The sequence below is a fragment of the Aeromonas sp. Marseille-Q7275 genome (genome assembly GCF_965119515.1).
This window is the reverse complement of record NZ_CBCPLW010000006.1, coordinates 173015-225156: the sequence shown is the minus strand read 5'-3', so window position 1 is coordinate 225156 and position 52142 is coordinate 173015. Positions and strand designations below refer to the sequence as shown.

Here is a 52142-nt window from a genome sequence, read left to right as displayed (position 1 = left end):
TGGACTCTCGGGTGGGTCTTGATCGGCAAATATTGATGCGGCCGGATACGGCGGGCGAGGCCCGCGAAGGGGGCCAATGCTAACGGATCCCGCCCCGCCTGCCCAGCACAGAGGCAGCCTCACTCCAGCAGGCGCTTGAGGGAATCGCGCCGGACCAGCTTGCCACTGAAAGAGGGCAGCGCCTCGGGCTCCCCCTCCTCCACCATGGTGATCAGCCGGCTGATGGTCTCCTGGATCATCTCGGTCACCGGCATCTTGACGCTGGCCAGCGACGGAATGACGTAGGGAGCCAGGGCGATGTCGTCGAACCCCACCACGGAGACCTGCTCCGGCACCGACACGCCGCACTCGTGCAACTGCTTGATGGCGCCGATCGCCATGTCATCGTTGCTGGCGATCAGAGCACTGAAGCTCACCCCGCGCGCCAGCAGGGTCGAGACGGCGGCCGCGCCGCAGGCGGGGGTCCACTTGCCAGGGGCGATCAGCGCCTCTTGCACGGGAATGCCGTGCCGGGCAAGGGCATCGCGGTAGCCGGCGAGGCGCTCCATGCCGGTGGGGGAATCCGCCGAGCCTGTGATGAAGGCGATGTCGCTGTGCCCCATCTCGACCAGCCTCTCCACCACGGCCGCGGCGGCAGCCTGCTGATCGGAGTAGACGCAGTGCGCCGGGTGGCGCCGCAGCCGCCGGTTGAGCACCATGATGGGCTGGGAGTGCTGCTCGATGAGCTCGTCCATCTCCTCAACGCCGAGAAAACGCGGGTAGATGATGACGCCGTCACAGCGGGAGTCGAGCAGGTACTGGATGGCCTGTCGCTCCTCCTCGGCGCTGTGCTTGCCATCGGCCAGGATCAGCTGCCGGCCCCTATCTTCGGTCAAGCGCGCCGCGTGGGAGAGCAGCTCGCTGAAATAGACGCCGTGATAGAGGGTGTTGGTCACCACCAGCCCCAGGGTCTGGGTGTTTTTGGTGGCCAGCTGCCTCGCCAGCAGGTTGGGGCGATAGCCGCTCTCCTCTATGGCCTGGAACACCCGATCCCGGGTCTCCTGGCTGGTATAGCCATTGCCCGACAGCACCCGGGAGACAGTCGCCTTCGACACCCCTGCCCGCTTCGCCACCTCCAGCATAGTCGTCATCATCTTCCCCTCTTCTCGACGGGCCGCAGTGTACTGCACGGGACCCGCTTGTGCTAACGAGAATGGGCGCAGGCCAACCCTTTCAGTGATCCCATTCACGCTTCTGCACAATGGCGGTGCGACCGTCTTGTCTGTGAGCATGAAACTGCGCATGCTATGTGGAACCGGTTCCACAATGCAGTTTCATTCCCGCTCTTCCCGTCGTCAATGACGGGGATCGACAGGCCTCATTTGGTAAGAAGGATACGACTAGATGTCAAAGAACTACGCGGCCCTGGCCGGCAAGGTCATCACGGCCCTCGGCGGAACCGGCAACATAGTCGCCGTGACCCACTGCATGACGCGCCTGCGCTTCGTGCTGCAAGACCCCACCCTGGTGGACAGTCCCACGCTCAAGGCCACTGCCGGGGTACTTGGGGTGGTCAGCAGTGATAACCAGTGCCAGGTGATCATCGGCAACATGGTCTCCCACGCCTATCGCGAGGTGCTTGCCCAGTTGCCGGAAGGCGCACGGGGAGACCTGCCAGCGGCCAAGCCAGGCTTCAGCCTGCGCCGCATGGGCGCCGCCATCCTCGACGCCCTGATCGGCACCATGTCGCCGCTCATTCCGGCCATCATCGGCGGCTCCATGCTCAAGCTGCTGGCCATGGTGCTGGAGATGACCGGGGTGCTGGAGAAAGGCTCCTCGACCCTCACCATACTCACGGTGGCCGGGGATGGCGCCTTCTTCTTCCTGCCCCTGATGGTGGCCGCCTCCGCCGCCGTCAAGTTCAAGACCAATATGTCGCTCGCCATCGCCATCGCTGGCGTGCTGGTGCACCCCAGCTTCATCGAGCTGATGGCCAGGGCCGCCGAGGGGGAGCAGGTGACCTTCGCCCTGATCCCGGTCACCGCGGTGAAATACACCTACACAGTGATCCCGGCCCTGGTGATGACCTGGTGCCTCTCCTACATAGAGCGCTGGGTCGATCGCATCACCCCGGCGGTGACCAAGAACTTCTTGAAGCCCATGCTGATAGTGCTGATTGCGGCGCCGCTCGCCATCCTGCTCATCGGCCCCATCGGCATCTGGATTGGCACCGCCATCTCTGGCCTGGTCTACACGGTTCACGACTACCTGGGCTGGCTGTCGGTGGCCATCATGGGGGCGCTCTGGCCGCTGCTGGTGATGACCGGCATGCACCGCGTCTTCACCCCGACCATCATCCAGACCATCGCCGAGACCGGCAAGGAGGGCATGGTGATGCCCTCGGAGATAGGCGCCAACCTCTCCCTCGGTGGCTCCTCCCTGGCCGTCGCCTGGCGCACCAAAAACCCCGAACTGCGCCAGACTGCGCTGGCGGCGGCCGCCTCCGCCATCATGGCGGGGATCTCCGAACCCGCCCTCTACGGCGTCGCCCTGCGATTGAAGCGCCCCCTCATCGCCAGCCTCATCAGCGGCTTCATTTGCGGCGCCGTGGCCGGCATGGCGGGCCTCGCCAGCCACTCCATGGCGGCCCCCGGGCTCTTCACCAGCGTGCAGTTCTTCGATCCGGCCAACCCCATGAGCATCGCCTGGGTGTTCGCCGTGATGGCGCTCTCAGTGGTGCTCTCCTTCGTGCTGACCCTAGTGATGGGCTTTGAAGACATACCGGTGCAGGAGCAGGCACCCCGGACGCCAGCCCGGGCCGACGCGGCCATGCCGGGCCAGCCGGCCACCAGCCTGTGAATTCATCTCATCCGACATGACAAGAGGTAACCGATGTCGATAACCAGATTTCCCCAGGGTTTCCTGTGGGGCGGCGCCCTGGCCGCCAACCAGGCGGAAGGCGGCCATCGCGAGGGGGGCAAGGGGCTGACCACGGTGGACATGATCCCCCATGGCGCCAACCGCATGGCGGTCAAGCTTGGCCAGGAGAAGCGCTTCACCCTGCGGGATGACGAGTTCTACCCAAGCCACGAGGCCATCGATTTCTATCACCGCTACAAGGAAGACATCGCCCTGATGGCCGAGATGGGCTTCACCGTGTTTCGCACCTCCATCGCCTGGAGCCGGCTCTACCCGAACGGCGACGAGCCAGAACCCAACCCCGAGGGCATCGCCTTCTACCGGGCCCTGTTCCAGGAGTGCAGAAAGTACAACATCGAGCCCCTGGTGACCCTGTGCCACTTCGACGTGCCCATGCACCTGGTGGTGGAGTACGGCTCCTGGCGCAACCGCCAGATGGTGGACTTTTTCACCCGCTATGCCCGCACCTGCTTCGAGGCGTTCGACGGCCTGGTGAAGTACTGGCTCACCTTCAACGAGATCAACATCCTGTTGCACAGCCCCTTCTCCGGGGCGGGGCTGGTGTTCGAGGAGGGGGAGCACCAGGAGCAGGTCAAATACCAGGCGGCCCACCACGAGCTGGTCGCGAGCGCCCTGGCGACCCAAATTGCCCACGAGGTCAATCCGGCAAACCAGGTGGGTTGCATGCTGGCGGGGGGCAGCTTCTACCCCTACTCCTGCAAGCCGGAAGATGTCTGGGCCGCGCTGCAAAAGGAGCGAGAGAACCTGCTGTTCATCGACGTGCAGGCGAGAGGCGCCTACCCGGCCTATGCGGCCCAGGTGTTTCGCGAGAAGGGGATCCGGCTCGTCAAGGCGCCGGAGGATGATGAGATCCTCACACACAGCGTCGATTTCGTCTCCTTCAGCTACTACGCCTCCCGCTGCGCCTCGGCCGACATGAACGCGGGCAACACCAGCGCCGCCAACGTGGTCAAGTCCCTGCGAAACCCCCACATCGAGGTGAGCCAGTGGGGCTGGGGCATAGACCCCCTCGGCCTTCGCATCACCATGAACAGCCTGTACGATCGCTACCAGAAACCCCTGTTCCTGGTGGAGAACGGCCTGGGGGCCATGGACGAGATCAACGCCGATGGCGAGATAGAGGACGACTATCGCATCGACTACCTGCGCGCGCACATCGGCGCCATGGGGGATGCCATCGAAGACGGTGTGCCGCTATTGGGCTACACCAGCTGGGGCTGCATCGATCTGGTCTCCGCCTCCACCGGCGAGATGAGCAAGCGCTACGGCTTCGTCCACGTGGACAGGGACGATGCCGGCCAGGGCACCCTGGCGCGCAGGCGCAAGAAGTCGTTCTGGTGGTACCGGCAGGTGATCGCCAGTAACGGGGAAGATCTGGCATGACGAGGGCCGCCCCGCAGAGGAAGGGGCGGCTTGCGACAGAGACAAAAACAGAGATGGGGGCCTGGGCCCCCATCTCTGTTTCATGTCGACGACGGTCAGAAAACGTTTAACTGCCTTCGTTGAAGATCTCCAGGTTGCTGGTCCCTTCCTGCCACTCGCGCACCGCCTTGCTGTCGTCGTTGCGCAGGGCGTTCAGGTGGTCCAGATAGCCCTGATCCACGTCAGAGGTCACGTAGTGACCATTGAACACCGAGGTCTCGAAGTGGCGCAGCTCGGGGTTGATCTCCCGCACCGCCTCTTCCAGATCTTCCAGATCCTGAAAAATCAGGCCATCGGCGCCGATCAACTTGCACACCTCTTCCACTTCACGGCCGTGGGCAATCAGCTCGTTGGCGGTGGGCATGTCGATGCCGTAGACGTTGGGGAAGCGGATTTCCGGTGCCGCCGAGGCGAAGTAGACCTTGGCCGCCCCTGCTTCACGGGCCATCTGGATGATCTGCTCCGAGGTGGTGCCACGGACGATGGAGTCATCCACCAGCAACACCTTCTTGCCCTTGAATTCGGAGCTGATGGCGTTGAGCTTGCGACGCACCGACTTCTTGCGCTGGGTCTGGCCCGGCATGATGAAGGTACGGCCGATGTAGCGGTTCTTCACGAAGCCCTGGCGGTAAGGCAGGCCCAGGGTGTGGGCGATCTCCAGCGCCACGTCGCAGGAGGTCTCGGGGATGGGGATGACCACATCCACGTCGAGATCTTCCCACTCCCGTGCAATCTTCTTGCCCAGCTTGCGGCCCATGTTGAGACGGGCGGCGTAGACGGAGACCTTGTCGATGCACGAATCGGGGCGGGCGAAGTAGACGTACTCGAAGATGCAGGAGCTCATCTGGGGGTTCTCCGCACACTGCTCGGAGAAGAGCTGGCCCTGCTCTGTGATGTAGATGGCCTCGCCCGGGGCGACGTCACGCACCGTCTCGAAACCGATGGCGTCGAGGGCCACGCTCTCGGAGGCGAGCATGTACTCCACCTGGCCCTGCTCGTCGGCGCGGCGGCCCAGGATCAGCGGACGGATGCCGTTGGGATCGCGAAAGCCGATGAGGCCGTGGCCGATCACCAGGGACACCACGGCATAGGCGCCGCGGATCTGCTGGTGCACCTTGCGCACCGCAGAGAAGATGTCCGCAGGGGCCAGCGCCATCTTGTCGCATAGATCCAGCTCGTGGGCCAGCACGTTCAGCAGCACTTCGGAGTCCGAGGTGGTGTTGATGTGGCGGCGGGCCACCTTGAACTGCTGCTCCTTGAGATCCTTGGCGTTGGTGAGGTTGCCGTTATGGGCCAGCACCATGCCGTAGGGCGAGTTCACGTAAAAGGGTTGGGCTTCAGCGGCACTGGAGCTGCCTGCGGTGGGATATCTGACATGTCCTATGCCGATATGCCCCTTCAGTCGCTGCATGTGGCGCACTTCAAACACATCCTTCACCAGGCCGTTGGCCTTGCGTTGCCGGAAGTTTCCACTGTCAATGGTCACGATCCCGGCGGCATCCTGTCCCCTGTGCTGCAACACCGTCAAGGCGTCGTAGAGGGCCTGATTGACGGGGGTGGTGCCAACTATACCGACAATACCGCACATGTCTTTGCTACCTCGAAGTCACTGTACCTGTTGAAGAAAACTGGACGAGTTCAGCATGAACCCGAAAAACCACTGGATCACCGGCTTGAACTCGGGAACCAGCTTGGACGCCACCCACCAGTCGCTCTGGGAGAGGCTGGTGAAGGTATCCATAAAAAACAGCAGGGCACTGACGATCAGTACCCCGCGAATGGCGCCAAAACAGACCCCCAGCACCCGATCCGTGCCGGAGAGTCCCGTCTTTTCCACCAGCAAGCCCACCACGTAGTTGACCACGCTCCCCAGGATCAGGGTCGCCACGAAGAGGGCGGCGATGGCCAGGCCGTTGCGCACCATGGCGTCGGAGAAGGAGGTGAAGTAGACGGCGAGATCCGGATAGAAATGGCTGGCAATGAAAAAGGCGACGAACCAGGTGACAAGGGACATGGCTTCCTTCAGGAAGCCGCGCACCAGGCTGATGAGGGCAGAGAAACCGACGATGCCGATGATGGCGTAATCAATCCAGACCATAGAAAAAGATGTCCTGCGAAATTGCGGCGCAGTCTAACAAAAACGATTGCGCAATGCTTGATAAAAATGTGTTAAAGGTTCAATGGAGCGCCGAAGGAGACCGCTCCTCGCCCCTGCCGGGGGCGGCTGGCGCCCAAATGCACAACGCCATGGCATGGCCATGGCGTTGTGGTCAGCAAGGGGGGCTTAGCCGATGTGGGTCAGGCCGCCCATGTAGGACTGCAGCGCCGCCGGGATGGCGATGCGGCCGTCTTCCTGCTGGTAGTTCTCGATCACCGCCACCAGGGTGCGGCCCACCGCGAGGCCGGAGCCGTTCAGGGTGTGCAGCAGCTGCGGCTTGCCGTCCACACGCACGCGGGCCTGCATGCGGCGCGCCTGGAAGTCGGTGCAGTTGGAGACGGAGGAGATCTCGCGGTAGGTGTTCTGGGCCGGCAGCCAGACTTCCAGATCGTAGGTCTTGGCGGCGCAGAAGCCCATGTCACCGGTGCAGAGCGCCATCACGCGATAGGGCAGCTCCAGCAGTTGCAGCACCTTCTCGGCGTGACCCACCATCTCTTCCAGCGCGTCCCAGGACTTCTCCGGGTGCACCAGCTGGACCATCTCGACCTTGTCGAACTGGTGCATGCGGATGAGGCCCCGGGTGTCACGGCCATAAGAGCCGGCTTCGGAGCGGAAGCAGGGGCTGTGGGCCGTCATCTTGATGGGCAGTTCCTGCTCGTCGAAGATCTCGTCGCGGGCCATGTTGGTGAGCGGCACTTCGGAGGTCGGGATCAGGGAGAACTTGCGCACCTTGCCCTCGTCTTCCCCTTCCCCCTCGATACCTGTGTTGAACAGATCCTGGGAGAATTTCGGCAGCTGGCCGGTGCCATACAGGCTGTCCGGGTTCACCAGGTAGGGCACATAGCATTCGGTGTAGCCGTGCTGCAGGGTGTGCAGGTCCAGCATGAACTGCGCCAGGGCGCGGTGCAGGCGGGCAATCTGGCCCTTCATCACCACGAAGCGGGCACCGGAGAGCTTGACGCCGTTCTTGAAGTCCACGCCCTTGACCGCTTCACCTATGTCGATGTGATCCCGTACCGGGAAGTCGAACTCGCGCGGGGTGCCCCAGCGGCGCACTTCCACGTTGTCGTTCTCGTCGCGACCCACCGGGGTGGTGTCGCTCGGCAGGTTGGGGATGGCGTCCGAGATGGCCTTGATGTCGGCCAGCAGTGCCTCGAGCGCGACCTTGCTGGTCTCCAGCTCGTCGTTGATCTTGGTCACTTCGGCCTTGAGCGGAGCCACATCTTCGCCGCGACGGGCAGCCTCACCGATGGACTTGGAGCGGGCGTTGCGCTCGGCCTGCAGCTCCTGGGTACGGGACTGCAGATCCTTGCGTTTCTCTTCCAGAGCATTGACAGCCGCTACGTCCAGCGCGTAGCCACGTGCAGCCAGACGAGCGGCGGCCTCTTCGATATCGCTGCGCAGATATTTGGGATCCAGCATGGTTTACCTACTTTTTTTAATGGGATCTGGGCCTGGGTCATCCGCCCTGGCGAGAAAACAGATCCGGAAGTTAACATCGGTTGGCGCACCCCTATGTCTTCGGAATCGGGCCTTCGAAATCAAGAAGATGGTGCAAGGCCAAGACAAGCGGGGTCAGAGGGGCAGTGTAGCAGACCGCCCCCCCGCCCGAACAGGGCGTATTGCTGTCGTTTTTGCCAAGTTTGACGGCATCGGCAGGCTTATCTTCGCCGATCCGAGGGATCCCCATGCCGCCCGGCAACCCGCCCTTACTTCTCTCTCTGGCGCGGGCTCTGCCGGTCCAGCTCGCGCAGATAGTCGAGCTTCTGGGCGATCTGCTTCTCGAGGCCCCGATCGGTGGGCTGGTAGTAGTGCTTGCCCGCCAGCTCGGGGGGGAAGTACTCCTCGCCGGCGGCATAGGCCCCAGGTTCGTCGTGGGCGTAGCGGTACTCGGCGCCATAGCCGAGCTCGCTCATCAGCCTGGTGGGCGCGTTGCGCAGGTGCGGCGGCACCTCGAAGTCCGGCAGGTTTTTGGCGTCATTGAGCGCCGCCTTCCAGGCGGTGTAGACCGCATTGCTCTTGGGGGCGCAGGCGAGGTAGACGATGGCCTGGGCGATGGCCCGCTCCCCTTCCGCCGGACCGATGCGGTGGAAGCAGTCCCAGGCCGAGAGCGCCACCTGCATGGCGCGGGGATCGGCGTTGCCCACGTCTTCCGAGGCAATGGCCAGCAAGCGGCGGGCGATGTAGAGCGGATCGCAACCGGCGCTCACCATGCGGGCATACCAGTAGAGGGCCGCATCCGGTGCCGAGCCGCGAATGGACTTGTGCACCGCCGAGATGAGGTCGTAGAAGTGATCCCCCCCCTTGTCGAAGCGCGCCACGTGCTCCCCCACCACGGCGGCGAGCAGGGCGCTGTCGATCACCCTCTCCCCTGCCCCATTGGCCTCGGCCATGTCGGCCAGGAGCTCCAGGTAGTTGAGGGACTTGCGCCCGTCTCCATCCACGGCTTTGGCCAGCGCCGCCTTCACCCCGGGGGCAAAGGTGAGGCTCGGGTCATTGAGGCCGCGGGGGTCTGTCATCGCCTGATCGAGCATGGCGAGGATGTCCTCCTCCTCCAGCCGCTTGAGCAGATAGACCCGGGCCCGGGAGAGCAGTGCATTGTTGAGTTCGAACGAGGGGTTTTCGGTGGTGGCGCCGATGAAGGTGATGGTGCCGTCTTCGATGTGGGGCAGGAACACATCCTGCTGGCTCTTGTTGAAGCGGTGCACCTCGTCCACGAAGAGGATGGTGCGCACCCCGCGCCAGCTGTTCTCCTTCGCCTTGTCGATGGCGGCGCGGATCTCCTTGATGCCGGAGGTGACCGCGGAGAGCCGCTCCACCTCGGCCTGGCAGTAGTGGGCCATCAGCTCGGCGAGGGTGGTCTTGCCGGTGCCGGGCGGTCCCCACAGGATCATGGAGTGGCAGTGCCCCGCCAGGATCGCCTTGCGCAGGGGCTTGTCCGCCCCCAGGATGTGCTGCTGACCGATATACTGGTCGAGGGTTTGCGGCCGCATCCTGGCCGCCAGCGGACGAAAGTCCGACGAGAAATCCAGCGACAAGTTGCTCATCTGTATTGACCGTTCAGTATCACGCATACCGCCATGGAAAAACGGTCCGACGCGAAATCCAATAAGAGGTTACTCATCTCTATTGACCCCCAGCGTCACGCCCGTCGCCGTTGACAGACGGGCTGACGATAAATCCAGCGACCGCCTGCTCATCAGCGCTGATCGTCCAGTGCGACCCCCTTGGGTATCTTGAACACGAACTCGTTGCCCTTGAGCACCGGCTTGCGGTTGAAGCTGCTCAAGACGAATTCGCTCCACTGCCCCTGGGCCTCTTTCACGTCGAACCGGCTGATGTTGTTCTGACGGTCGAAGGTGATGCGGAAGGAGGCGATCAGCTCGTCCTTGTTGCGGCTGGTGACTGTGTAAACATCCCCTTCCTGGGTCACGTCGTAGTTCTTCCAGAGCCCGACATCGTTGCCGGCAATCAGCACGAAGGGGGTGTTGAGCACCGCATCCTTCATCTTGAGGGCGGTGACCTGCTCGACGAAGGGATCATAGACCCACACATCCTTGCCGTCCGCCACGATCAGGCTCTCGTCCGGGGTCGTGGTGTGCCAGTTGAAGCGGTTCGGGCGCTGCACCAGCAGGGAACCGCTCGCCTTCTGCAGCTCCTTGCCCTTGCTGTCATAGACGGTCTGGGCAAACTTGGCCGAGAACAGGCTGACACCCGTCAGCTTCTGCTTGAGATCGCTGGCCGCATCGGCCCACACCTGGCTGCTGGCGAGCAACAGTACAGAACCCATCAATAATGCTTTTTTCATCGCGATTCCCGTTGAAGAGGGTCAGATAAAAGGCCATGTCCGCAGACATGGCCAGGATGATATGAAGGCTTAATCACGCACCGGGGGCGGTGCCAGCACGTCGCGCTGGCCGTTGCCCCCCGGAGAGCTGACGATGCCCTGGTTTTCCATCTGCTCGATGAGACGGGCCGCCCGGTTGTAACCAATCTTGAACTTGCGCTGCACGCTGGAGGTCGAGCCACGGCGGGATTCCACCACGAAGGCGACCGCCTCGTCGAACAGGGGATCCAGCTCCTCGTCACCCCCGCCGCCGTACTCGCCGCCACCGCCTTCGCCGTCCGACTCACCGGAGAGGATCTCGTCGATGTAGTTCGGCTCGCCGCGCAGTTTCCAGTCCGCCACCACCTTGTGCACCTCGTGGTCATCGACGAAGGCGCCGTGGACCCGGGTCGGGTTGGAGGTGCCGGCGGGCATGTAGAGCATGTCCCCCATGCCGAGCAGGGATTCGGCGCCGCCCTGATCCAGGATGGTGCGGGAATCTATCTTGCTCGACACCTGGAAGGAGATCCGGGTCGGGATGTTGGCCTTGATGAGGCCGGTGATCACATCCACCGAGGGGCGCTGGGTCGCGAGGATGAGGTGAATACCGGCCGCCCGCGCCTTCTGGGCGATACGGGCGATGAGCTCTTCCACCTTCTTGCCGACGATCATCATCATGTCGGCGAACTCGTCCACCACCACCACTATGTGGGGCAGCTTCTCCAGCTCCGGCGGCATCTGATCCATGGAGTCACCCGGACGCCACAGGGGATCCCGCAGGGGCTCGCCCTCGGCGGCCGCGGCCAGCACCTTGTCGTTGTAACCCTTGAGGTTGCGCACCCCGACCGCGGACATCAGCTTGTAGCGACGCTCCATCTCGCCCACGCACCAGCGCAGGGCGTTGGCGGCATCCTTCATGTCGGTGACCACCTCGGTCAGCAGATGGGGGATCCCTTCGTAGACCGAAAGCTCCAGCATCTTGGGGTCGATCATGATGAAGCGCAGATCGTCCGGTGTCGACTTGTAGAGCATGGAGATGATCATGGTATTGACCCCCACCGACTTGCCCGAGCCCGTGGTACCGGCCACCAGCAGGTGAGGCATCTTGGCCAGGTTCACCACCACGGGTTCCCCTGCTATGTCCTGCCCCAGCCCCATGGTCAGCGGATTGTGGCTGCCAGAGAAAGCCTCGCAGTCCAGGGTCTCACGCAGGTAGACGGTCTGGCGCACCCGGTTGGGCAGCTCGATGCCGACGAAGGTCTTGCCCGGGATAACCTCCACCACCCTCACGCTGCTGGCGGACAGCGAACGGGCAAGATCGCGCGACAGGTTGGTGATCTTGCTCGCCTTCATGCCCGGCGCCAGATCCAGCTCGAAGCGAGTGATGACCGGGCCCGGATAGACGCCGACCACCTTGGCCTGGACGTTGTAGTCGGCGAGTTTCGCCTCCACCAGCCGGCCCATGCGGTCCAGCTCGTCCTTGCTCATCATCTGGGTCTTGGCGGGCGGGCGGTCGAGCAGCTCTATGCTCGGCAGCGGCGCCATGGCGGGCTGGGGGCGGCGCTTGGGTTTGACCGGTGCGGCCACCACTGGCGCGTCAGCCTCCTCCCCTTCCGCCCAGGGCAGATCGAGTTCGTCATCCCCGTCATCGGCCAGGGCCGGCTGACGGCGGGCAGTGGCAACGGCGGCGCGCTTGGGTCTGGCCACGGGCGCCGGCTCGTCCTCTTCATCATCGAATTGCGGATCGAACTGGAAGGTGTCGTCATCGAGCTCCGGCAGCCATTCGTCAGATTTTGACTTCTGGCTCCCCTTGGCCTTGGGGTTGCGCGTCCAGCTGCTATGGGGCTCGTCCTCTTCCTCGTCGAGATCCAGAGCGCCCACGCCCCCTTCCAGCAGGGGATCCGGCCCCTCAAAACGGGGCTGGCGCCAGCCGCCGGTGAGCCAGCGACCCAGGGTCGTCGGGAAATGGTAGATGGCGCTGACGCTGCCGGTGCAGGTGGCACCGATCCGCTCGACTATGGTGAGCCAGGACCAGCCGGTGAACAGGGTGATGCCGGTGGCCACGAAGCAGAGCAGCATCAGGTTGGCCCCGACGCCGCCAAACAGGGGCACCACGGCGGAGGCGATCACGTCTCCCACCAGGCCGCCTGCGGAGAAGTTCTGCAAGTCATTGAAGTTCATGCTGGCGATGGCGGACATGCCGAGCACCGTCAGGACGAAGCCGATGATGCGTACCGACAGGGTGAGATAGTCCACCTCCAGCAGCCGGCTCGGGCGCCAGAACAGACTCCAGCCAAGCAGCACCACCAAAGGTGGCACCAGATAGGAGAAGGCCCCGAAGGTGAACATGGTGATGTCGGCGAGCCAGGCACCGGCGCTGCCCGCCAGGTTCTTCACCTCTCCCTGCCAGGAGGTCTGGGACCAACCGGGATCGGCGGGATGGTAGGTCAACAGGGCAAGCAAGAGATAGGCAGCCATCAGGGTGATGGCGATCAAGACGGCCTCGAAGATCCGTTGCGTACCTGACAAAGGAGTAAACAGCTTTTTATCGGCCAAACTCCGGCTCCTTTCTGAAAACATGTAATGCGGGGATAGGGGGCCTAGTATCCCTGAAAAGCCCACCGATTGTCAGCCAGTGCCTGAGGGCGGGGCCATGAATACAGTAATAAGAAGAAACGAGCGGACCGGCCGCTCGTTTCTGACTATCGTGACTCGTCGTGGTGCTTGCAAGTCACAGCACAATCCCGCTTATCGGGTGCTGATCACCAGACGGCTGCTCTGCTTGACCTCTTCCATGACCACATAGGTACGGGTGTCATTGACGCCGGGCAGACGCAGCAGGGTTTCCCCCAGCAGACGGCGATAGGCCGACATGTCGCTGACGCGGGTCTTGAGCAGATAGTCGAAATCACCGGACACCAGATGGCACTCCTGGATCTCTTCGAGCACCTGAACAGCCTTGTTGAACTGTTCGAATACGTCGGGGGCGCCACGATTGAGGGTAATTTCCACGAACACCAGCAGAGACGCATCCAGATAATGAGGGTTCAGAATAGCGGCATATCCTTCGATATAACCTTGACGCTCGAGGCGACGAACCCGTTCCAGACACGGTGTGGGACTCAGGCCAACTCGTTTGGACAACTCAACGTTCGAAATCCTGCCATCCTTTTGCAGTTCATTCAGAATGTTGCGGTCAATCCTGTCCAAATCCTTTAGCCGACTCTTAGCTTCCATCATTTAATTCCATCCTTTGGCTATTTTTTGGTAAGAATCACCAGTCATTTTATAATAATGGTCACAAATCCTGTCAATACCTGAATATACTAGGCGCAAATGTTGCTTAACATCTGAGCAACATAAACCACCAATCGATAGACGAGGGATAGCATGATTATCGGTGTACCTAAGGAAATAAAAAACCATGAATATCGCGTAGGCATGGTTCCGGCCAGTGTACGTGAACTGACAGCACGAAACCATACCGTTTTCGTCCAAAGCGGCGCAGGAAATGGCATTGGCTTCAGTGACGCAGATTATCTGGCTGCCGGAGCCGAAATTCTGGCCTCCGCGGCAGACGTTTTCGCCAAGGCCGAGATGATCGTCAAGGTCAAGGAGCCCCAGGCGGTGGAACGCGCCATGCTGCGTCCGGGCCAGACCCTCTTTACCTACCTGCACCTGGCGCCAGATCTGGCCCAGACCCGGGAGCTGGTCGACAGCGGCGCCGTCTGCATCGCCTACGAGACCGTCACCGACGGCCGTGGCGGCCTGCCCCTGCTGGCCCCCATGTCGGAAGTGGCCGGACGCATGTCTATTCAGGCCGGCGCCCAGGCGCTGGAGAAGTCCCGCGGCGGCAGCGGCGTGCTGCTCGGCGGCGTGCCCGGTGTGGAGCCGGCCAAGGTGGTGATCATCGGTGGTGGCGTGGTGGGTTCCAACGCAGCCCGCATGGCCATCGGCCTGCGTGCGGACGTGACCATACTCGACAACAACATCGACACCCTGCGCCGTCTTGACAGCGAGTTCCAGGGGGCGGCCAAGGTGGTCTACTCCAATCGCGAGACCCTGGAGCGCCACCTGCTGGCGGCGGATCTGGTCATCGGCGGCGTGCTGGTGCCGGGCGCCACTGCGCCAAAACTTGTCAGCCGTGACCACATTGCACGCATGAAGCCGGGCTCCGCCATCGTGGACGTGGCCATCGATCAGGGCGGCTGCGTCGAGACCTCTCACGCCACCACCCACGAGGATCCCACCTTCATCGTCGACGAGGTGGTGCACTACTGCGTGGCCAACATGCCGGGCGCCGTGGCACGGACCTCCACAGTGGCCCTGAACAACGCCACCCTGCCCTTCATCATCAAGCTGGCGGAACAGGGCTATCGCGGTGCACTGCTCGGCGATCCCCACCTGTTGCACGGCCTGAACGTGATGGCGGGCAAGATCACCTGCAAGGAGGTCGCCGTGGCGCACAACCTGGCCTACACGGATCCCCTGACCCTGCTGAACTGATCCCGCCCCCGCAAGGGAGCGTCGATGAGTGAAAATCCGCCCGCGATGGGCGGTTTTTTTATGGCGCAATCCGGCCACCCTCCCCCCTCTTTGGCGATTGCCACAATCGACGCCCTGGCCTTTGACCCCGGATCACGAATTACCTACAATCGCGCAAACTCATCACGTCTCGGAAAACACATCATGAGCCAAGTCACTCATAGCAAACTGCTGATCCTGGGATCAGGCCCGGCGGGTTACACCGCCGCCGTCTACGCCGCCCGCGCCAACCTCAATCCCCTGCTCATCACCGGCATGCAGCAAGGTGGTCAGCTGACCACCACCACAGAGGTGGAAAACTGGCCAGGGGACGCGGAAGGGCTGACCGGCCCGGCCCTGATGGAGCGCATGAAAGAGCATGCGGAAAAATTCGATACCCGCATCCTGTTTGATCACATCAATGAAGTGGAGCTGACCCAGCGCCCCTTCCGTCTCAAGGGTGACAACGGTGAATACAGCTGCGACGCGCTGATCATCGCCACCGGCGCCTCCGCCAAGTACCTGGGGCTGCCTTCCGAGGAGTCCTTCAAGGGTCGTGGCGTCTCCGCCTGTGCCACCTGTGACGGCTTCTTCTATCGCAACCAGGAAGTGGCCGTGGTCGGCGGCGGCAACACCGCCGTGGAAGAGGCGCTCTATCTGGCCAACATCGCCAAGAAGGTGCACCTCATCCACCGCCGCGACGAGTTCCGCGCCGAGAAGATCCTGATCAAGCGCCTCAATGACAAGGTCGAGAGCGGCAACATAGTGCTGCACACTCACCAGACCCTGGACGAGGTGCTGGGTGACAACATGGGCGTGACCGGCGTGCGCCTGCGCAGCACCCGCGACGACTCTACCTCCGAGCTGCCGCTGATGGGGGTCTTCATCGCCATCGGCCACCAGCCCAACACCCAGATCTTCGAAGGCCAGCTGGCGATGGAAAACGGCTACCTCAAGGTGCGGGGCGGCCTGGAAGGGTTCGCGACCCAGACCAGCATCCCGGGCGTGTTTGCCGCCGGCGACGTGGCCGACCACGTTTACCGTCAGGCGATCACCTCAGCCGGTACCGGCTGCATGGCGGCGCTGGATGCCGAGCGATATCTGGACGCACAATAAGCACAAGGATATAAAGGGCATGCCAAGTGGCATGCCCTTTTCTTTTAAGGAGCCGGATGAAACGGAAAATTTTGATTGTGGAAGACAGCCTGACGGTGCGCCGCATGTTGACCCAGGCCATTGCGCAGCAAACCGGGCTGGAGATAGATGCGTTCGATACCCTGGAGGGAGCCCGTGACTGCCAGGGCGAAGAGTACGTGGTCGCCCTGGTGGATCTCACCCTGCCGGATGCCCCGAGCGGAGAAGCCGTCAGCGTGCTGCTGGCGCGAGGTCTGCCCGTGGTGATCCTCACCGCCGACATCAGCGAGGAGAAACGGGAAGCCTGGCTGGAGGCCGGAGTGCTGGATTACGTGATGAAGGATTCACGCCACTCCCTGCAATACGCCGTCAGCCTGGTGCACCGCCTCTACCTCAACCAGGCCATCGAGGTGCTGGTGGTGGATGACTCCCGCACCTCCCGTCATCGCACCGCCGCCCAGCTGCGCAAGCAGCTGCTGCTGGTGCACGAGGCAACCTGCGCCCGGGATGCCCTGGCCCTGCTGGAGCAGTACCCCGCCATTCGCCTGATGCTGGTGGATTACTACATGCCGGAGATAGACGGCATCAGCCTGGTGCGGATGCTGCGGGAGCGCTACAGCAAGCAGCAGCTCGCCATCATCGGCATCTCGGTGTCGGACAAGCACGGCCTCTCTGCCCGCTACCTCAAGCAGGGGGCGAACGATTTTCTCAACCAGCCGTTCGAGCCCGAGGAGCTGCAGTGCCGGGTCAGCCACAATCTGGAGGCCCTTGAGCAGTTCAACAGCATCCAGGAGTCGGCCAATCGCGACTACCTGACCGGGCTCTACAACCGGCGCTACTGGTTCAACGAGGGACAGAAGTGGTTCGAGGAGCATCAGCGTCAGCAGGCGCAGCTCGCCCTGTGCGTGCTCGATGTGGATCATTTCAAGCAGGTCAACGATCACTGGGGCCATGCCATCGGCGATGAGCTGCTCTGCCACCTGACCCGGCTGCTCACCCAGTTCTTCCCGGATGCCATGATAGCCAGATTCGGTGGCGAGGAGTTTGCCCTGATGGTGCCCCACTGCCCGGTGCCCGTGCTGCTCAAGCGACTGGAAGGGTTGCGACAACAGCTGCGTCAGCAGCCGCTGTCACGGGAAGTGCCGCTGTTTGTACGCGCCAGCTTTGGCGTCATCAATGTCGGGCGGCTCTCCATGGACGAGGCGCTCTGCGAGGCAGATCGCCAGCTGTATCAGGCAAAGAACACGGGTCGTGACAAGATAGTCTCCCAGGACGCCTGAGCACGTCTCGAGTGAGACGCTCCGTGTAGTACCGCCCGGCGCCCCTTGCGGCCGCCGGGTTATTCTCCCTCCTCACACCATCCCTGCCGCCCACGGGTTTCCTCAATAGGTCTTGTCGACCCGCACCCCATCGCTGAAATAGAGGATGCGCACCTTGTCTCCGCTCGCAAACACCATGGCCGGATCGTAATCCTGGATCACGTTGATGAGCCCGTCCTGCTCATTGCGGATCAAGAGTTCCACCAGCTTGTTCTCCACCACGCTGCCGCCGGACTGATAGTGCTGCACCGCGGCCGCCCCCGCCAATGCCCCCACGGCGGTGGCGATCTCCCGCCCATGACCGCCGCCAAACTGGTTGCCAAGCAGCCCCCCCAGCACGGCGCCACCCAGGGTTTTCCAGCCGGTATGCTCGGACTCCACCACCTGGCGCTGGGTGATGTTGCGCACCGTATCCACCTGGCCAAACACCACCTGATCCACGGGGCGCGCCGTGTTGCGCTCATAGGGTGCAGCCCAGGCGGGCGCCGTGACAAAGCCGAGCAAGCTGGATACTATCAGGATAATGGCCTTCATCTGTGAACCTCTGTCTTATGTCTCGCTATCTCACCGAACTGGATGATGAGCTGTGCTGGTTTCCCTCCCCCAGCCATGCGCTGGAAGAGCCCAACGGCCTGCTGGCGATCGGGGGAGATCTCTCCCCTGCTCGATTGCTGGCAGCTTATCACAGCGGGATCTTTCCGTGGAATGAGCCACACCAGCCGCTGCTGTGGTGGTCGCCGGATCCCAGGGGGGTGATAGTGCCCGATGAGCTGCACATAGGGCGCAGCCTGCAGAAGTGTCTGCGCCGCACCCCCTTCGACATTACCATCGATAACGCCTTCGATGAGGTGATAGCGGCCTGCGCCGCCCCCCGTCGTAGCGCCAGCGGCACCTGGATAAGCGCCCCCATGATCGACGCCTATCGGCAGTTGCACCGCCTGGGCCATGCCCACTCCGTCGAGATCTGGCAGGATGGTAAGTTGCAGGCGGGGCTCTATGGCCTCTCTCTTGGCCGCCTCTTCTGCGGTGAATCCATGTTCAGCCGCATCGATAACGGCGCCAAACTGGCCATGGTGGCGCTCTGTCGTCACTTTTCACGCCATGGGGGGGCCCTCATCGACTGCCAGATGCAGAACGACTTCCTGGCCACCTTGGGGGTCCAGGAGTGGCCAAGAAGCCGGTTTCTGACCACATTGGCGAGCCTGATCAGGCAACCACTGCAGGACGGTTGCTGGCAGCAGAGGAGAATCAGTCTATGACAGAAGAAGTGATCCTCAAGGTAGGCCTGACCCCCAGACACCCGTGCAGCTACCTTGGCCATGAGCAGGAGCAGTTGCTGGTACTGATGGATCATGAGCTGCTCAATGCGGCCGGTTACGAACGACTGCTGACGGCGGGATTCAGGCGCAGTGGCAACGACATCTATCGCCCCCATTGCCCGGCCTGCAGCGCCTGCCAGTCACTGCGCATCCACAGCGAGCGTTTCGTGCCGAACCGTAGCCAGAAGCGCGTTCGTCAGCTGAACCGGGATCTCGAGCTGGTACTGAGTTACGACGACAAACCCGAGTATTACCAGCTCTATGAGCGCTACATCCGCGAGCGCCACCACGATGGTAGCATGTACCCACCGAGCCGGACCCAATACAAGGGATTCCTGCACTGCGACTGGATGCCACCGCTCTACATGGAGATACGCAAGGAGGGACGCCTCATCGGGGTGGCCACCACGGACCTGCTCCCCCACTCCATGAGCGCCATGTATACCTTCTTCGATCCCGATTATGCCGACCGATCTCTGGGCACCTTTGCCATTCTGAGCCAGTTGGAACTGGCCAGGCGCACCGGTCGCAGCTGGCTGTATCTGGGCTATCTGGTGGAGGCCTGTCGCAAGATGAATTACAAGCGCCAGTACCTGCCCCACGAGCTGCTGGTACAGGGAGAATGGAAAAATATCGACACCAAGCCCGAGTAAACTTTACACATAGCCTTAAATCCGGCATGATCCAGCGGTTTTTTGTTGTGGCTTATCAAGAGGATTCAATGGCTAAAGAAGACAGTATTGAGATGCAGGGTACCATTCTCGAAACCTTGCCCAATACCATGTTCCGTGTGGAACTGGAAAATGGTCACGTGGTTATCGCTCATATTTCCGGCAAGATGCGCAAAAACTACATCCGTATCCTGACTGGGGACAAAGTAACGGTGGCTCTGACTCCGTACGATCTCTCCAAGGGACGTATTGTTTTCCGCTCTCGCTAAGCCAGGAATTCAGCAAAAAACCCCAGCCTCGCGGTTGGGGTTTTTTGTCGTTTCTGGCCTCAATCACATTTAGTGAGAGACAGCTTCAACATTGACCTGGAAGTCAAAGCTGAGGCTGTTATTCACCAGCTCCACTCTCACCACTCCGCCATCGACCAGTGAGCCGAACAGGATCTCGTTGGCCAACGGCTTCTTGAGGTGTTCCTGAATGACCCGTCCCATGGGTCTTGCACCCATTGCCCGATCATAACCCTTCTCGGCCAACCAGTGGCGCGCCTCTTCAGATACCTCCAGTGACACCCCTTTGGCATCCAGCTGTACCTGCAGCTCGACGATGAACTTGTCGACCACCTGATGGATCACCGTCATGTCCAGATGGTTGAACCAGATGGTGTGATCGAGCCGGTTGCGGAACTCTGGACTGAAGGTCTTGTTGATCACCGCCATGGCGTCGTGACTCATGTCCTGCTGCTGGAAGCCAATGGACTTGCGCTGGGTCTCCTGCACGCCCGCATTGGTGGTCATCACCAGGATCACGTTGCGAAAATCGGCCTTTCGTCCGTTGTTGTCCGTCAGGGTGCCGTTGTCCATCACTTGCAGCAGCAGGTTGAAGACATCCGGATGTGCCTTCTCGATCTCGTCAAGCAGCACCACCGAATGGGGATGCTTGAGCACCGAGTCGGTCAGCAAACCACCCTGCTCGAAGCCCACATAGCCGGGAGGCGCCCCGATCAGGCGGGAGACGGTATGGCGCTCCATGTATTCGGACATGTCAAAACGCAGCACCTCGACCCCGAGCGCCTTGCCGAGCTGCTGGGTGACTTCGGTCTTGCCCACCCCGGTCGGGCCAGCAAACAAGAAGCAGCCCACAGGGCGACGCTCGTTACCAAGGCCGGAACGCGACAGCCGGATGGCATCGGTCAATACGGTGATGGCCTTGTCCTGGCCGAACACCACCATCTTTAGATTGCGCTCCAGGTTCTTCAGCACCTCCTTGTCGGAAGAGGAGACTGATTTCTCCGGGATCCGGGCAATCTTCGCGACTATGGCCTCGATCTCCGGCACGTTGATCACTTTTTTACGCTTGCTGACTGGCAACAGACGTTGCCCCGCCCCCGCCTCGTCGATCACGTCGATGGCCTTGTCCGGCAGGTGTCGATCGTTGATGTACTTGGCGGAGAGCTCCACTGCGGCGCGGATGGCCTTGACGGTGTAACGCACGCCATGGTGCGCCTCATAACGGCTCTTGAGCCCCATCAGGATGCGAGTGGTGTCATCTATGCTCGGCTCGACGATATCGATCTTCTGGAAGCGGCGCGCCAGTGCCCGATCTTTCTCGAAGATCTGGGAATATTCCTGATAGGTGGTTGATCCCACACAGCGCAGCAGACCATTGGAGAGCAGCGGCTTGATGAGGTTGGCCGCATCCAGCTGACCGCCGGAGGCTGCACCCGCCCCAATGATGGTATGGATCTCGTCGATGAAGAGGATGGCCCCTTCCTGGCGCTCGATCTGCTTGAGCAGTACCTTGAGACGCTTCTCGAAGTCGCCGCGGTACTTGGTGCCTGCCAGCAGGGAGCCCATGTCCAGAGAATAGATGGTGCTGTTTGCTATCACCTCGGGCACATCACCCTTGACGATACGATAGGCGAGCCCCTCGGCGATGGCAGTCTTGCCCACGCCAGCCTCCCCCACCAGCAAGGGATTGTTCTTGCGGCGACGACAGAGCACCTGGATGGTGCGACTCAGCTCCTGATCGCGACCGATCAGCGGGTCGATGCGCCCCTCCAGCACCAGCTGGTTGAGGTTGGTGGCAAAGCTCTCGATCTGGGCGGAGGAGACCTCATCATCGGACTCGGCATTGTTGCCGCCACTCTCGGGCTTGCTGTCTTTGCGCACCCCGTGGGAGAGGAAGTTCACCACGTCCAGCCGGCTGATTTCGGCTTTTTTCAGGAAGTAAGCGGCCTGGGACTCCTGCTCGCTGAAGATGGCGACCAGCACATTGGCACCGCTCACCTCGGTATTGCCCGACGACTGGACATGGAACACGGCACGTTGCAGCACGCGCTGGAAGCCAAGGGTCGGTTGGGTTTCTCTGTCTTCGTCATCGCGGGGGATGAGCGGGGTCGTTTGATTGATGAATGCGCGAATTTCCTTGCGCATCTGCTCCACATCCGCACCACACGAACTCAGCGCCTCATGGGCTGAGCTGTTATCCAGCAGGGCTAACAACAGGTGCTCGACGGTCATGAATTCGTGGCGCTCGTCACGGGCCAGTTTGAAAGCCTCGTTCAGCGTCTTTTCTAGATCTTTGTTCAACATAGGCACCTCCCCTCAGTACAGCAACAATGCGGTGTCGTTATCGCCATCAAGTCATCAGATTCAAGCCTTTTCCATGGTACATAGCAGTGGATGTTCGTTGTTACGTGAATAGGTGTTGACCTGGACCACTTTGGTCTCGGCAATCTCGGCGGTAAAAGTGCCGCAGACTCCCTTACCACTATAATGCACGCTCAGCATGACCTGAGTGGCCTTCTCCAGATCCATACCAAAGAACCTCTGCAGCACCTCCACCACGAACTCCATCGGTGTGTAGTCATCGTTGTTCAAGACGACCTTGTACATGGGTGGCGGTTGCAGCTTCGTTTTCTCTGCTTCTGCAATCTCTTCATTAGCAAAGAGTTCTTTCTGCTTGCTCATAGTTGCGCTTTGGTACCTCTAGATTACTACCGTCTCGCTCAAGATTGTCAATAGACTTGTTAACCAGATCACATCGGTTGTTAACAACTTCTTGACTCGCTTAAAAGTTGGACTAGATTGGTTACTTGCTAATCGGCGCCCGTCTGCTACGGGGTGATGCTCTAGTTATATAAGGCTGGCGCAGGTTACTCAACGACTTCAGGGTAATCAATAAAAGGATGTAGATGTATGGCAACCGGAACAGTCAAGTGGTTCAACAACGCAAAAGGATTTGGGTTTATCTGTCCGGAAGGCGGTGGTGAAGACATCTTCGCTCACTACTCCACGATTCAAATGGAAGGTTACAAGACCCTCAAAGCGGGTCAGGCAGTCAACTTTGAACTGCAGCAGGGGCCGAAAGGAAATCACGCCTCTGTCATCGTGCCAAACGAAGCACAGAACATGTAAGAGTCAAACTGGATAAATTGAAAAACGGCATCCCGCAAGGATGCCGTTTTTTTATGTCGCTCGGTGTGTCTGCACAATAAGAAAGGCCTGGCCTTCCTTATTGTGTGCTCAAGCGAGCTATCCCTGTCAGCGCGCCAGCAGGATGTTGAGCATGCGGCGCAGCGGCTCGGCGGCGCCCCACAGCAGCTGGTCACCCACGGTGAAGGCCGCCAGGTATTCCGGGCCCATGTTGAGCTTGCGCAGACGGCCTACCGGAATGCTGAGGGTGCCGGTGACGGCGGCCGGGGTCAGCTCGCGGGCGGTGATGTCGCGATCGTTGGGGATCACCTTGACCCAGTCGTTGTGGGCGGCCAGCAGGGCCTCGATCTCGGGGAGCGGCACATCCTTCTTCAGCTTGATGGTGAAGGCCTGGCTGTGGCAGCGCAGGGCGCCGATCCGCACACACAGACCATCCACCGGAATGGCGGCATCTTCGATCCCCAGTATCTTGTTGGTCTCGGCCTGGCCCTTCCACTCTTCGCGGCTCTGGCCGTTGTCGAGCTTGGTGTCGATCCAGGGGATGAGGCCACCGGCCAGCGGCACGCCGAAGTTGTCCACCGGCAGGGTGCCGGAGCGGGTCTTCTCGGTGATCTTGCGCTCGATGTCGAGGATGGCGGAGGCGGGATCCGCCAGCTCCACCGCCACTTCATCGCGCAGCAGCCCCATCTGGGTGACCAGCTCGCGCATGTGGCGCGCACCGCCACCGGAGGCAGCCTGATAGGTGGCCACGCTCACCCACTCCACCAGATCGGCCTTGAACAAGCCACCCAGGGCCAGCAGCATCAGGCTGACGGTGCAGTTGCCGCCCACGAAGGTCTTGATCCCCTTGTCCAGCGCCTCGTCGATCACGTCGCCGTTGACCGGATCCAGGATGATGACGGCGTCCTTCTCCATGCGCAGAGAGGAGGCGGCATCAATCCAGTAACCCTGCCAGCCAGCGGCCAGCAGACGGGGATAGACATCCTTGGTGTAGTCGCCACCCTGAGCCGTGATGATGATCTCCTGCGCGGCCAGCGCCTCGATATCGAAGGCGTCCTGCAGGGTGCCGGCATCGACGCCGAAATTGGGGGCGGCCTCACCGGCCTGGGAGGTGGTGAAGAAGGTGGGTTGAATGCGGGCAAAATCCTTCTCTTCCTGCATCCGGCTCATCAGTACCGAACCCACCATGCCACGCCAACCGACCAAACCAACTTTTTTCATAATGTCCTACCCTGGATAGCTGCTGTAAAAATGAAGTCTCATATGCCGTGATCCCTTGCCGGACTGGGGTCCGTTCACAAATTGGCCACAAGCATGATGTGTAATTAATGCGTCTGTCCACATTACGGATTGTGGCGACGGGCGCAAGTCGAATTGCGCAATATTCTGTGTCGTTTGCCGCAATAACCATGGGTTCCGGGCTACCGCGCTTGGCGGACTCCCCATCGGTCAGGCATCATGATGTCCGACTGGCAACCACTGCCCCCTGGGGACGACCCCAAGGCCTTCTTGACTCGCAGGGACGACCCTGCCCCGCCTGGAATACTCATATGCCCTGGTTACTCCTGCTACTGGCCGGCCTGTTCGAGGTCGCCTGGGCCATCGGCCTCAAGTACACCGACGGTTTCAGCCGTCCCCTCCCCACCCTGCTGACCCTGATCGCCATGGGGGTGAGCGTGCTGTTGCTCGCCATGGCGGTCAAGCAACTGCCCCTTGGCACCGCCTACGCGGTCTGGACCGGCATAGGCGCGGTCGGCACGGTGTTGATGGGGATCTGGCTGTTCAACGAGCCGGCCACCCTGGCCCGTGTGCTTTGCCTGCTGCTGATCATCGGCGGTATCCTGGGGCTCAAGTTGATCGGCTGATAACGAGATGGAGGCGTACTTCCACGACGCCCCAGCAGCGCGTATAAAAAATGGCCACCCAGGGTGGCCATTATGCTCTCCTCATACCCCGCCGGGGTTTCCTATCAGCACGCTCTCTATCCGGGCGCCCGGCATCATCTGCCTTAACCCCTCGATCAGCCGATCACCGGCCTCCTGCAGCGCCGCCAGCGGCATTTCAGGCAAGCTTTCCAGGATGAACCACATCTGCCCGGACTCGGCACTGAGCCGGGTTCTGGTCCCCTGACGCCAATTCCAGCGGCGACAGGTCACGCCTCTGTCATCACACCAGACCACCTCGCCAGGCTCGGGGGTCTCGTGGGCAGGGGCCCCCTCCTTCATGGTGTCAAACAGCTCGGTGCCATCGGCAATGATCAGCCGGGGCGATCCTTCATAAGCGGTGAGATCCTCTCCACCGACGGGGATGGCGTATTCGATGCTGATGGCGTTGTAGAGATCGACGACGGGATCGATGCAGGGCAGGCTGCCCTCCCGTTGCACCCGCTTGAGCAGCGCCTGTGCCGAGCAGGGGGTCCGCTGGGGCTTGGCACCGAAGCGTTTGAACACCTCCCCCCAGGCGGACAGATGCTCCTGTGCCCAGGGCGCACCGCCCGCCGCGACGGATTGGCAGGCCCGCGCCAGCGCTTGTGCGCCGACGTTGCGATCGACCATGGTGGCCCCGTCGACCTGGATGCTCAGGGCCCGGAATCCCGGGGCCAGCCTGGTCACCCTGGCATCAATCTGTGGTGTCATGAATGGCATAGCAACTCCCAATAAATGATCCGTGGTGAAGGCGATAATGGCAGGCGAGGCCAGATGACCCATGCCCGGAGGGCACGCCCATGATGCTTGTCACCACGAAGAAACAAGTCGGTCCCATGATGGGCGACGGCATGACATAAAAAAATCTACTTTTTCTTAATGTTGTTCAGGAGAGCTAATAACCCAGCCTATCCAGGCCGCCGACAGCCCCCTGACCCGCACCTGGAATGGGATTGTCCTGGCCGCTTTTCCCGCCACTCATGCTATTATCTGCGACCGAACATGAGCCATTAAAAATCAGGATATTGTGATGACCGACCACACTTTTATTCCCGGCAAGGACGCGGCGCTGGAAGACTCCATCGAGCGGTTCCAGACCAAGTTGCAGGCCCTGGGGTTTGATATCGAAGAGGCCTCCTGGCTCAACCCCGTGCCCAACGTCTGGTCCGTGCACATCCGGGACAAAGAGTGCGCCCTCTGCTTCACCAACGGCAAGGGAGCCAGCAAGAAGGCGGCCCTGGCTTCGGCCCTGGGGGAGTATTTCGAGCGTCTCTCCACCAACTACTTCTTCGCCGACTTCTATCTGGGCGAGCAGGTGGCAAATGGTGACTTCGTCCACTACCCGAACGAGAAGTGGTTCCCCATCCAGGGTGACCAACTGCCTGCTGGCCTGCTCGACAGCTTCACCCGCAAGTTCTACAACCCGGATGGCGAAGTGACAGCCGACATGCTGGTGGATCTGCAATCCGGCAACGAGGAGCGCGGCATCGTCGCCCTGCCGTTCGAGCGCCAGTCCGATCATCAGACCGTCTATATCCCGATGAACATCATCGGCAACCTCTATGTCTCCAACGGCATGAGTGCCGGCAACACCAAGACCGAGGCCCGCACCCAGGGCTTGTCCGAGGTGTTCGAGCGCCACGTGAAGAACAAGATCATCGCCGAGGCCATCAGTCTGCCCGAGATCCCGAGCGAGGTGATCGCCCGCTATCCCGGCATCAAGGCCTCCATCGATGCGCTGGAGGCCGAAGGCTTCCCCATCTACAGCTTCGATGCCTCCCTCGGCGGCCGTTATCCGGTCATCTGCGTGGTGCTGCTCAACCCGAGCAACGGCACCTGCTTCGCCTCCTTCGGCGCCCACCCGCGCTTCGAGGTCGCCTTCGAGCGCACCGTCACCGAGCTGCTGCAGGGCCGTGGTCTGAAGGATCTGGACGTCTTCGTGCCGCCCTCGTTCGACAACGAGCAGGTGGCGGATCACCACAACCTGGAGACCCACTTCATCGACTCCTCCGGCCTCATCAGCTGGGATCTGTTCAAGCAGGAGTCCGACTTCGAGTTTGCCGACTGGGACTTCCGCGGCACCTCCCAGCAGGAGTTCGACCACCTGATCGGCATCTTCCACGAGCTGGAGCAGCCGGTCTACATCGCCGACTACGAGCACCTGGGCGTCTACGCCTGCCGCATCCTGGTGCCGGGCATGTCCGACATCTATCCGGTGGAAGACCTGCTGCTGGCCAACAACACCATGGGTGCCCACCTGCGGGAGACCATACTGGCCCTGCCGTCTCTGGAGTGGGACGCGGAGCAGTACATGGCGCTCTTTGATCAGCTGGATGAAGAGGGTCACGACGAGCGCACCCGGGTGCGCGAGCTGCTCGGCATCGCCGCCGCCAAGGGCACCGCCCTGCACACCCTGCGGGTCGGTGAGCTCAAAGCCATGCTGGCGCTGGCTGCGGGCGAGCTGGAGAGCGCACTGGATCTCATCGACTGGACCATGGAGTTCAACCAGTCGGTGTTCCCGGCGGATCGCGCCCGCTACTACCGCGCCCTGCGCGCCTGCGTCGAGCTGTTCCTGGACGAGGATCGCGACCCCGAGCAGTACCGCCCGGTGTTCACCCGCATGTTCGGGGAAGAGACCCTGGCGCAGGCCTGGGCCCACGCCAGCGGCGAGGCGCGTTTCCACGGGCTGGAGGCGGCCGATCTGTCCCTCTCCCAGTTCCCGCTGCATCAGAAATTGCTCGCGGCCTACGAGAAACTGCAAAAAGCCAAACGAATCCATACGTGGAACTGATATGCTAGTGTAACCAAGGGGCCTGATGGCCCCTTCTGTTTTATGGTCTACGCTTTGGCGGGCCCTTACTCAAAGATGAAATAAATAACAAAAAATACCTCTTAGGGGGTTGTCAAATTGAGGTTCATCATGTTCGGGGGGCGTAAAGGTGCATTGCCGGTGCTTTTTTTGATGAGAAAGATATAAATCATTAAAAATCATGACATTAAAAACCGACCCATTTCTGATTCACCTGAAACCTGGTGTAAAGTCAAGCTTCCGGATGAAGAAAAAACCTGTAGTAAAATTACATTCACAATCTGTAATTCTTGATCGGAGTCAATTTTGGGGATCAGCCCCTTTGTTATGATTTCCACAGGCAAAATATGCAGGTACTGAGAATTGAAAGCAGAATCTCCCTTTGATTGTCTGAAGCCCGAAGCCATAGCCGCGCTGGCAGAAGACATTACCTATGCCAAGGCAACCAAGCCCGCCCACAAGGTCATTCCTCTGGCCATCACGGCAGGTGCTTTCATCGCCATCGCATTCGTCTTCTACATCACGGTCACCACGGGATCGAGCGGCATGGCCTGGGGTATGTCCAAGCTGGTCGGCGGTCTCTGTTTCTCCCTCGGTCTCATTCTGTGCGTACTGCTCGGTGCCGAGCTGTTCACCTCCACCACCCTGACTCTGGTGGCCAAGGCCGCCAACCGCATCAGCTGGGCTCAGCTGTTCAAGAACTGGGGTCTGGTCTACTTTGGCAACCTCATCGGCGGGCTCATCATAGTCGCGCTCATCATCATGTCGGCCGAATACACGGCGGCGGATGGTCAGTGGGGACTGAATGCCATGAAAGTGGCCCAGCACAAGATCCATCACACCTTCTTCGAGGCCCTGGCGCTCGGCATCCTCTGCAACCTCATGGTGTGTCTCGCCGTGTGGATGGCCTTCGGCGCCCGCAGCGCCACCGACAAGGTGATGGTGATGCTGCTCCCCGTCGCCATGTTCGTGGCCTCCGGCTTTGAGCACAGCATCGCAAACATGTTTATGATCCCGGTCGGCATCGCCATCCATGCGGTAGCAGGCCCGGAATTCTGGCAGGCCATCGGCCAGGACCCGGCATCGTTCGCCGATCTGACCGTATCCAACTTCGTCCTAAACAACCTCATTCCGGTCACCCTTGGTAATATCATTGGTGGCGGCGTCATGGTTGGTCTGACTTACTGGTTTATCTTCCGTCGCCATCATTAAGGATGGCGGCAGACACATAAATACCTTGAGAGGTAATGAAAATGGCAGAACTTAACGAACAGTTCCAAAAAGCATGGGAAGGCTTCGCGGCCGGTGAATGGCAGACCTCTGTCAACACCCGTGACTTCATCCAGAAGAACTACACCCCGTATGAAGGTGACGAGTCCTTCCTGGCTGGCGCGACCGAAGCCACCACCAAGCTGTGGGACAAGGTCATGGAAGGGATCAAGATCGAGAACCGCACTCACGCGCCGGTCGATTTTGATACCGACCTGCCCTCCACCATTACCGCTCACGATGCCGGCTATATCGACCAGAGCCTGGAGCAAATCGTCGGTCTGCAGACCGACAAGCCGCTCAAGCGCGCCATCATCGCCAACGGCGGTATCAAGATGGTCAAGACCTCTTGCGAAGTCTACGGCCGTCAGCTCGACCCCATGGTCGAGAAGATCTTCACCGAGTACCGCAAGACCCACAACCAGGGCGTGTTCGACGTCTACACCAAGGACATCCTGAACTGCCGTAAATCCGGCGTCATCACAGGTCTGCCGGATGCCTACGGCCGTGGCCGCATCATCGGTGACTACCGCCGTGTTGCCCTGTACGGTATCGACTTCCTGATGGCCGACAAACTGGCCCAGTTCAAGTCCCTGCAGGCCGACCTGGAAAACGGTGTCAACCTGGAAGCCACCATCCGTCTGCGCGAAGAGATCTCCGAGCAGCACCGTGCCCTGGCCCAGATGAAGGTGATGGCCGCCAAATATGGCTGCGACATCTCAGTGCCGGCCAAGACCGCCAAAGAAGCCGTGCAGTGGACCTACTTCGCCTACCTGGCGGCGGTCAAGTCCCAGAACGGTGCCGCCATGTCCTTCGGTCGTACCTCCAGCTTCCTGGACGTCTACATCGAGCGTGACCTGAAGAAAGGCCTGCTGACCGAGCAAGAAGCCCAGGAGCTGATGGACCACATGGTCATGAAGCTGCGCATGGTTCGCTTCCTGCGTACCCCGGAATACGATTCACTGTTCTCCGGCGACCCGATGTGGGCTACCGAGACCCTGGCCGGTATGGGCGTTGATGGCCGTACCCTGGTCACCAAGAACAGCTTCCGTATGCTGAACACCCTGTACACCATGGGCCCGTCCCCTGAGCCGAACCTGACCATTCTGTGGTCCGAGAAGCTGCCAGTCGGTTTCAAGAAGTACTGCGCCAAGGTATCCATCGAGACCTCTTCCGTTCAGTACGAGAACGACGATCTGATGCGTCCGGACTTCAACAACGATGACTACGCCATCGCTTGCTGCGTGTCCCCGATGATCATCGGCAAACAGATGCAGTTCTTCGGCGCTCGTGCCAACCTGGCCAAGACCATGCTGTATGCAATCAACGGCGGTATGGACGAGAAGCTCAAGATCCAGGTCGGCCCGAAAACCGAAATGGTCAAGTCCGAGTACCTCGAGTACAACGACGTGATGGATCGCTTGGATCACTTCATGGACTGGCTGGCCAAGCAGTACGTCGCCGCCCTGAACATCATCCACTACATGCACGACAAGTACAGCTACGAAGCCTCCCTGATGGCGCTGCACGACCGTGACGTCTATCGCACCATGGCGTGCGGCATCGCCGGTCTGTCCGTGGCGGCCGACTCCCTGTCTGCCATCAAGTACGCCAAGGTCAAGCCGGTTCGTGACGAAGATGGCGTCTCCATCGACTTCGAGATCGAAGGCGAGTACCCGCAGTTCGGTAACAACGACGCCCGCGTCGATGACATCGCCTGCGACCTGGTCGAGCGCTTCATGAAGAAGATCCAGAAGCTCAACACCTACCGTGGCGCCGTGGCTACCCAGTCCGTACTGACCATCACCTCCAACGTGGTGTACGGCAAGAAGACAGGTAACACCCCGGATGGCCGTCGTGCCGGTGCGCCGTTCGGCCCGGGTGCCAACCCGATGCACGGTCGTGACCAGAAGGGTGCGGTTGCATCCCTGACTTCCGTTGCCAAGCTGCCGTTCGCCTACGCCAAAGATGGTATCTCCTATACCTTCTCCATCGTACCGAACGCCCTGGGCAAAGACATGGAAGCCCAGAAAGCCAACCTGGCCGGCCTGATGGATGGTTACTTCCACCATGAGTCCAACCTGGAAGGCGGTCAGCACCTGAACGTCAACGTGATGAACCGTGAAATGCTGCTGGACGCCATGGAAAACCCGGAGAAATATCCGCAGTTGACCATCCGCGTATCCGGTTATGCCGTTCGCTTCAACTCCTTGACCAAGGAACAACAGCAAGACGTCATCACCCGTACCTTCACCGCTTCTCTGTAATAGAGTCTCAGTGAACAAAAACCGGCGCCCAGGCGCCGGTTTTTTTATGTCTGCGCTTCAGGGCAAAGGCGGATAGCGCCTCCCCCCCTCTCCTGATCAGGGTCGCTCACCAGCCGCCAGACGGCGGTTGATATCGGCAATCACAGGGGCGATGTCAGCCAGGGTGTCGATGACATAGTGGGCCCCCGCCCCCCGCAGCTTGGCCTCGGCCGGTACACGTCGGGCGGCGATATCCCCCTCGCCCATGGCGGCGAACTCCTCCCAGGTGGCGCCAAATTCGTTGCCGGAAACCGACAGCCCCACCGTCCACATGCCGGCGTTCAGTCCTTCGCTGATGCCTGGCACGGCGTCATCCACCTTGATGCAGCGATGCACGGCGCTCACCCCCAGCTCAATCACGTTGGCCAGCGCCATCCAGGGGCCGGGGCGCCCGCCCGCCTTGAGATCGTCGGTGGCAACCCAGTGATCCGGCCGATAGCCGTGATCGGCCGCGGCCGGTACCAGCGCCTCCATCACGGGGCGAGGATAGCCGGAGCAGGAGCCGATGCGCAGCCCCTGCCCCCGCAGAGCGTCCAGCACCGGCAACACCCCGGGGATGGGGGCGGCGAAGCGGGTCACCGCAGCAATCTGCAGCGGCATAAAGGTGTGATAGAGGTGGTCCACCTCGGCGTGGCTCATGGGGTGGCCGAAGCGGGCCTGCCAGCGCTCATCCACCGAGGGCAGACGGCCGAGGGCCGCGATATGGTCCCACTTGCCAAGGCCCATGGGCTGGCGCGCCTCATCCAGGGTCACCGGGAAGTCATAGGCGCGGGCGAAGGCCTCCACGAAGATGGAGGTGGGGGCGAAGGAGCCGAAATCGACGACGGTACCGGCCCAGTCGAGGATCAGTGCCTCTACGTTGGTGGTCGGGTCTACAGCAATCTGCAAGTCAGTCATGGTGATCTTCCTGTTCCGGTGAGAGTGAGATCTCGCCAAGGGCGCGATCGAGAATGGTGATGGCGCGCACCAGATCGGCGCGAGCGATGTTGAGCGGCGGCGAGAGCTGGATGACATTGCCCTGGGAGACCTTGAAGCTCAGCCCCAGCTCCAGGCAGCGATAGAGCAACCGCTCGGCGGCCTGGCTATTGCGGGTGCGACTCTGGTGATCGACCACCAGATCGAGCGCCCACAAAAGACCGATACCGCGCACCTGCCCGATCAGCGGGTGGCGTTTGGCCAACTTGCCGAGCTCGGCGGCCATAAAGCGGCCATCCTCCTGCGCCTTGGCCAGCAGCCCCTCTTCACGGATGGTAGCTATGGTGGCGAGGGCCGCCGCGCAGCCGATGGGGCTCTTCTCGTGGGTGTAATGGCCCAAAGAGATGGCTGCGGCCTGATTGAAACGATCGCGGGTGATGAGCGCGGCAAAGGGCACCACACCGCCCCCCAACCCCTTGCCCAGGCAGATGATGTCGGGCTCGATGCCGAACTCTTCAAAGCTGAACCAGTGGCCGGTGCGACCCAGGGCATTCGGGATCTCGTCGACGATCAGCAACACCTTGTGGCGATCGCAGATCTCCCGCACCCGCTGCCAGTAGGCCTTCGAGGGCACCTGCACATCGGTGTTGCGGATGGGCTCGGCGATAAAGGCCCCGATCCCCCCCTCCTTCTCGATGACGTACTCCAGATAATCGGCGTAGTGCAGGTCGTCCCCCTCCCCGCGATACCAGACGCCGCGATAGCGGGTGGGGGGCGGGATGCGATCCACCCCGGCCATCAGGGGGCCCATGCCGGCGCGAAAACAGGCCTCGCCGCCAACCGAGATGGCATCGAGGGAGGCGCCGTGAAAGGCATCCCACAGCGATACCACCTTGCTGTTGCCGGTGATGAAGCGGGCTAGCTTGAGGGCGATCCCCACTACCTCGCTGCCACCGGGGGCAAACAACACCCGGTTGAGATCGCCTGGGGCCAGTTCGGCCAGGGTGCGGGCGCAGTCGATGGCGATCCTGTGGGTGTAGCGACGGGGGGCGAACGGCAGATCGGCGAGTTGCTGCTGCACCGCGGCCACCACCTTGGGGTGACCGTGGCCCAGCTGATGGACGCTGTTGCCGTGAAAATCGAGGTAACGCGCGCCCGATACGCTGGTCAGCCAGCTCCCCTGCGCGCGCTCAAGCAGATCCAGACAGGGGGTAGAGAGGGCCTGATGGAGAAAGTAGCGGCTATCTTCCGCCAATCCGGCCTGTACATCTTCGCCTTGACCCGCCCACCAGCGTGAGCGCCCCTCGCCGAGGTTGATATCCCCTTCGCTGTCGGCGCGGCCGCTGCCATGCAGCTTATCGTCACGCAGATCAGGATCCTGAACCGGCATGCTGGTCATGGTGCTTCCCCCTGCCAGTAGCAGGCGTTGGCCATGGCGGCGAGCAGTTCGCGCACCCGCTCTGGGGTCACGTCACCGATATTGCCGATACGGAAGCAGTCGGCCTGGGAGACCTTGCCCGGATAGATGACAAAGCCCTGTGCCTTGAGCCGCTGATAGAAGTCGACGAAGCGGTAGTCCGGGTGGGCCGGAGAGTAGAAGGCGGTGATGATGGGGGATTGCCATTTTTCTGGCAGCAGCGGCGCAAAGCCGAGCTCGGCCATCCCCGCCACCAGGGTGCGCTGGTTCTCGCCGTAGCGCTGATGGCGGGCGGCGATGCCCCCCTCTTCTTCCAGCTCGCGCAGCGCCTGGGCAAAGGCCAGCACGGTATGGGTGGGCGAGGTGAAGCGCCACTTGCCCCCCTGCTGCTCCATGATCTGCCACTGGGCGTGCAGGTCGAGGGAGACAGAGCGGGCGCGACCGGCGCAGGCCGTCAGTGCGGCGCGGCGGGCGATGACGAAGCCAAAACCCGGCACCCCCTGAATGCACTTGTTGGCGGAGCTGATGAGAAACTCGATGCCAAGGCGCCCCATGTCGATGGGGATGCCGCCAAAGCTGCTCATGGCATCGACGATAAGACGAATGCCGCGGCGCTGGCAGAGCCCAGCCACCTCGTCGAGCGGGTTGAGCATGCCGGTGGTGGTCTCGCAGTGCACCATGGACAGATGGGTGATCTCGGGGTGGCGCGCCAGCATGGCGTCGATGGCGGCAGGCTCGGGGCGGGTCGTCTCGCCGCAGTCAAGCTCATGGTGACGCAAGCCGAGGCAGCGGGCCATCTCCCCCATGCGGGCACCGTAGGCGCCGTTGTTGATGATCAGCAGACATTCGTCGCTACCGATGGCGGAGCCCAGCACGCTCTCCACCACATAGCTGCCGCTCCCCTGCAGCAGCACGGCGCTGTAGTCGCTCTCATATTCCGGGCCGGTGGCGAGGCGCACCAGCTCGCGGCGGATGGGCTCCACCACGCCCAGGTTGTAGTCCGCATCCCAGGTGCAGCTGTCTTGCAGCATGGCGGCCCGCACGGTAGCTGTGGTCGAGAGGGGGCCAGGGGTCAGCAGCAGGTAATCGACGGCGGCGGGGGCCGCAGGAATATGGGTCATGACTTCGCTCCTTTTGGTATATACCAGAATGAGCTCATTGTGGGTAACTGCCCCGCCAAGGTCAAAGGGGTGGGGCCATGTGCAACAAAAAATTCATTTTCAGCGCCGGGATCGCGATAATCTAGGAAGCCTGAACAACAGGGGTCACACTGGTATCTACCAACATGTTTTGATGCCGCCGTTTAACGACCGAGCAGATAACCAGCCCATTGCCCAACTCATTGCACAACCAGGGATTTTCATGAGCAAACCCCAATACCTGCAGATCAAGGATGCCCTCGCCAACCAGATCCTGGCGGGGGGCCTGGCCTCCAACGACAAGCTCCCCTCCGAGCGGCTGCTGGGGGAGCTCTACGGCACCACAAGGGTCACCATCCGCGAGGCGCTGGTGCAGCTGGAGGCGAGCGGCCTTATCTATCGGGAGGATCGCCGCGGCTGGTTCGTCACTCCGCCTCGCTTCAGTCTCAACCCCAGGCGCACCTCCAACTTTCACCAGATAGTGCGGGAGCAAGGGGGCGATCCGCGCACCGAGCTCTTGGAAAAAAGCCGCCAGGCGGTGCCGCCCGCGCTGATGGCGCGGTTGCAGCTCAAGCCGTTCGACAGCCTGTTTCTGCTCAAACGACTGCGCTATGCCAACGGGCGCGCCATCTGCTATTGCGAGAATCACTGCCTGCCCGAGCGGGTGCCCGGCCTGCTGGAGCTGGATCTTGCCGGCAGCCTGACCGAGATCTATCAGGCCCATTACGATCTCCACTACGCCCGCATGCAGGTGCGCTTCTTCCCCACCGCCCTGCCGGACGAGGTGGCCAAGGCGCTGGGGGCTACCGCCGGTCTGCCCGCCCTGCGCCTCGAGCGGCTCAACTTCGATCAGCACGGCCGGGTGCTCGACTTCGATCTGGAGTACTGGCGCCACGACAGCCTGGAGATCGAGGTGGATACCCAGGATTAGGAACAGACAAGTCAAGAGCGGACAATCCCGTGCGGCAAAACGTCACGGGACCGTCACCTGAACGTCATAAAGATCCCCTAGCCTCTCTCTCGACCAATCTGGTTTATACCAAGTCAATTTATATGGAGAAGAGGATGAAACAGGGAACCCCTTTGCTGGCCGCCGCCGTGCTGGCCGCCATGACAGCCCCGGCACTGGCCGCGACCGATCTCACCGTCTACACCGCCTTCGAGCCGGAGCAGCTCGGCGAGCTGAAAACCGCGTTCGAGCGCCAGCACCCGGATATCAATATCAAGTGGGTGCGTGACTCCACCGGGGTGGTCACCGCCCGCTTGCTGGCTGAAAAAGCCCAGCCCAAGGCGGATGTGGTGTGGGGACTGGCCGCCACCAGCCTGATGCAGCTCGATCAGCAGCAGATGCTGACCGGTTACGCCCCCAAGGGGCTGGAGAAACTCGACAGCCGTTTTCGCGACGGCAAGGCCGAGCCGCACTGGATTGGGCTGGACGCCTTCTTCAGCGCCATCTGCTTCAACAAGGTAGAGGCAGAGAAACAGGGGATCCCGGCCCCCACCAGCTGGGCGGATCTCACCAAGCCCATCTACAAGGGCAAGGTGATCATGCCCAACCCCAGCTCCTCCGGCACCGGCTACCTGAGCGTTGCGGGCTGGCTGCAGACCATGGGCGAGCAGCAGGGCTGGCAATTCATGAACGGCCTGCACCAGAACATCGATCGCTACACCCACTCGGGCTCGGCTCCCTGCAAGCTGGCCGCCAGCGGCGAGACGGTGATCGGCATCTCCTTCGACTTCCCGGCCACCAGCCTCAAGGCCAAGGGGGCCCCCATAGAGGTGGTGTTCCCGAGTGAAGGCTCGGGCTGGGACATGGAGGCCGCCGCCATCATCAAGGGCACCCCCAAGCTGGAGGCCGCCAAACAGCTGCTCGACTTTGCCGCCACCGAGCAGGCCAACGCCCTCTACAACAAGTCGTTCGCTGTGGTCGCCATCCCTGGGGTCGCCCAACCAAGAGCGGGCTATCCGGCGGATATCAAGGGTCAGATGATCGACAACGACTTTGGCTGGGCTGCCCGCGAGCGCAACGCCATCCTGACCCAGTGGAGCGCCAGCTTCGACGGCAAGACCGAAGCCAAACAGTAAGCGTGAATGGCAGCGGTCCGTGCACGCCCGACGAACCGCCACCAATAAACCCCTTGTCGAAGGCCAACAGGTGTTGGCCTTCGCTTTTTGGTTTAGACCCCATGTTTGTGTCGCCCTCGATGGGCGGCTCCCCGCCCGTCTGTACGCGGCACAGCCACCTGCCGGCGCCCCATGGTCATCGGACTGTCATCGAGCTGTCATCCCCTTATCACCTGACCGTCACACTTCACCGGCAAACTGGTATATACCAAATCAGTAGCGAGTCGTACCATGACCCAGCCCTATCTGGACATTCAACATCTCAACAAGCAGTTCGGTGCTTTTCAGGCCCTCAAGGGGATCTCTCTGAGCATCCAGCCGGGGGAGTTCATCTGCTTTCTCGGCCCCTCAGGCTGCGGCAAGACCACCTTGCTCAGAGCCATCGCCGGTCTGGATCTGCCAGACAGCGGCGAGATCTGGCAGGGGGGGCGCAATATCTCCCGCCTGCCCCCCCAGCAGCGGGATTTTGGCATCGTCTTTCAGTCCTACGCCCTCTTCCCCAACCTGACGGTGGCCCAGAACATCGCCTTCGGCCTCGAGAATCAGGGGCTGGCGCGGGATCTCATCAAGGAGCGGGTCGATCACTGGCTGGGGCTGGTGGATCTCAATGCCCAGTCCCACAAATACCCGAGCCAGATCTCCGGCGGCCAGCAGCAGCGGGTGGCGCTGGCCCGGGCGCTCGCCCTCTCTCCCGGCCTGCTGCTGCTGGACGAACCCCTCAGCGCCCTGGATGCCCTGGTGCGCACCCACCTTCGCAGCGAGATCCGCGCCCTGCAGCAGCGCCTCGGCATCACCACCATCATGGTGACCCACGATCAGGAAGAGGCCCTAACCATGGCCGATCGCATCGTGGTGATGGAGAGCGGCACCATAGTGCAGGTGGGCACCCCACAGGAGATCTATCACCAGCCTGCGAGCCGCTTCGTGGCAAGCTTCGTCGGCACCATGAACTTCCTCGAGACCCTGGTGCTCGGCCCCAATCAGGTGCGCCTCAACGAACAGCCTTTGACCCTCGCCAACCGGGCCGCCGCCGGCAGCAAGCTGCAGGTGGCCATCCGCCCCGAGGCCATCACCCTGGGCGCCTCTCATGAGCCTTGTCTTGGTCAACATGGCGTAGAAGCAACCATAGAGCAGGTGGAGTTTCTCGGCGCCGCCCAGCGCCTCATCTGCACCGCAGACACCTATCTGGGCCCCCAGCAAGTTCTGGTGGAGCGCCCGACCCACGAGCTGCCCCGCCACGAACAGGGGGGCTGGCGCAGCGGCATGCGCTGCTCCCTGCACTGGCCCGCCGGGGCGATGCAGATCTTTGAAGGAGATGGCGCATGAGCTCCCCTCTCACGACCTCATCCCCCTTGTCTCCGTCGCAACCGCAGCGCGCCCCCCTCTGGCGGCGCTCTTGCACCGGCTGGAATCGGGATCAACTGCTGCAACTCCTGCTGCTTGTGCTGGGTATCGCCCTGCTCACCGGTGGCCTGCTGCTGCCGCTGCTCACCATGCTGCAAAAGAGCCTGCAGGATGAGAACGGTCTCTGGGTGGGCCTTGCCAACTTCAGCGCCTACTTCGGCTCCCCCCATCTGGGTCGCACCCTCGGCAACACCCTCTGGCTCGGGGTACTGATCACCACCCTGGTGGTGACCATCGCCTTTGGCTACGCCTATGCCCTCACCCGCACCTGCATGCCGGGCAAGGGGCTATTTCGCCTCGTTGGCCTGATCCCGCTCTTGATGCCCTCCCTGCTGCCCGCCATCAGCCTGGTCTACTGGTTCGGCAATCAGGGAGTTGCCAAGGGACTGCTCGGCGGCGAGAGCATCTACGGCCCCATCGGCATCGTCATCGGTCTGGGCTTCTGGTGCTTCCCCCACGCCCTGATGATCCTCATCACGGCGCTGGGCCAGAGCGATGCCCGCCTCTATGAAGCATCACGGGTGCTGGGCAGCAGCGGCTGGCGCACCTTTGTCACCGTCACCCTGCCCACCGCCCGCTATGGCCTGCTCAGCGCCGCCATCGCCGTGTTCACCCTCACCATCTGCGACTTCGGGGTGGCCAAGGTGATTGGCGGCCAGTACAGCGTGCTGGCCACCGATATCTACCGCCAGGTGATCGGGATGCAGAACTTCTCCCTCGGCGCCGTTGCCAGCGTCACCCTGCTGCTGCCGGCGCTGCTGAGCTTTGCCCTGGAGCACAGGGTGCGCAGCAAGATGCAGGAGCAGAGCAGCACCAAGGCGGTGCCCTATAGCCCCAAGCCCCATCGGCTGCGGGATCTGCTGGCGCTCGGCTGGTGTACCCTCTGGGCCCTGCTGTTTCTGGCTCTGGTCGGCATGGCGGTCTACGGCTCTCTGGTGCAGTTCTGGCCCTACAACCTCGGGCTGACGCTGGATCACTACGCCTTTGACAGCAACAGCGTCTATGGCTGGCAGCCCTTTACCAACACCCTGCAGCTCGGCCTCTTCACCGCCATCACAGGCACTGTGCTTATCATGGTGCTGGCCTGGGCGCAGGAGAAGGGGCGCCACTTCCCATGGCTTCGCCAGTTGCTGCACATGCTCGCCATGCTGTCGCTGGCGGTGCCCGGCATGGTGCTGGGGCTGGGTTACATCTTCTTTTTCAACGGCAATCCCCTGTTTGGCAGCCTCCATGGCACCCTGCCACTGATGGTGCTCTCCTGCGTCATCCACTACTACACAGTGGGGCATATGACGGCGGTGACCAGCCTCAAGCAATTGCCCAGGGAGCTGGAGCTGGTGGCCATCTCACTGCGCATTCCGCTCTGGAAGGCGTTCTGGCGCGTCACCCTGCCCGCCTCCCTGCCGGCACTGCTGGAGATCTTTATCTATCTGTTCGTCAACGCCATGACCACCACCTCGGCGGTGATCTTCCTCTATTCCAGCGACAGCGTGCTTGCCTCCATCGCCGTGCTCAATATGGAGGATTCCGGCGATACCGCCACGGCCGCCGCCATGGCCACCCTGATCCTGCTGGCCGCCGCCACCGTCAAGCTGGTCCAGCTTTTCCTGAGCCGAGCCCTGCTGGCCCGCACCCAGCGCTGGCGCCACTCATAACCTTGTCGAGGAGTCATCATGTCCACTCTCCCCTTCTGGCTGGCCGAGGCGCTGGCCGCCGAACAGCCCGCTCCCCCAACGCATCTTCAAGGCCAGCACGAGGTGGATGTCTGCATCGTCGGCGGCGGCTTTACCGGGCTCTGGAGCGCCATCGCCCTTAAACAGGCCGAGCCTGCCTTACGCATCCTGGTGCTGGAGAAAGATCGCTGCGGCAGCGGCGCCTCCGGGCGCAACGGCGGCTGCCTGCTCACCTGGTCGGCCAAATACCTGACGTTAAAGCGCCTGTTTGGCGAGGAGCAGGCCGCCTGGCTGGTGCAAGGATCCGAGCAGGCGGTGCACGAGATCGCCCGCTTCTGCGAGGCGCATCAGATTGAAGCTGAACTGAGGGTCGAGGGCACCTGCTACACCGCCACCAGCGAGGCCCAGCGCGGCCTGATGGATCCGGTATTGCGGGCGCTAAAGCGAGCCGACCTTAACCAGTGGCGGGCGATTGAAGAGAGTGAACTGGCGAGCCAGAGCGGCTCCCACGTCCATCTGGAGGGTCTCTACAGCCCCCACGCCGGTTCGGTGCAACCGGCGCTGCTGGTACGCGGCCTACTGCGGGTGGCGCGGGAACTCGGGGTCGAGGTCTACGAAGGTTCCCCCATGCAACGCCTCGAAGGAGGACAGCCTGCACGGGTGCAGACGCCCCAGGGTGAGGTGCGTGCCCGCAAGGTGGTGCTGGCCCTCAACAGCGCCATGGTGCAACACTTTCGCGAGTTTCGCCGCAGCATAGTGCTGGTCTCCTCGGACATGGTGATAACCGACCCCGCGCCCCAGGCGCTGGCCGCCCAGCAGCTCGCCCATGGCCGCTCCGTGGTGGATGGCCGCACCTTCGTGCACTACTACAGATCCACCCCGCAAGGGCGGCTGATGCTGGGCAAGGGGGGCAACACCTTCGCCTTTGCCAACCGTCATCTGGCCGAGTTCGACGCGCCGAGCCGCTATCTCGCCCCCCTCACCCGCACCCTGCGCCGCTTCTTTCCGGCGCTCAAGGATGTGCCCATCGCCGCCAGCTGGTGCGGCGCCTCCGATCGCTCGGTGGATGGCCTCCCCTTCTTTGGCCACTGGCGAGGGCAGCCCAATATCGTCTATGGCCTCGGCTACTCCGGCAACGGGGTGGCCCAGAGCTGGATGGGCGGTCAAATCCTGGCGGCCCTGGTGAGAGACGAGGGGCGGGAGGAGGACAAGCCGTGGCGCGAATGCGCCCTGGTAAGCGGCCCGCGCGGCTATTTCCCGCCCGAGCCGTTGCGCTGGCTGGGAGCCATGGCAGTGCGCAATGCCATACGGCGCAAGGAGCGGGCGGAAGATGAAGGCCGCGCGGTGGCCTGGTATGACAGACAGCTGGCCAAACTTGCCGATGCGGCGGGCAAGGCGGACAAATAAGCGCCTTCGCAGAGCACTGTGGAAATCGCCAGAAAGCCGAAGGGGCAGGAGAGTATGACTCCCCTGCCCCTTCGCTGTTGATACGGTTCGGCGGCTGGCCCGAAAAGGGTCTGGCGTTAGCTGGCCCAGGTGATGATGTGATCGATCCAGTCGCCGGCATGGGCCTCGTGCACCACCTTGCCGCGTACCGACTGACCGGCCTGGTGCATGGCGCTGCGGCTGCCGGTGATAAGGGGATGCCACTCTGGCAGGCTCTGCCCCTCCGCCAGCAGGCGGTAGGCGCAGCTCGATGGCAGCCAGTCGAACTCGGCAATCTTGTCGTAGGTGATCTGCAGGCAGTCCGGCTCTTTCTTGAAGCGGTTGCCGTAGTCGGAGCACTGGCAGGTCTTGGTATTGAGCAGATTGCAGGCCACGTTGGTGAACACCAGCTCCTCGGTGTCCTCGTCAATGAGCTTGTTCAGGCAGCACTTGCCGCAGCCATCGCACAGGGACTCCCACTCCGTCATGGTCATCTGTTGCAGGCTCTTCACCTGCCAAAAGGGGGCGCTCTGCACGGGTTCACTCTGCTGCATAAAGGTAGGCTCGCTCAATACACTGACAAGCGCGTGGTTATACGCCCTATGGCCCGATTTTTCAAGGCTGGCGGCCCAGCCGCCCATGCCCATCAACACCCGGCCTCTGGGGATCCGTGTTGATCGACGATGACATCCCAAGAGCCGAAGATCACCCATGTGCAGCCATTTCCACAAACTTTTTGGCAAATCTGCTTAGCATTCTGGCCGTTGAATTCGTAAAAGAATCCCACCCGTCAGTCCCCAATGACTACAACGCCAGCCGCCGTTGCCGCATTGCGTCCTATCAACTGGACCTAAACTGATTAGTTGCAAGTCCAGCCCGTTAGCTGGACAGAGGACGTTGACATGAAGACGTTGAAACTTGCGTTGTTAATAGCGGCTTCGCTATTACTCGCGTCCTGCTCCTCCTCGGACTCGGTATTCCCGGGAGAAGCGCCCGCCGCTGGAGGTGTCCCCCCATCTGGAGGAATGGAGCCTGCTTACGGCAAAGGAGGGGGTCGCAATAACTTTGCCGCCACCCTTCCACAGGATGCCCAGCAGGAGATGTCTGTTTTAACAGATTAAGTGCACAGCCCTGGCCGCTTCCCCGGGGCCCATACCAAGCCTCGCACTCTTTGGAATCAGTCCGGTTCTGGGTTCATCCCGCCAGCCACCAGACCCGTACATCACCAACCTGCAACCAGGAAATGGTGCAGGTTCGTGCCAAGCAATATGAAACCCAACGCCAATAAAAAATGCCGCCCTGGGGCGGCATTTTGCTATCTGAACTAACAGGCTAACTTACCAGCCGGTCACTTCGCGCAGGGCCTTGCCGATATCGGCCAGGGAGCGCACGGTTTTCACGCCGGCATCTTCCAGGGCGGCAAATTTCTCGGCCGCAGTGCCTTTACCACCGGCGATGATGGCGCCCGCATGACCCATGCGCTTGCCAGCCGGGGCGGTGACGCCTGCGATATAGGAGACCACCGGCTTGGTGACGTGGGCCTTGATGTAGGCCGCTGCCTCTTCCTCGGCGCTGCCGCCGATCTCGCCGATCATCACGATGGCTTCGGTCTTGGGATCGTTCTGGAACATCTCCAGGATGTCGATGAAGTTGGAGCCCGGGATGGGGTCGCCACCGATGCCGACGCAGGTGGACTGGCCGAAGCCTTCGTCCGTGGTCTGCTTGACCGCTTCGTAGGTCAGGGTGCCGGAGCGGGAGACGATGCCCACCTTGCCCGGCTTGTGGATGTGACCCGGCATGATGCCGATCTTGCACTCACCCGGAGTGATGACGCCCGGGCAGTTCGGCCCAATCATGCGCACGCCGGTTTCCTGCAGCTTCACCTTGACCTGCAGCATGTCCAGGGTCGGGATGCCTTCGGTGATGGTGACGATGAGCTTGATGCCGGCGTCGATGGCTTCCAGGATGGCGTCCTTGCAGAACGGGGCCGGCACATAGATGACGGAGGCGGTGGCGCCGGTGGCTTCCACGGCGTCACGGACGGTGTTGAACACCGGCAGGCCCAGGTGGGTGGTGCCACCCTTGCCCGGGGAGACGCCGCCGACCATCTGGGTACCGTAGGCAATCGCCTGTTCGGAGTGGAAGGTACCCTGACCGCCGGTGAAGCCCTGGCAGATCACCTTGGTGTCTTTGTTGATCAGAACGCTCATTATTTGGCCTCCGCTGCTTTAACCACTTGCTGAGCTGCGTCAGTCAGACTCGTTGCGGCGATGATATTGAGGCCGCTGTCGGCCAGTTTACGGGCACCCAGTTCGGCATTGTTGCCTTCCAGACGCACTACCACGGGCACCTTGACCCCCACTTCCTTGACCGCACCGATGATGCCTTCCGCGATCATGTCGCAGCGCACTATGCCGCCGAAGATGTTGACCAGCACGGCCTGTACCTTGCTGTCAGACAGGATGATCTTGAAGGCCTCGGTCACGCGCTCCTTGGTGGCGCCGCCGCCGACGTCCAGGAAGTTGGCCGGTGAGCCGCCGTGCAGGTTGACGATGTCCATGGTGCCCATGGCCAGACCCGCGCCGTTGACCATGCAGCCGATGTTGCCATCGAGGGCCACATAGTTCAGCTCCCACTGGGCGGCATGCGCTTCGCGGGGGTCATCCTGGGAGGGATCGTGCATCTGGCGCAGCTTGGGCTGACGATACAGGGCGTTGGCGTCGATGTTGATCTTGCCGTCGAGGCAATGCAGGTTGCCCTTGTCGGTGATGACCAGGGGGTTGATCTCCAAGAGGGCGAAGTCGCAGTCCAGGAACATCTGGCCCAGGCCCATGAAGATCTTGGTGAACTGCTTGATCTGATCGCCGACCAGACCCAGCTTGAAGGCCAGCTCGCGGGCCTGGTAAGCCTGCGGGCCCACCAGGGGATCGATGGCCGCCTTGTGAATGAGTTCCGGGGTTTCGTGGGCGATCTTCTCGATGTCCACGCCACCCTCGGTGGAGGCCATGAAGACCACGCGGCGGCTGCCACGGTCGACCACGGCGCCCAGATAGAGCTCCTTGGCGATGTCGGTGCAGGACTCTACCAGGATCTTGGTGACCGGCTGACCGTTGGCGTCAGTCTGATAGGTGACCAGGTTCTTGCCGAGCCAGTTCTGGGCGAAGGCGCGGATCTCGTCCTTGCTCTTGGCCAGCTTGACGCCGCCCGCTTTACCGCGGCCACCGGCGTGGACCTGGCACTTGACGACCCAGGTGTTGCCGCCAATCTTGTCGGCCGCTTCGGCCGCTTCCTGCGGGGTAGCGCAGGCATAACCTTCGGAGACCGGCAGGCCATACTCGGCAAACAGCTGTTTTGCCTGATATTCATGCAGATTCATAGATGCTCTATCCGTGTTGTAGGTATTTCCGTCCGGGGCTCGTGTTTCTCAATCCCCTGTGAATGGGGGCCTGGGCGGCCCCTCGTTATCTTTCAGTCACTCTTGCTCAGACATCCAGCAGCAGACGGGTCGGGTCTTCCAGCAGCTCCTTGATGGAGACCAGGAAGCCCACGGACTCGCGGCCGTCGATGATGCGGTGATCGTAGGAGAGCGCCAGGTACATCATCGGCAGGATCTCGACCTTGCCGTCGACGGCCATGGGGCGGTCCTGGATCTTGTGCATGCCCAGAATGGCGCTCTGGGGCGGGTTGATGATGGGGGTGGACATCAGGGAGCCGAACACGCCGCCGTTGGTGATGGTGAAGTTGCCGCCGGTCAGTTCGTCCACGGTCAGCTTGCCGTCACGGCCCTTGCCGGCCAGGTCTTTGATGGCCTTCTCGATATCGGCGAGGCTCATGTTGTCGCAGTCGCGCAGCACCGGAGTCACCAGACCGCGGGGGGTGGAGACGGCGATGCTGATGTCGAAGTAGTTGTGGTATACCACGTCATCGCCATCCAGCGCCGCGTTCACTTCCGGGTAGCGCTTCAAGGATTCGACCACGGCCTTCACGTAGAAGGACATGAAGCCGAGCTTGATGCCGTGCTTCTTCTCGAAGATCTCGCCGTACTGCTTGCGCAGCTTCATGATGGGCGCCATGTTGATCTCGTTGAAGGTGGTCAGCATGGCGGTGGTGTTCTTGGCCTCCAGCAGACGCTCGGCGATGCGCTTGCGCAGACGGGTCATGGGCACCCGCTTCTCGGTGCGACCGGCCAGGGGGGCTATGGGCGCAACCGGTGCGGCGGCCACGGCGGCGGGGGCTGCCGGCTTGCCCAGGTTCTTGATGAAGGCATCCACGTCTTCCTTGGTGACACGACCGCCCTTGCCGGTGCCGGTCAGCTTGGCCACGTCGATGTCGTGCTCGGCCACCAGGCGGCGCACGGAGGGGCTCAGGCCGTCGGCGGCGTCATCGGCCGCCGCTTCCACCGGCTTCTCCTTGGTCTCCTCACCGGCCACAGGGGCCGCCTTGAGAATGGCGATCAGCTGGCGGGAGAGCACGGTCGCACCTTCCAATTGCAGGATGTCACCCAGTACGCCGGCTTCCGGCGCGGGGACTTCCAGCACGACTTTATCGGTTTCGATGTCAACCAGTACTTCGTCACGGGCAACCAGGTCGCCCGGTTTCTTGTGCCAGGTGGCGATGGTGGCGTCCGCCACTGATTCCGGCAGGTCCGGTACCTTGATCTCGATAGTCATGTAATCAGTTCCTTGTTACTTCTTGGCCAGCAGGCTTGTTCCAGAGACGGAGAGGGTCGGCTGCACAGAGCCACCTCCCCTTCGCAACTCGTTTATTCCAGGGTCAGCGCGTCTTCCACCAGGGCTTTCTGCTGTTTGGCGTGGACAGACATGTAACCGACGGCCGGTGAGGCCGAGGCCGGACGACCGGCGTAACGCAGACGGGCATGGCTTGGCAGCACGCTGTCATAGTGATGACGGGTGCTGTACCAGGCGCCCTGATTCTGCGGCTCTTCCTGACACCAGACGAAATCGGTGACGTGGGCATAATCGGCCAGGATGGCGCGCACTTCCTCTTCCGGGAAGGGGTAGAGCTGCTCGATCCGCACCAGGGCTACATCCTGCTGCTCGGCCTTGCGACGGGCATCGAGCAGGTCGTAGTAGACCTTGCCGGAGCAGAAGACCACCCGCTTGACCGCTTTCGGATCCAGCGCGTCGATCTCGCCGATGGCGTTCTGGAAGGTACCTTCCGCCAGCTCGTCGAGCTTGCTCACCGCCAGCGGGTGGCGCAGCAAGGACTTGGGCGTCATCACGATGAGCGGACGGCGCATGGGGCGCACCACCTGACGGCGCAGCATGTGGAACACCTGGGCCGGGGTGGAGGGCACGCACACCTGCATGTTGTGCTGGGCACACATCTGCAGATAGCGCTCCAGACGGGCGGAGGAGTGCTCCGGGCCCTGGCCCTCATAGCCGTGGGGCAGCAGCATGGTCAGACCGCACATCCGGCCCCACTTCTGCTCGCCGGAGGAGAGGAACTGATCCACCACCACCTGGGCGCAGTTGGCGAAGTCGCCGAACTGGGCTTCCCAGATGGTGAGGCCAGCCGGCTCGGCGCTGGCGTAGCCATATTCGAACGCCAGTACCGCGTTTTCGGTCAGCACCGAGTCGTAGATCTCGAACGGACCTTGCTCGTCGTGCAGGTTGCACAGCGGGGTGTAGGTGCTCGCATCGGTCTGATTGTGCAGCACGGCGTGGCGGTGGAAGAAGGTGCCACGGCCGGAGTCTTCCCCGGTGAAGCGGATGCGCGCGCCCTTGTCCACCAGGGTGGCGTAGGCCAGGGTCTCGGCAAAGCCCCAGTCCACCAGCTTCTCACCGGCGGCCATCAGGCGGCGATCTTCGTAGATCTTCTCGACCTGGCGTTGCAGCACATGGGTGGCCGGGTACTGGCTGATGCGCTCGCCGAGGGACTTGAGGTGATCCATGGGCACTGTGCTGTCGTAGCTCATGGCCCAGTCGTGACCGAGATAAGGGGTCCAGTCCACGGAGTGCAGCTCCATGGGGCGCCACTCCTTGCTCACCCGCTCGCCCCGATCCAGGGTATCGCGGTAGTCGTTGACCAGGGTAGTGGCCAGCTCGGGAGTGATGGTGCCTTCACCAATCAGCTGATCGGCGTAGATCTTGCGCGGCGTCGGGTGCTGCTTGATCTTCTGGTACATCAGGGGCTGGGTCGCGCTCGGCTCGTCCGCCTCGTTGTGACCGTGACGACGGTAGCAGACCAGCTCGATCACCACGTCGCGCTTGAAGGTGTTGCGATAATCCAGCGCAATCTGGGTCACCAGCACCACGGCTTCCGGGTCATCCCCGTTGACGTGCAGCACAGGTGCCTGCACCGCCTTGGCGATGTCGGTACAGTATTCGGTGGAGCGCAGGTCACGTTGATAGGAGGTGGTGAAACCAACCTGGTTGTTGATGACGATGCGCACAGTGCCGCCGACGCCGTAGGCGCGGGTCAGGGACATGTTGAAGGTCTCGGCCACCACCCCCTGCCCCGCGATGGCGGAGTCACCGTGGATGGTGATGGGCAGGACGCTTGAGCCATCCTTGTCACCACGGCGGTCCATACGGGCACGGACCGAGCCGATGACCACGGGGTTGACGATTTCGAGGTGGGACGGGTTGAAGGCGAGCGCCAGGTGGACGTTGCCGCCCGGGGTGGCGAAGTCGGAGGAGAAGCCCATGTGGTACTTCACATCCCCTGTGCCCCAGGATTCCCCGTGCTTGCCGGCGAACTCGTCGAACAGGTCCTGGGCGCGCTTGCCCAGCACGTTGATCAGCACGTTCAGGCGACCGCGGTGGGCCATGCCGATGACGGCCTCCTTGCAGCCCTGCTCACCGGCGCGGCGGATAAGCTCTTTGAGCATGGGCACCATGGCATCGCCCCCTTCCAGGGAGAAACGCTTGGCCCCCGGGAACTTGGCCCCCAGGTATTTTTCCAGCCCTTCGGCGGCGGTCAGGCTCTCGAGGAAGCGGGTCTTCTCCTCGGTGCTGTAGTTGCCCTTGGCTTCGATGGATTCAAGACGGTCTTGCAGCCAGCGCTTCTCCTCGGTGGAGGTGATGTGCATGTAGTCTGCACCTATGCTGCTGCAGTAGGTCTTCTTCAGCGAGGCGTAGAGATCGGAGAGCACCATGGTCTCGCGACCGATGGCGTAGGAGCCCACGTTGAAGGTGGCCTCCATGTCTGCGCCCTGCAGGTTGTGAAATGCCGGGTCGAGTTCGGCAACGGTTTCACGGGTCCACAGGCCCAGCGGATCCAGATTGGCATTCTGGTGACCACGGAAACGGAAGGCGTTGATCAGCTGCAGTACGCGCACCTGCTTGGCATCCACCTGGGGATCGGAGACCGGGGCGCTGTAACGGGAGGGATCCTTGGCCAGGCGGCGGAAATAGTCGCGAACCTGGGAGTGGGGTTGTTCGACTGCATGGCCATTGACCTGGGGCAGCTCGCTAAACAGGCTGCGCCACTCTTCGGCCACGGAGTCGGGGTTTTCCAGGAAGGATTCGTACAAATCCTCAATGTAGCTTGCATTCGCACCAGCCAGGTGAGATGACTCCAACCAGGCCTTCATCACGCCGTTATGCATTTCTATCCCTTGTACATCTTGTTCACTGCAGCGCAGCTTGTAGGGTCATAGCCATCCCGGGACGGGATGGCTATCCAGAGGTCGGGCCCGGCGCAAGGCGCCTCAGGCCCTGGTATCAAACAGCCCGGTTGAGCAACATCGACTTGATCTGACCAATGGCCTTGGTCGGGTTCAAGCCCTTGGGACAGACGTTCACGCAGTTCATGATGCCGTGGCAGCGGAACACGCTGAAGGCGTCATCCAGGTTGCCCAGTCGTTCGGCAGCCGCGGTGTCGCGGCTGTCCGCCAGCCAGCGGTAGGCGGCGAGCAGCCCGGCCGGGCCGATGAACTTGTCCGGGTTCCACCAGAAGGAGGGGCAAGAGGTGGAGCAGCAGGCACAGAGAATACACTCGTACAGGCCATCCAGCTTGGCGCGCTCTTCGGGGGATTGCAGGTGCTCACGCACGGGCGGCAGTTTTTCATCGTTGATGAGGAAGGGCTTGACCTTCTCCCACTGGGTGTAGAACTGGGTCATGTCGATCACCAGATCGCGGATCACTGGCAGACCAGGCAGGGGCCGGATGACGACCTTGTTGCCCTTCTTCAAGAGATCGGAGAGCGGGGTGATGCAGGCAAGACCGTTCTTGCCATTCATGTTGAGACCGTCCGATCCACAGACCCCTTCGCGGCAGGAGCGGCGGAAGGAGAGCGTGGGATCCAGCTCCTTGAGCTGGATCAGTGCGTCGAGCACCATCATGTCGGAACCTTCAGGAATATCAAGACGATATTCCTTCATATGGGGGACGTTATCAACATCCGGGTTGTATCTGTAAACAGAGAATGTGACGTTCATTGTGGTTGCCTCCGCAATCAGTAAGTCCGCACCTTGGGTGGGAATGCCTCACGGGTTTTCGGAGACATGTTGACAGCACGACGGGTCATGGACTCGGTGTCCGGATGATAGAGGCTGTGGCACAGCCAGCTCTCGTCGTCACGCTCCGGGAAGTCGAAGCGGCTATGGGCGCCCCGGCTCTCGGTACGGAAGTTGGCGGCAACCGCGGTGGCAAACGCCGTCTCCATCAGGTTGTCCAGCTCCAGGCACTCGATGCGCTGGGTGTTGAACTCCTTGGAGGTGTCGTCCAGACGGGCATTCTTGAGGCGCTCGCGGATGAGTTTCAGCTCGGCCAGCCCTTCTGCCATGGCGTCCCCTTCGCGGAACACGGAGAAGTTGTTCTGCATGCAGCGCTGCAGGTCACGGCGGATCTCGGCGGGATCCTCGCCATCGCGGTTGTTCTCCCAGCGATTGAAGCGGGCCAGCGCCGCGGCGATGTCGGACTCGGACGCCTCGCGACCATGATCCATCTCACCCAGGGTCTCCACCAGGTGCATGCCGGCGGCACGACCAAACACCACCAGATCCAGCAAGGAGTTGCCGCCGAGGCGGTTGGCACCGTGCACGGACACGCAGGCGATTTCCCCCACCGCGAACAGGCCGACCACGGGGACGTCGTTGCCGTCTTTATCCTGGGTCAGACACTGGCCGTTCACGCTGGTCGGCACGCCGCCCATCATGTAGTGGCAGGTCGGGATGATGGGAATGGGTTCCTTGACCGGATCCACGTGGGCGAAGGTGCGAGAGAGCTCGCAGATGCCCGGCAGACGAGATTCCAGCACCTCTTTGCCGAGGTGATCCAGCTTGAGCTTGATGTGCGGGCCCCAGGGACCGTCGCAGCCACGGCCTTCGCGGATCTCGATCATGATGGAGCGGGCCACCACGTCGCGACCGGCGAGATCCTTGGCGTTGGGCGCATAACGCTCCATGAAGCGCTCACCATCTTTGTTGAGCAGATAGCCGCCTTCACCACGGCAACCCTCGGTCACCAGTACCCCTGCCCCGGCGATGCCGGTGGGGTGGAACTGCCAGAACTCCATGTCCTGCACGCCGACCCCGGCACGCAACGCCATGCCGACGCCGTCACCGGTGTTGATGTGGGCGTTGGTGGTGGACTGGTAGATACGACCGGCGCCGCCGGTGGCAAGCACCGTGGCCTTGGCCTTGAAGTAGACGACCTCGCCGCTCTCCATGTCGATGGCGGTGCAGCCGACGATGTGGCCATCCTGGTTCTTCACCAGATCCAGGGCATACCACTCGGAGAAGACGGTGGTCTTGTTCTTGACGTTCTGCTGATACAGGGTATGCAGCAGGGCGTGACCGGTCCGGTCGGCAGCCGCCGCGGTACGGGCCGCCTGCTCGCCGCCAAAATTCTTGGACTGACCGCCGAAGGGGCGCTGATAGACAGAGCCGTTGTCGAAGCGGGAGAAGGGCAAGCCCATGTTCTCCAGCTCATAGATGGCCTCGGGGCCGGTCTTGCACATGTATTCAATCGCTTCCTGGTCACCGATGTAATCGGAGCCCTTGACGGTGTCATACATGTGCCACTGCCAGTTGTCGTCATGGGCATTGCCCAGGGCAACCGTGATCCCGCCCTGGGCGGAAACCGTGTGGGAACGAGTCGGGAAAACCTTGGAAAGCAGTGCGCAGCTCTTGCCGGACTGGGCAATCTGCAGCGCGGCGCGCATGCCGGCACCACCGGCACCGATCACGACCGCATCAAATTCACGAGTTGGAATAGTCACCTTACACACCCCACAGCACGACGAAACCCGTCATCAGATAGACGAACAGCACCACCACCAGCGCAAACTGCAGCGCACCGCGCAGCCCGACCGGCTTGATATAGTCGGTCAGCACCTGCCACAGACCGATCCAGGCGTGGATCAGGACGCACAGCAGCGTCAGCAGGGTGAAGACCTTGGTGAAGGTGGTGGCGAAGAAGCCGGTCCACACCTCGTAGGTAATGTCGTTGAAGGCGACAAAGCCCACCAGATAGAGGACGTAAGCCGTCATGATGAGGGCGGTGGCGCGGATCAGGATGTAATCATGAACACCGCTGCGCCCGAAAGTTGCAGAATTGGTTACCATACCAGTACCCCCGCCAATACCGCCAGAATCCCGGTAATCACGAAGCCCACCCGGGCACTCTGATTCGCGGAATCCAGCTCTTCCCAATGCCCCATGTCCATGACCAGGTGACGCAGGCCGCCCACTATGTGGTATGCCAGCGCAGTCAGGATCCCCCACAACACGAACTTGACCAGGAAGTTGTCCATGATGGCAACGACGGTTTCAAATCCTTCGGGAGAGGAGAGTGAAGTTCCAAGCATCCACAGCAAGATGGCCAGCGCCACAAAGGTGATGACCCCTGAGACACGGTGCAAGATGGAAGCGATGGCGGTGACAGGAAAGCTGATCGTTTGCAGGTCGAGGTTTACAGGTCTCTGTTTATTTTTCACGGCTTTGCCCACTCAGCTCCATTGAGCACGTTAGTTATTGTTTTCACACGCTTTGAGGGCGAGGAGTGGCATTTGTTAGGTTTTTGTTACCAAAACAACTCGGA

Annotated in this window: 43 protein-coding genes; 18 read left to right on the top strand and 25 right to left on the bottom strand. The window is 61.8% G+C overall.

Features of this window, described 5'->3' with window-relative positions; translation table 11 throughout:
* Positions 1-119: 119 nt before the first annotated feature.
* Positions 120-1133 carry a LacI family DNA-binding transcriptional regulator gene (locus ACWPWQ_RS08295; RefSeq protein ID WP_454009523.1) on the bottom strand — a complete coding sequence of 338 codons (1014 nt, stop codon included), beginning with the start codon at positions 1131-1133 and terminating at the stop codon, positions 120-122.
* A gap of 250 nt (positions 1134-1383) precedes the next feature.
* On the opposite strand from ACWPWQ_RS08295, the gene ascF reads away from it, so the two are divergent.
* Both ascF and ACWPWQ_RS08285 read left to right on the top strand, forming a co-directional pair.
* Positions 1384-2838 (top strand): PTS cellobiose/arbutin/salicin transporter subunit IIBC, encoded by a 1455-nt coding sequence (gene ascF, locus ACWPWQ_RS08290; RefSeq protein WP_265435613.1) that lies wholly within the window; start codon positions 1384-1386, stop codon positions 2836-2838.
* A 33-nt stretch (positions 2839-2871) separates the two neighbouring features.
* Positions 2872-4302, top strand: a complete 1431-nt coding sequence (locus ACWPWQ_RS08285) for a 6-phospho-beta-glucosidase (RefSeq protein ID WP_454009522.1) — start codon at positions 2872-2874, stop codon at positions 4300-4302.
* Positions 4303-4408: 106 nt separating this feature from the next.
* Here ACWPWQ_RS08285 and purF read toward each other — a convergent pair whose 3' ends face one another.
* From purF to lrp, 7 genes are all read right to left on the bottom strand, one after another.
* On the bottom strand, positions 4409-5929 hold the full coding sequence (purF, locus tag ACWPWQ_RS08280; protein ID WP_139435468.1) for an amidophosphoribosyltransferase: 1521 nt from the start codon (positions 5927-5929) through the stop codon (positions 4409-4411).
* 18 nt (positions 5930-5947) lie between these two features.
* Positions 5948-6439, bottom strand: a complete 492-nt coding sequence (locus tag ACWPWQ_RS08275) for a CvpA family protein (RefSeq protein WP_005325372.1) — start codon at positions 6437-6439, stop codon at positions 5948-5950.
* 186 nt (positions 6440-6625) lie between these two features.
* Positions 6626-7921, bottom strand: coding sequence for a serine--tRNA ligase (serS, locus tag ACWPWQ_RS08270; protein WP_139435466.1), 1296 nt, complete (start codon positions 7919-7921; stop codon positions 6626-6628).
* Positions 7922-8208: 287 nt separating this feature from the next.
* Entirely contained in the window at positions 8209-9546 is a 1338-nt protein-coding gene (locus tag ACWPWQ_RS08265) for a replication-associated recombination protein A (RefSeq protein ID WP_202045356.1), read from the bottom strand.
* A gap of 152 nt (positions 9547-9698) precedes the next feature.
* Complete coding sequence (gene lolA, locus ACWPWQ_RS08260) at positions 9699-10307, bottom strand: outer membrane lipoprotein chaperone LolA (RefSeq protein WP_319916925.1); 609 nt, start codon at positions 10305-10307, stop codon at positions 9699-9701.
* A 69-nt stretch (positions 10308-10376) separates the two neighbouring features.
* Positions 10377-12881 (bottom strand): DNA translocase FtsK, encoded by a 2505-nt coding sequence (locus tag ACWPWQ_RS08255; protein ID WP_429159303.1) that lies wholly within the window; start codon positions 12879-12881, stop codon positions 10377-10379.
* A 192-nt stretch (positions 12882-13073) separates the two neighbouring features.
* Entirely contained in the window at positions 13074-13565 is a 492-nt protein-coding gene (lrp, locus tag ACWPWQ_RS08250) for a leucine-responsive transcriptional regulator Lrp (RefSeq protein ID WP_005300047.1), read from the bottom strand.
* 150 nt (positions 13566-13715) lie between these two features.
* Between lrp and ald the strand changes: the two genes are divergently transcribed.
* The 3 genes from ald to ACWPWQ_RS08235 all read left to right on the top strand — a co-directional run bounded on the left by ald (position 13716) and on the right by ACWPWQ_RS08235 (position 17263).
* A complete protein-coding gene (gene ald / locus ACWPWQ_RS08245) occupies positions 13716-14831 on the top strand; it encodes an alanine dehydrogenase (RefSeq protein WP_205641603.1) in 1116 nt (371 codons plus the stop codon).
* A gap of 183 nt (positions 14832-15014) precedes the next feature.
* The gene (gene trxB, locus ACWPWQ_RS08240; RefSeq protein ID WP_139435455.1) at positions 15015-15965 is read left to right on the top strand and encodes a thioredoxin-disulfide reductase; all 951 of its coding nucleotides are present in this window, start codon (positions 15015-15017) and stop codon (positions 15963-15965) included.
* A gap of 56 nt (positions 15966-16021) precedes the next feature.
* Positions 16022-17263 (top strand): diguanylate cyclase, encoded by a 1242-nt coding sequence (locus ACWPWQ_RS08235; protein ID WP_404838329.1) that lies wholly within the window; start codon positions 16022-16024, stop codon positions 17261-17263.
* Positions 17264-17365: 102 nt separating this feature from the next.
* Here the strand turns inward: ACWPWQ_RS08235 and ACWPWQ_RS08230 are convergent, their stop codons facing one another.
* Positions 17366-17836, bottom strand: coding sequence for an outer membrane lipoprotein (locus tag ACWPWQ_RS08230; protein ID WP_139435451.1), 471 nt, complete (start codon positions 17834-17836; stop codon positions 17366-17368).
* Positions 17837-17853: 17 nt separating this feature from the next.
* Here ACWPWQ_RS08230 and aat point away from each other — a divergent pair, with 17 nt between their 5' ends.
* From aat to infA, 3 genes are all read left to right on the top strand, one after another.
* Positions 17854-18561, top strand: a complete 708-nt coding sequence (aat, locus tag ACWPWQ_RS08225; RefSeq protein WP_319913751.1) for a leucyl/phenylalanyl-tRNA--protein transferase — start codon at positions 17854-17856, stop codon at positions 18559-18561.
* Entirely contained in the window at positions 18558-19274 is a 717-nt protein-coding gene (locus ACWPWQ_RS08220) for an arginyltransferase (RefSeq protein ID WP_139435447.1), read from the top strand. Before aat ends, ACWPWQ_RS08220 begins: the two co-directional genes overlap by 4 nt.
* Before the next feature lie 68 nt (positions 19275-19342).
* Positions 19343-19561 carry a translation initiation factor IF-1 gene (infA, locus tag ACWPWQ_RS08215; RefSeq protein WP_005300033.1) on the top strand — a complete coding sequence of 73 codons (219 nt, stop codon included), beginning with the start codon at positions 19343-19345 and terminating at the stop codon, positions 19559-19561.
* Between the two features lie 69 nt (positions 19562-19630).
* Here the strand turns inward: infA and clpA are convergent, their stop codons facing one another.
* Both clpA and clpS read right to left on the bottom strand, forming a co-directional pair.
* The gene (clpA, locus tag ACWPWQ_RS08210) at positions 19631-21883 is read right to left on the bottom strand and encodes an ATP-dependent Clp protease ATP-binding subunit ClpA (RefSeq protein ID WP_106886978.1); all 2253 of its coding nucleotides are present in this window, start codon (positions 21881-21883) and stop codon (positions 19631-19633) included.
* 60 nt (positions 21884-21943) lie between these two features.
* Positions 21944-22261: an ATP-dependent Clp protease adapter ClpS gene (gene clpS / locus ACWPWQ_RS08205; RefSeq protein ID WP_005325410.1), complete on the bottom strand. Its 318-nt coding sequence runs from the start codon at positions 22259-22261 to the stop codon at positions 21944-21946.
* 228 nt (positions 22262-22489) lie between these two features.
* Between clpS and cspD the strand changes: the two genes are divergently transcribed.
* Entirely contained in the window at positions 22490-22708 is a 219-nt protein-coding gene (gene cspD, locus ACWPWQ_RS08200; protein WP_005300025.1) for a cold shock-like protein CspD, read from the top strand.
* A gap of 126 nt (positions 22709-22834) precedes the next feature.
* Here cspD and asd read toward each other — a convergent pair whose 3' ends face one another.
* Complete coding sequence (gene asd, locus ACWPWQ_RS08195) at positions 22835-23947, bottom strand: aspartate-semialdehyde dehydrogenase (RefSeq protein WP_139435444.1); 1113 nt, start codon at positions 23945-23947, stop codon at positions 22835-22837.
* Positions 23948-24276: 329 nt separating this feature from the next.
* On the opposite strand from asd, the gene sugE reads away from it, so the two are divergent.
* Positions 24277-24591, top strand: a complete 315-nt coding sequence (gene sugE, locus ACWPWQ_RS08190) for a quaternary ammonium compound efflux SMR transporter SugE (RefSeq protein WP_139435442.1) — start codon at positions 24277-24279, stop codon at positions 24589-24591.
* A gap of 81 nt (positions 24592-24672) precedes the next feature.
* Here sugE and ACWPWQ_RS08185 read toward each other — a convergent pair whose 3' ends face one another.
* On the bottom strand, positions 24673-25371 hold the full coding sequence (locus tag ACWPWQ_RS08185; protein WP_404838327.1) for a B3/B4 domain-containing protein: 699 nt from the start codon (positions 25369-25371) through the stop codon (positions 24673-24675).
* 310 nt (positions 25372-25681) lie between these two features.
* Here ACWPWQ_RS08185 and ycaO point away from each other — a divergent pair, with 310 nt between their 5' ends.
* The 3 genes from ycaO to pflB all read left to right on the top strand — a co-directional run bounded on the left by ycaO (position 25682) and on the right by pflB (position 30996).
* The gene (ycaO, locus tag ACWPWQ_RS08180) at positions 25682-27442 is read left to right on the top strand and encodes a 30S ribosomal protein S12 methylthiotransferase accessory factor YcaO (protein WP_139435438.1); all 1761 of its coding nucleotides are present in this window, start codon (positions 25682-25684) and stop codon (positions 27440-27442) included.
* A gap of 381 nt (positions 27443-27823) precedes the next feature.
* A complete protein-coding gene (focA, locus tag ACWPWQ_RS08175; protein WP_139435436.1) occupies positions 27824-28672 on the top strand; it encodes a formate transporter FocA in 849 nt (282 codons plus the stop codon).
* Positions 28673-28713: 41 nt separating this feature from the next.
* Positions 28714-30996 (top strand): formate C-acetyltransferase, encoded by a 2283-nt coding sequence (pflB, locus tag ACWPWQ_RS08170; RefSeq protein ID WP_330847429.1) that lies wholly within the window; start codon positions 28714-28716, stop codon positions 30994-30996.
* Between the two features lie 96 nt (positions 30997-31092).
* Here pflB and phnX read toward each other — a convergent pair whose 3' ends face one another.
* The 3 genes from phnX to phnW are packed head-to-tail and all read right to left on the bottom strand — an operon-like array spanning position 31093 to position 34488.
* Positions 31093-31932: a phosphonoacetaldehyde hydrolase gene (gene phnX / locus ACWPWQ_RS08165; protein ID WP_454009521.1), complete on the bottom strand. Its 840-nt coding sequence runs from the start codon at positions 31930-31932 to the stop codon at positions 31093-31095.
* Positions 31925-33349 (bottom strand): aspartate aminotransferase family protein, encoded by a 1425-nt coding sequence (locus ACWPWQ_RS08160; RefSeq protein ID WP_454009520.1) that lies wholly within the window; start codon positions 33347-33349, stop codon positions 31925-31927. Before ACWPWQ_RS08160 ends, phnX begins: the two co-directional genes overlap by 8 nt.
* Positions 33346-34488: a 2-aminoethylphosphonate--pyruvate transaminase gene (phnW, locus tag ACWPWQ_RS08155; RefSeq protein WP_454009519.1), complete on the bottom strand. Its 1143-nt coding sequence runs from the start codon at positions 34486-34488 to the stop codon at positions 33346-33348. Before phnW ends, ACWPWQ_RS08160 begins: the two co-directional genes overlap by 4 nt.
* 241 nt (positions 34489-34729) lie before the next feature.
* Here phnW and phnR point away from each other — a divergent pair, with 241 nt between their 5' ends.
* The 5 genes from phnR (at position 34730) to ACWPWQ_RS08130 (ending at position 41114) form a co-directional block, all read left to right on the top strand.
* Positions 34730-35437 (top strand): phosphonate utilization transcriptional regulator PhnR, encoded by a 708-nt coding sequence (gene phnR / locus ACWPWQ_RS08150; RefSeq protein ID WP_202045327.1) that lies wholly within the window; start codon positions 34730-34732, stop codon positions 35435-35437.
* A 134-nt stretch (positions 35438-35571) separates the two neighbouring features.
* Entirely contained in the window at positions 35572-36591 is a 1020-nt protein-coding gene (locus ACWPWQ_RS08145; RefSeq protein ID WP_454009518.1) for a putative 2-aminoethylphosphonate ABC transporter substrate-binding protein, read from the top strand.
* Between the two features lie 270 nt (positions 36592-36861).
* Complete coding sequence (locus ACWPWQ_RS08140; RefSeq protein ID WP_454009517.1) at positions 36862-37956, top strand: putative 2-aminoethylphosphonate ABC transporter ATP-binding protein; 1095 nt, start codon at positions 36862-36864, stop codon at positions 37954-37956.
* Entirely contained in the window at positions 37953-39689 is a 1737-nt protein-coding gene (locus ACWPWQ_RS08135; protein WP_454009516.1) for a putative 2-aminoethylphosphonate ABC transporter permease subunit, read from the top strand. The genes ACWPWQ_RS08140 and ACWPWQ_RS08135 overlap by 4 nt, the downstream gene beginning before the upstream one ends.
* Positions 39690-39707: 18 nt before the next feature.
* On the top strand, positions 39708-41114 hold the full coding sequence (locus ACWPWQ_RS08130) for an FAD-dependent oxidoreductase (protein ID WP_454009515.1): 1407 nt from the start codon (positions 39708-39710) through the stop codon (positions 41112-41114).
* Positions 41115-41230: 116 nt separating this feature from the next.
* On the opposite strand, the gene ACWPWQ_RS08125 is transcribed toward ACWPWQ_RS08130, so the two are convergent.
* The 9 genes from ACWPWQ_RS08125 to sdhC all read right to left on the bottom strand — a co-directional run bounded on the left by ACWPWQ_RS08125 (position 41231) and on the right by sdhC (position 52050).
* Positions 41231-41686 carry a YcgN family cysteine cluster protein gene (locus ACWPWQ_RS08125; protein ID WP_202045317.1) on the bottom strand — a complete coding sequence of 152 codons (456 nt, stop codon included), beginning with the start codon at positions 41684-41686 and terminating at the stop codon, positions 41231-41233.
* A gap of 783 nt (positions 41687-42469) precedes the next feature.
* Positions 42470-43342 carry a succinate--CoA ligase subunit alpha gene (gene sucD, locus ACWPWQ_RS08120; protein ID WP_042649072.1) on the bottom strand — a complete coding sequence of 291 codons (873 nt, stop codon included), beginning with the start codon at positions 43340-43342 and terminating at the stop codon, positions 42470-42472.
* Positions 43342-44508, bottom strand: coding sequence for an ADP-forming succinate--CoA ligase subunit beta (gene sucC, locus ACWPWQ_RS08115; protein ID WP_106886993.1), 1167 nt, complete (start codon positions 44506-44508; stop codon positions 43342-43344). Before sucC ends, sucD begins: the two co-directional genes overlap by 1 nt.
* A 106-nt stretch (positions 44509-44614) precedes the next feature.
* Positions 44615-45802 carry a 2-oxoglutarate dehydrogenase complex dihydrolipoyllysine-residue succinyltransferase gene (gene odhB / locus ACWPWQ_RS08110; RefSeq protein ID WP_454009514.1) on the bottom strand — a complete coding sequence of 396 codons (1188 nt, stop codon included), beginning with the start codon at positions 45800-45802 and terminating at the stop codon, positions 44615-44617.
* Between the two features lie 92 nt (positions 45803-45894).
* The gene (sucA, locus tag ACWPWQ_RS08105) at positions 45895-48705 is read right to left on the bottom strand and encodes a 2-oxoglutarate dehydrogenase E1 component (protein ID WP_454009513.1); all 2811 of its coding nucleotides are present in this window, start codon (positions 48703-48705) and stop codon (positions 45895-45897) included.
* 115 nt (positions 48706-48820) lie between these two features.
* A complete protein-coding gene (locus ACWPWQ_RS08100) occupies positions 48821-49537 on the bottom strand; it encodes a succinate dehydrogenase iron-sulfur subunit (RefSeq protein ID WP_139435404.1) in 717 nt (238 codons plus the stop codon).
* A 17-nt stretch (positions 49538-49554) separates the two neighbouring features.
* Complete coding sequence (gene sdhA, locus ACWPWQ_RS08095) at positions 49555-51321, bottom strand: succinate dehydrogenase flavoprotein subunit (RefSeq protein ID WP_025326735.1); 1767 nt, start codon at positions 51319-51321, stop codon at positions 49555-49557.
* Between the two features lies 1 nt (position 51322).
* A complete protein-coding gene (gene sdhD / locus ACWPWQ_RS08090) occupies positions 51323-51667 on the bottom strand; it encodes a succinate dehydrogenase, hydrophobic membrane anchor protein (RefSeq protein WP_005326929.1) in 345 nt (114 codons plus the stop codon).
* Entirely contained in the window at positions 51661-52050 is a 390-nt protein-coding gene (sdhC, locus tag ACWPWQ_RS08085) for a succinate dehydrogenase cytochrome b556 subunit (RefSeq protein ID WP_025326734.1), read from the bottom strand. The genes sdhD and sdhC overlap by 7 nt, the downstream gene beginning before the upstream one ends.
* Between the last annotated feature and the right edge of the window lie 92 nt (positions 52051-52142).

What these genes read in the sequence shown, in the direction of transcription:
- ACWPWQ_RS08185 (WP_404838327.1), bottom strand. Translation starts at nt 25,371, where the DNA reads ATGCCATTCATGACACCACAGATTGATGCCAGGGTGACCAGGCTGGCC.
- ACWPWQ_RS08100 (WP_139435404.1), bottom strand. Translation starts at nt 49,537, where the DNA reads ATGAACGTCACATTCTCTGTTTACAGATACAACCCGGATGTTGATAAC.
- serS (WP_139435466.1), bottom strand. Translation starts at nt 7,921, where the DNA reads ATGCTGGATCCCAAATATCTGCGCAGCGATATCGAAGAGGCCGCCGCT.
- ACWPWQ_RS08295 (WP_454009523.1), bottom strand. Translation starts at nt 1,133, where the DNA reads ATGATGACGACTATGCTGGAGGTGGCGAAGCGGGCAGGGGTGTCGAAG.
- sucC (WP_106886993.1), bottom strand. Translation starts at nt 44,508, where the DNA reads ATGAATCTGCATGAATATCAGGCAAAACAGCTGTTTGCCGAGTATGGC.
- ACWPWQ_RS08275 (WP_005325372.1), bottom strand. Translation starts at nt 6,439, where the DNA reads ATGGTCTGGATTGATTACGCCATCATCGGCATCGTCGGTTTCTCTGCC.
- ald (WP_205641603.1), top strand. Translation starts at nt 13,716, where the DNA reads ATGATTATCGGTGTACCTAAGGAAATAAAAAACCATGAATATCGCGTA.
- sdhD (WP_005326929.1), bottom strand. Translation starts at nt 51,667, where the DNA reads ATGGTAACCAATTCTGCAACTTTCGGGCGCAGCGGTGTTCATGATTAC.
- sucA (WP_454009513.1), bottom strand. Translation starts at nt 48,705, where the DNA reads ATGCATAACGGCGTGATGAAGGCCTGGTTGGAGTCATCTCACCTGGCT.
- sugE (WP_139435442.1), top strand. Translation starts at nt 24,277, where the DNA reads ATGCCCTGGTTACTCCTGCTACTGGCCGGCCTGTTCGAGGTCGCCTGG.
- ACWPWQ_RS08130 (WP_454009515.1), top strand. Translation starts at nt 39,708, where the DNA reads ATGTCCACTCTCCCCTTCTGGCTGGCCGAGGCGCTGGCCGCCGAACAG.
- phnW (WP_454009519.1), bottom strand. Translation starts at nt 34,488, where the DNA reads ATGACCCATATTCCTGCGGCCCCCGCCGCCGTCGATTACCTGCTGCTG.
- trxB (WP_139435455.1), top strand. Translation starts at nt 15,015, where the DNA reads ATGAGCCAAGTCACTCATAGCAAACTGCTGATCCTGGGATCAGGCCCG.
- asd (WP_139435444.1), bottom strand. Translation starts at nt 23,947, where the DNA reads ATGAAAAAAGTTGGTTTGGTCGGTTGGCGTGGCATGGTGGGTTCGGTA.
- aat (WP_319913751.1), top strand. Translation starts at nt 17,854, where the DNA reads ATGTCTCGCTATCTCACCGAACTGGATGATGAGCTGTGCTGGTTTCCC.
- clpS (WP_005325410.1), bottom strand. Translation starts at nt 22,261, where the DNA reads ATGAGCAAGCAGAAAGAACTCTTTGCTAATGAAGAGATTGCAGAAGCA.
- ACWPWQ_RS08235 (WP_404838329.1), top strand. Translation starts at nt 16,022, where the DNA reads ATGAAACGGAAAATTTTGATTGTGGAAGACAGCCTGACGGTGCGCCGC.
- ACWPWQ_RS08220 (WP_139435447.1), top strand. Translation starts at nt 18,558, where the DNA reads ATGACAGAAGAAGTGATCCTCAAGGTAGGCCTGACCCCCAGACACCCG.
- lolA (WP_319916925.1), bottom strand. Translation starts at nt 10,307, where the DNA reads ATGAAAAAAGCATTATTGATGGGTTCTGTACTGTTGCTCGCCAGCAGC.
- phnX (WP_454009521.1), bottom strand. Translation starts at nt 31,932, where the DNA reads ATGACTGACTTGCAGATTGCTGTAGACCCGACCACCAACGTAGAGGCA.
- infA (WP_005300033.1), top strand. Translation starts at nt 19,343, where the DNA reads ATGGCTAAAGAAGACAGTATTGAGATGCAGGGTACCATTCTCGAAACC.
- ACWPWQ_RS08140 (WP_454009517.1), top strand. Translation starts at nt 36,862, where the DNA reads ATGACCCAGCCCTATCTGGACATTCAACATCTCAACAAGCAGTTCGGT.
- ACWPWQ_RS08145 (WP_454009518.1), top strand. Translation starts at nt 35,572, where the DNA reads ATGAAACAGGGAACCCCTTTGCTGGCCGCCGCCGTGCTGGCCGCCATG.
- sucD (WP_042649072.1), bottom strand. Translation starts at nt 43,342, where the DNA reads ATGAGCGTTCTGATCAACAAAGACACCAAGGTGATCTGCCAGGGCTTC.
- phnR (WP_202045327.1), top strand. Translation starts at nt 34,730, where the DNA reads ATGAGCAAACCCCAATACCTGCAGATCAAGGATGCCCTCGCCAACCAG.
- cspD (WP_005300025.1), top strand. Translation starts at nt 22,490, where the DNA reads ATGGCAACCGGAACAGTCAAGTGGTTCAACAACGCAAAAGGATTTGGG.
- ascF (WP_265435613.1), top strand. Translation starts at nt 1,384, where the DNA reads ATGTCAAAGAACTACGCGGCCCTGGCCGGCAAGGTCATCACGGCCCTC.
- ACWPWQ_RS08135 (WP_454009516.1), top strand. Translation starts at nt 37,953, where the DNA reads ATGAGCTCCCCTCTCACGACCTCATCCCCCTTGTCTCCGTCGCAACCG.
- clpA (WP_106886978.1), bottom strand. Translation starts at nt 21,883, where the DNA reads ATGTTGAACAAAGATCTAGAAAAGACGCTGAACGAGGCTTTCAAACTG.
- ACWPWQ_RS08125 (WP_202045317.1), bottom strand. Translation starts at nt 41,686, where the DNA reads ATGCAGCAGAGTGAACCCGTGCAGAGCGCCCCCTTTTGGCAGGTGAAG.
- ACWPWQ_RS08265 (WP_202045356.1), bottom strand. Translation starts at nt 9,546, where the DNA reads ATGAGCAACTTGTCGCTGGATTTCTCGTCGGACTTTCGTCCGCTGGCG.
- lrp (WP_005300047.1), bottom strand. Translation starts at nt 13,565, where the DNA reads ATGATGGAAGCTAAGAGTCGGCTAAAGGATTTGGACAGGATTGACCGC.
- ACWPWQ_RS08285 (WP_454009522.1), top strand. Translation starts at nt 2,872, where the DNA reads ATGTCGATAACCAGATTTCCCCAGGGTTTCCTGTGGGGCGGCGCCCTG.
- purF (WP_139435468.1), bottom strand. Translation starts at nt 5,929, where the DNA reads ATGTGCGGTATTGTCGGTATAGTTGGCACCACCCCCGTCAATCAGGCC.
- pflB (WP_330847429.1), top strand. Translation starts at nt 28,714, where the DNA reads ATGGCAGAACTTAACGAACAGTTCCAAAAAGCATGGGAAGGCTTCGCG.
- ACWPWQ_RS08230 (WP_139435451.1), bottom strand. Translation starts at nt 17,836, where the DNA reads ATGAAGGCCATTATCCTGATAGTATCCAGCTTGCTCGGCTTTGTCACG.
- ycaO (WP_139435438.1), top strand. Translation starts at nt 25,682, where the DNA reads ATGACCGACCACACTTTTATTCCCGGCAAGGACGCGGCGCTGGAAGAC.
- odhB (WP_454009514.1), bottom strand. Translation starts at nt 45,802, where the DNA reads ATGACTATCGAGATCAAGGTACCGGACCTGCCGGAATCAGTGGCGGAC.
- ACWPWQ_RS08160 (WP_454009520.1), bottom strand. Translation starts at nt 33,349, where the DNA reads ATGACCAGCATGCCGGTTCAGGATCCTGATCTGCGTGACGATAAGCTG.